General features: G+C 70.6%; 55 protein-coding genes, 1 pseudogene and 2 riboswitches (2 of these 58 running past the window's edge). Of the genes and pseudogenes, 21 read left to right on the forward strand and 35 right to left on the reverse strand.

The features are described 5' to 3' along the window. Both QMK30_RS06605 and QMK30_RS06610 read right to left on the reverse strand, forming a co-directional pair. Positions 1-654, reverse strand: the 5' portion of a protein-coding gene (locus QMK30_RS06605) for a methyltransferase (RefSeq protein WP_283516216.1). The gene continues 117 nt to the left of window position 1, outside the view; only the first 654 of its 771 coding nucleotides appear in the window; it begins with the start codon at positions 652-654; the stop codon falls past the left edge of the window. A 105-nt stretch (positions 655-759) separates the two neighbouring features. Further along, positions 760-1,296 (reverse strand): SAV_6107 family HEPN domain-containing protein, encoded by a 537-nt coding sequence (locus tag QMK30_RS06610; protein WP_283516217.1) that lies wholly within the window; start codon positions 1,294-1,296, stop codon positions 760-762. Positions 1,297-1,450: 154 nt separating this feature from the next. Here QMK30_RS06610 and QMK30_RS06615 point away from each other — a divergent pair, with 154 nt between their 5' ends. From QMK30_RS06615 to QMK30_RS06635, 5 genes are all read left to right on the forward strand, one after another. After that, positions 1,451-2,254 (forward strand): ATP-binding cassette domain-containing protein, encoded by an 804-nt coding sequence (locus QMK30_RS06615; protein WP_283516218.1) that lies wholly within the window; start codon positions 1,451-1,453, stop codon positions 2,252-2,254. Further along, positions 2,226-4,394, forward strand: coding sequence for a YhgE/Pip family protein (locus tag QMK30_RS06620; RefSeq protein ID WP_283516219.1), 2,169 nt, complete (start codon positions 2,226-2,228; stop codon positions 4,392-4,394). The genes QMK30_RS06615 and QMK30_RS06620 overlap by 29 nt, the downstream gene beginning before the upstream one ends. An 11-nt stretch (positions 4,395-4,405) precedes the next feature. Continuing rightward, entirely contained in the window at positions 4,406-5,014 is a 609-nt protein-coding gene (locus QMK30_RS06625; RefSeq protein ID WP_283516220.1) for a TetR/AcrR family transcriptional regulator, read from the forward strand. 361 nt (positions 5,015-5,375) lie between these two features. Further along, the gene (locus QMK30_RS06630) at positions 5,376-5,990 is read left to right on the forward strand and encodes a DUF4126 domain-containing protein (RefSeq protein ID WP_283516221.1); all 615 of its coding nucleotides are present in this window, start codon (positions 5,376-5,378) and stop codon (positions 5,988-5,990) included. Positions 5,991-6,033: 43 nt separating this feature from the next. Further along, positions 6,034-7,569: a phytoene desaturase family protein gene (locus QMK30_RS06635; protein WP_283516222.1), complete on the forward strand. Its 1,536-nt coding sequence runs from the start codon at positions 6,034-6,036 to the stop codon at positions 7,567-7,569. Between the two features lie 115 nt (positions 7,570-7,684). Here the strand turns inward: QMK30_RS06635 and QMK30_RS06640 are convergent, their stop codons facing one another. The 6 genes from QMK30_RS06640 to QMK30_RS06665 all read right to left on the reverse strand — a co-directional run bounded on the left by QMK30_RS06640 (position 7,685) and on the right by QMK30_RS06665 (position 12,522). Then, positions 7,685-8,464: a hypothetical protein gene (locus QMK30_RS06640; RefSeq protein ID WP_283516223.1), complete on the reverse strand. Its 780-nt coding sequence runs from the start codon at positions 8,462-8,464 to the stop codon at positions 7,685-7,687. Between the two features lie 52 nt (positions 8,465-8,516). Beyond that, positions 8,517-9,434, reverse strand: a complete 918-nt coding sequence (gene metF / locus QMK30_RS06645; RefSeq protein WP_283516224.1) for a methylenetetrahydrofolate reductase [NAD(P)H] — start codon at positions 9,432-9,434, stop codon at positions 8,517-8,519. A gap of 131 nt (positions 9,435-9,565) precedes the next feature. After that, on the reverse strand, positions 9,566-10,237 hold the full coding sequence (gene thiE / locus QMK30_RS06650) for a thiamine phosphate synthase (protein ID WP_283516225.1): 672 nt from the start codon (positions 10,235-10,237) through the stop codon (positions 9,566-9,568). A gap of 147 nt (positions 10,238-10,384) precedes the next feature. After that, entirely contained in the window at positions 10,385-10,750 is a 366-nt protein-coding gene (locus QMK30_RS06655) for an Rv2175c family DNA-binding protein (protein WP_283516226.1), read from the reverse strand. 67 nt (positions 10,751-10,817) lie between these two features. Then, positions 10,818-11,981 (reverse strand): NAD(P)/FAD-dependent oxidoreductase, encoded by a 1,164-nt coding sequence (locus QMK30_RS06660; RefSeq protein WP_283516350.1) that lies wholly within the window; start codon positions 11,979-11,981, stop codon positions 10,818-10,820. A gap of 199 nt (positions 11,982-12,180) precedes the next feature. After that, on the reverse strand, positions 12,181-12,522 hold the full coding sequence (locus QMK30_RS06665) for an avidin-fold protein (protein ID WP_283516227.1): 342 nt from the start codon (positions 12,520-12,522) through the stop codon (positions 12,181-12,183). A gap of 94 nt (positions 12,523-12,616) precedes the next feature. Continuing rightward, positions 12,617-12,729: riboswitch (TPP riboswitch) on the forward strand. On the opposite strand from QMK30_RS06665, the gene thiO reads away from it, so the two are divergent. From thiO to QMK30_RS06695, 6 genes and pseudogenes are all read left to right on the forward strand, one after another. Continuing rightward, positions 12,727-13,965 (forward strand): glycine oxidase ThiO, encoded by a 1,239-nt coding sequence (gene thiO / locus QMK30_RS06670; RefSeq protein WP_283516228.1) that lies wholly within the window; start codon positions 12,727-12,729, stop codon positions 13,963-13,965. It overlaps the preceding riboswitch by 3 nt. Continuing rightward, a complete protein-coding gene (gene thiS, locus QMK30_RS06675) occupies positions 13,962-14,204 on the forward strand; it encodes a sulfur carrier protein ThiS (RefSeq protein ID WP_283516229.1) in 243 nt (80 codons plus the stop codon). The genes thiO and thiS overlap by 4 nt, the downstream gene beginning before the upstream one ends. Before the next feature lie 3 nt (positions 14,205-14,207). Beyond that, the gene (locus QMK30_RS06680; protein ID WP_283516230.1) at positions 14,208-15,002 is read left to right on the forward strand and encodes a thiazole synthase; all 795 of its coding nucleotides are present in this window, start codon (positions 14,208-14,210) and stop codon (positions 15,000-15,002) included. A gap of 126 nt (positions 15,003-15,128) precedes the next feature. After that, positions 15,129-17,084 carry a Stk1 family PASTA domain-containing Ser/Thr kinase gene (pknB, locus tag QMK30_RS06685; RefSeq protein WP_283516231.1) on the forward strand — a complete coding sequence of 652 codons (1,956 nt, stop codon included), beginning with the start codon at positions 15,129-15,131 and terminating at the stop codon, positions 17,082-17,084. A 57-nt stretch (positions 17,085-17,141) separates the two neighbouring features. Beyond that, a complete protein-coding gene (locus QMK30_RS06690) occupies positions 17,142-18,017 on the forward strand; it encodes a deoxyribonuclease IV (RefSeq protein ID WP_283516232.1) in 876 nt (291 codons plus the stop codon). A gap of 100 nt (positions 18,018-18,117) precedes the next feature. Continuing rightward, positions 18,118-18,628, forward strand: a pseudogene (locus tag QMK30_RS06695) (DUF4396 domain-containing protein). Between the two features lie 22 nt (positions 18,629-18,650). On the opposite strand, the gene QMK30_RS06700 reads toward QMK30_RS06695, so the two are convergent. After that, positions 18,651-19,283 (reverse strand): sulfite oxidase-like oxidoreductase, encoded by a 633-nt coding sequence (locus QMK30_RS06700; RefSeq protein WP_283516234.1) that lies wholly within the window; start codon positions 19,281-19,283, stop codon positions 18,651-18,653. A gap of 156 nt (positions 19,284-19,439) precedes the next feature. Here QMK30_RS06700 and bfr point away from each other — a divergent pair, with 156 nt between their 5' ends. Further along, positions 19,440-19,919, forward strand: coding sequence for a bacterioferritin (gene bfr / locus QMK30_RS06705; RefSeq protein WP_283516235.1), 480 nt, complete (start codon positions 19,440-19,442; stop codon positions 19,917-19,919). A 15-nt stretch (positions 19,920-19,934) separates the two neighbouring features. Here the strand turns inward: bfr and QMK30_RS06710 are convergent, their stop codons facing one another. Next, the gene (locus QMK30_RS06710) at positions 19,935-20,180 is read right to left on the reverse strand and encodes a (2Fe-2S)-binding protein (RefSeq protein WP_283516236.1); all 246 of its coding nucleotides are present in this window, start codon (positions 20,178-20,180) and stop codon (positions 19,935-19,937) included. Positions 20,181-20,333: 153 nt separating this feature from the next. Continuing rightward, complete coding sequence (locus QMK30_RS06715; RefSeq protein WP_283516237.1) at positions 20,334-21,689, reverse strand: class II 3-deoxy-7-phosphoheptulonate synthase; 1,356 nt, start codon at positions 21,687-21,689, stop codon at positions 20,334-20,336. 107 nt (positions 21,690-21,796) lie between these two features. Here QMK30_RS06715 and QMK30_RS38700 point away from each other — a divergent pair, with 107 nt between their 5' ends. Continuing rightward, complete coding sequence (locus tag QMK30_RS38700) at positions 21,797-21,853, forward strand: trp operon leader peptide (protein WP_502963081.1); 57 nt, start codon at positions 21,797-21,799, stop codon at positions 21,851-21,853. An 88-nt stretch (positions 21,854-21,941) separates the two neighbouring features. Beyond that, a complete protein-coding gene (locus QMK30_RS06720) occupies positions 21,942-23,816 on the forward strand; it encodes an anthranilate synthase family protein (RefSeq protein WP_283516238.1) in 1,875 nt (624 codons plus the stop codon). Between the two features lie 10 nt (positions 23,817-23,826). On the opposite strand, the gene QMK30_RS06725 is transcribed toward QMK30_RS06720, so the two are convergent. The 5 genes from QMK30_RS06725 to QMK30_RS06745 form a co-directional block, all read right to left on the reverse strand. Further along, entirely contained in the window at positions 23,827-24,849 is a 1,023-nt protein-coding gene (locus tag QMK30_RS06725; RefSeq protein WP_283516239.1) for a 2-hydroxyacid dehydrogenase, read from the reverse strand. Between the two features lie 140 nt (positions 24,850-24,989). Beyond that, complete coding sequence (locus QMK30_RS06730) at positions 24,990-26,018, reverse strand: 6-phosphofructokinase (RefSeq protein ID WP_283516240.1); 1,029 nt, start codon at positions 26,016-26,018, stop codon at positions 24,990-24,992. A gap of 148 nt (positions 26,019-26,166) precedes the next feature. Next, positions 26,167-26,856, reverse strand: a complete 690-nt coding sequence (locus tag QMK30_RS06735; protein WP_283516241.1) for a response regulator — start codon at positions 26,854-26,856, stop codon at positions 26,167-26,169. Next, positions 26,853-28,082: a MacS family sensor histidine kinase gene (gene macS / locus QMK30_RS06740; protein WP_283516242.1), complete on the reverse strand. Its 1,230-nt coding sequence runs from the start codon at positions 28,080-28,082 to the stop codon at positions 26,853-26,855. Before macS ends, QMK30_RS06735 begins: the two co-directional genes overlap by 4 nt. Before the next feature lie 22 nt (positions 28,083-28,104). Then, positions 28,105-28,884, reverse strand: coding sequence for a lysophospholipid acyltransferase family protein (locus tag QMK30_RS06745; protein ID WP_283516243.1), 780 nt, complete (start codon positions 28,882-28,884; stop codon positions 28,105-28,107). Positions 28,885-29,158: 274 nt separating this feature from the next. Here QMK30_RS06745 and QMK30_RS06750 point away from each other — a divergent pair, with 274 nt between their 5' ends. After that, on the forward strand, positions 29,159-29,938 hold the full coding sequence (locus QMK30_RS06750; RefSeq protein ID WP_283516351.1) for an alpha/beta hydrolase: 780 nt from the start codon (positions 29,159-29,161) through the stop codon (positions 29,936-29,938). Further along, the gene (locus QMK30_RS06755; RefSeq protein ID WP_283516244.1) at positions 29,931-30,617 is read left to right on the forward strand and encodes a hypothetical protein; all 687 of its coding nucleotides are present in this window, start codon (positions 29,931-29,933) and stop codon (positions 30,615-30,617) included. Before QMK30_RS06750 ends, QMK30_RS06755 begins: the two co-directional genes overlap by 8 nt. A 168-nt stretch (positions 30,618-30,785) precedes the next feature. Here the strand turns inward: QMK30_RS06755 and QMK30_RS06760 are convergent, their stop codons facing one another. From QMK30_RS06760 to QMK30_RS06785, 6 genes are all read right to left on the reverse strand, one after another. Continuing rightward, entirely contained in the window at positions 30,786-31,529 is a 744-nt protein-coding gene (locus tag QMK30_RS06760) for an endonuclease/exonuclease/phosphatase family protein (RefSeq protein ID WP_283516245.1), read from the reverse strand. 84 nt (positions 31,530-31,613) lie between these two features. Then, on the reverse strand, positions 31,614-32,555 hold the full coding sequence (locus QMK30_RS06765) for an ROK family glucokinase (protein WP_283516246.1): 942 nt from the start codon (positions 32,553-32,555) through the stop codon (positions 31,614-31,616). A gap of 57 nt (positions 32,556-32,612) precedes the next feature. Continuing rightward, positions 32,613-33,113: a DUF5304 domain-containing protein gene (locus QMK30_RS06770; RefSeq protein WP_283516247.1), complete on the reverse strand. Its 501-nt coding sequence runs from the start codon at positions 33,111-33,113 to the stop codon at positions 32,613-32,615. A gap of 84 nt (positions 33,114-33,197) precedes the next feature. Beyond that, entirely contained in the window at positions 33,198-34,406 is a 1,209-nt protein-coding gene (locus QMK30_RS06775) for an ArsA family ATPase (protein ID WP_283516248.1), read from the reverse strand. A 7-nt stretch (positions 34,407-34,413) separates the two neighbouring features. Next, a complete protein-coding gene (locus tag QMK30_RS06780; protein ID WP_283516249.1) occupies positions 34,414-34,863 on the reverse strand; it encodes an SRPBCC family protein in 450 nt (149 codons plus the stop codon). 71 nt (positions 34,864-34,934) lie between these two features. Next, positions 34,935-35,684 carry a metallophosphoesterase family protein gene (locus QMK30_RS06785; protein WP_283516352.1) on the reverse strand — a complete coding sequence of 250 codons (750 nt, stop codon included), beginning with the start codon at positions 35,682-35,684 and terminating at the stop codon, positions 34,935-34,937. A 289-nt stretch (positions 35,685-35,973) separates the two neighbouring features. Between QMK30_RS06785 and QMK30_RS06790 the strand changes: the two genes are divergently transcribed. Continuing rightward, entirely contained in the window at positions 35,974-37,770 is a 1,797-nt protein-coding gene (locus tag QMK30_RS06790) for an AMP-dependent synthetase/ligase (protein ID WP_283516250.1), read from the forward strand. A 112-nt stretch (positions 37,771-37,882) separates the two neighbouring features. On the opposite strand, the gene QMK30_RS06795 is transcribed toward QMK30_RS06790, so the two are convergent. Further along, positions 37,883-39,025 (reverse strand): glycosyltransferase family 4 protein, encoded by a 1,143-nt coding sequence (locus QMK30_RS06795; RefSeq protein ID WP_283516251.1) that lies wholly within the window; start codon positions 39,023-39,025, stop codon positions 37,883-37,885. Positions 39,026-39,124: 99 nt separating this feature from the next. Here QMK30_RS06795 and QMK30_RS06800 point away from each other — a divergent pair, with 99 nt between their 5' ends. Next, complete coding sequence (locus tag QMK30_RS06800; protein ID WP_283516252.1) at positions 39,125-40,396, forward strand: glycosyltransferase 87 family protein; 1,272 nt, start codon at positions 39,125-39,127, stop codon at positions 40,394-40,396. A gap of 91 nt (positions 40,397-40,487) precedes the next feature. Here the strand turns inward: QMK30_RS06800 and QMK30_RS06805 are convergent, their stop codons facing one another. From QMK30_RS06805 to QMK30_RS06825, 5 genes are all read right to left on the reverse strand, one after another. Beyond that, positions 40,488-41,738: a hypothetical protein gene (locus QMK30_RS06805; RefSeq protein ID WP_283516253.1), complete on the reverse strand. Its 1,251-nt coding sequence runs from the start codon at positions 41,736-41,738 to the stop codon at positions 40,488-40,490. Positions 41,739-41,815: 77 nt separating this feature from the next. Continuing rightward, entirely contained in the window at positions 41,816-42,844 is a 1,029-nt protein-coding gene (locus QMK30_RS06810) for a C40 family peptidase (protein WP_283516254.1), read from the reverse strand. A gap of 282 nt (positions 42,845-43,126) precedes the next feature. Next, on the reverse strand, positions 43,127-44,152 hold the full coding sequence (locus tag QMK30_RS06815) for a C40 family peptidase (protein WP_283516255.1): 1,026 nt from the start codon (positions 44,150-44,152) through the stop codon (positions 43,127-43,129). Positions 44,153-44,453: 301 nt separating this feature from the next. Beyond that, complete coding sequence (locus QMK30_RS06820) at positions 44,454-45,812, reverse strand: NYN domain-containing protein (protein ID WP_283516256.1); 1,359 nt, start codon at positions 45,810-45,812, stop codon at positions 44,454-44,456. A gap of 35 nt (positions 45,813-45,847) precedes the next feature. Continuing rightward, on the reverse strand, positions 45,848-46,090 hold the full coding sequence (locus QMK30_RS06825) for a hypothetical protein (protein ID WP_283516257.1): 243 nt from the start codon (positions 46,088-46,090) through the stop codon (positions 45,848-45,850). Between the two features lie 134 nt (positions 46,091-46,224). Here QMK30_RS06825 and QMK30_RS06830 point away from each other — a divergent pair, with 134 nt between their 5' ends. Together QMK30_RS06830 and QMK30_RS06835 are read left to right on the forward strand one after the other, a co-directional pair. Continuing rightward, the gene (locus QMK30_RS06830) at positions 46,225-46,935 is read left to right on the forward strand and encodes a rhomboid family intramembrane serine protease (protein ID WP_283516258.1); all 711 of its coding nucleotides are present in this window, start codon (positions 46,225-46,227) and stop codon (positions 46,933-46,935) included. After that, a complete protein-coding gene (locus QMK30_RS06835) occupies positions 46,932-47,213 on the forward strand; it encodes an Lrp/AsnC family transcriptional regulator (protein ID WP_283516259.1) in 282 nt (93 codons plus the stop codon). Before QMK30_RS06830 ends, QMK30_RS06835 begins: the two co-directional genes overlap by 4 nt. An 82-nt stretch (positions 47,214-47,295) precedes the next feature. Here the strand turns inward: QMK30_RS06835 and QMK30_RS06840 are convergent, their stop codons facing one another. The 6 genes from QMK30_RS06840 to ctaE form a co-directional block, all read right to left on the reverse strand. Beyond that, positions 47,296-48,681, reverse strand: a complete 1,386-nt coding sequence (locus QMK30_RS06840; RefSeq protein ID WP_283516260.1) for an aminotransferase class V-fold PLP-dependent enzyme — start codon at positions 48,679-48,681, stop codon at positions 47,296-47,298. 177 nt (positions 48,682-48,858) lie between these two features. Beyond that, a riboswitch (SAM riboswitch) is annotated at positions 48,859-48,975 on the reverse strand. An 85-nt stretch (positions 48,976-49,060) separates the two neighbouring features. Further along, a complete protein-coding gene (gene trpD / locus QMK30_RS06845) occupies positions 49,061-50,125 on the reverse strand; it encodes an anthranilate phosphoribosyltransferase (RefSeq protein ID WP_283516261.1) in 1,065 nt (354 codons plus the stop codon). A gap of 132 nt (positions 50,126-50,257) precedes the next feature. Further along, positions 50,258-51,886 carry a cytochrome bc1 complex cytochrome b subunit gene (gene qcrB, locus QMK30_RS06850; RefSeq protein ID WP_283516262.1) on the reverse strand — a complete coding sequence of 543 codons (1,629 nt, stop codon included), beginning with the start codon at positions 51,884-51,886 and terminating at the stop codon, positions 50,258-50,260. Then, entirely contained in the window at positions 51,883-52,935 is a 1,053-nt protein-coding gene (gene qcrA / locus QMK30_RS06855) for a cytochrome bc1 complex Rieske iron-sulfur subunit (RefSeq protein ID WP_283516263.1), read from the reverse strand. Before qcrA ends, qcrB begins: the two co-directional genes overlap by 4 nt. Further along, the gene (gene qcrC, locus QMK30_RS06860) at positions 52,932-53,741 is read right to left on the reverse strand and encodes a cytochrome bc1 complex diheme cytochrome c subunit (protein WP_283516264.1); all 810 of its coding nucleotides are present in this window, start codon (positions 53,739-53,741) and stop codon (positions 52,932-52,934) included. Before qcrC ends, qcrA begins: the two co-directional genes overlap by 4 nt. Before the next feature lie 64 nt (positions 53,742-53,805). Then, positions 53,806-54,426 (reverse strand): aa3-type cytochrome oxidase subunit III, encoded by a 621-nt coding sequence (ctaE, locus tag QMK30_RS06865; protein WP_283516265.1) that lies wholly within the window; start codon positions 54,424-54,426, stop codon positions 53,806-53,808. 178 nt (positions 54,427-54,604) lie between these two features. Between ctaE and QMK30_RS06870 the strand changes: the two genes are divergently transcribed. Further along, on the forward strand, positions 54,605-55,006 hold the full coding sequence (locus QMK30_RS06870; protein ID WP_283516266.1) for a hypothetical protein: 402 nt from the start codon (positions 54,605-54,607) through the stop codon (positions 55,004-55,006). Positions 55,007-55,042: 36 nt separating this feature from the next. On the opposite strand, the gene QMK30_RS06875 is transcribed toward QMK30_RS06870, so the two are convergent. Next, positions 55,043-55,982, reverse strand: partial view of a L,D-transpeptidase gene (locus QMK30_RS06875; protein ID WP_283516267.1) — the 3' portion only. 314 nt of this gene lie beyond the right edge of the window; the window shows 940 of its 1,254 coding nt (coding positions 315-1,254); the start codon falls outside the window, past its right edge; it ends in the stop codon at positions 55,043-55,045.

Raw genomic sequence — 55,982 nt, forward strand, 5'->3', positions numbered from 1 at the left:
GGGCTCGGTGTCCACCAGAACCCCTGGTACGAGGTCCGCGAAGACCCGCACACCGTGCACGGAGCCGACCTCGACACCGGCCGCCCGGGCCAGTTCGGTGAGCTGGTCGGCGGTGAAACGGCGGCCTGCCGGGTCACCCTCGCCCCATCGGCCGGCCGGGTCGGTGAGCGCCTTCCTGGCCTCCGTGAAGTGCCCGGCGAGCGCCCTCGCGAGGACGGCGCCTCCGAGTCCGGCGGCGAGCAGGCTGAGCGTCCCGCAGGGGCGGAGCGCGTCGACCGCGTTGCGCAGGCCTTCGGTGGGATCGTCCAGGTATTCGAGGACGCCGTGGCACAGGACGGCGTCGTAGCCCCCGCGCTCGACCACGTCGAACAGGCCGTGGACGTCACCCTGCACACCGCGCACCCGCTCTGCCACGCCCGCCTCGGCGGCCCGGCGCTCCAGCGCGAAGAGCGCGTTGGGGCTGGGGTCGACGACGGTGACGCGGTGGCCGAGGCGAGCGACGGGCACCGCGAAGTTGCCCGTGCCGCCGCCGGTGTCGAGGACGTCAAGGGCGTCCCTCCCGGTCGCCTTGACCCTGCGGTCGAGGCCGTCCTTGAGGACCTCCCAGACCACAGCGGTACGGAGAGAGGCGCGGGGGCGCATCGGGTCCGACACGGCAGTTGACTCCTCGGCGCGGCGCCGCCGCGGGCGGCGGGGCGGTGAACAGTGCGGGGGCTAAAAGGCCCTGCCCACCCTATTGCCTTCCCGAACCGGTCCGGCTCACCCCGCGTCCGGGTGCTCCGCCCGCTCCGTACGGGGCTGCGGCAACACCGGGTCGAGGACAAGCATCCGCTCAACCAGGCGCAGGAACATGGCAGCGTCACGCAGGAGGTCGTCGGCGTCCCTGGCGCCCGCTGCTCCCTGTATGCCCGCCTCGGCGCGTGCCCGGCGGCCGGCGCCGGAGGCGAACAGCACGCTCCACTCGAACAGTTCCGGCGCCATCTCCGGGAGGACCTCCCAGGCACTGCGGATCCGCTGCCGCCTGCGCGGCCCGATCTCCGGACGGCCGCGGGCGGCGAGGACCGCGGCCGCGGTGCGCAGGGCCGCGAGATGGGCCATGGCGTACCGCTCGTTGGACGTTTCGAGGCCGGCTGCTTCTTCGAGGCCACTGCGGGCCTGGGCGAGCAGGTCGAGGGCGGCGGGCGGCGCAGTGGCCCTGCGCAACACGGGGTGGACGTCACTCGCCGGGCCATTGGGTGAGGGTGCAGGGCCGGTGACGCGGCGCCGGTTTGCGGCAGCTGCGGACGTGCGAGCCATGACGAACCTCCTGTCGTCGTGTGACGGCACTGTGGCCGTATGTGTCCATCGTGAGGGGCACCACTGACAATCGGCCCTGACCTGGCCTTTTGCCTCGATCGCAGGTTCGAGATACTTTTGCACTGACTGGTCAGTCTAAAAATGGGGAGGGCTCATGGACAGCCCAGCGCACGGGGCAGCTGTGTCCGCCGACGACTTCGGGCTGAAGGGCCCACGCGGCTGGGCCTTTCGCGGCGTACGCGTCGAGGCGGAGCCCGGCGCACTCGTAGCCGTCGAGGGCCCGTCCGGCTCCGGCCGCACCTGTCTCCTGCTCGCCCTCACCGGCCGCATGCGCTCCACCGAGGGCCGCGCCGAGGTGGGCGGCCATCACCTGCCCGAGGAACTGGCCGCCGTACGCCGAATCAGCGCGCTCGGCCCGGTCACCGGTGTCAACGAACTCGATCCCGCCTTCACCGTGGCGGAGCATCTGCGTGAACGTGCCCTGCTGCGGCGCCGCTACGACGGTTCGCTGCGCGCGCTGCTGCGCCCGCGCGCCGTACGCGCCGCGGAGGCGCAGGCCGGAATCGACGCGGCGCTCGACGCCGCGGGTCTGGATCTGGCGACGCTCCCCAAGGGACCCCGCACCTCCGTGCGGGACCTGGAGCGGCTGGAGGCGCTGCGTCTGTCCGTCGGTCTTGCGCTGATGAGCCGCCCCCGGCTGCTCGCCGTGGACGACGTGGACATGAAGCTCTCCGACGCGGAACGCGCGCTGGCCTGGGAGCTGCTGCGCTCGATCACCCGGGAGGGAACGACCGTCCTGGCGGTGTGCAGTGAGGCGCCCGACGACGCACTGCGGGTCACCACCGCGGACGACACAGACAACAGCACCGGCGCCGACGCCGACGTCGCTGCCAAGAGCACCACCGACAACGAAGAAAAGAGGGCGGACGATGCGCTCGCCGAAGCTGGCCGCGCTTGAGCTGAAGCGGTTCGGCAGGGGGAAGCTGCCGCGCGCCGCGCTCGTCGCTCTCCTGCTGCTTCCGCTGCTGTACGGCGCGCTGTACCTGTGGTCCTTCTGGGACCCGTACGGCAAGCTCGACCGGATACCCGTCGCGCTCGTCAACGACGACAGGGGCGCCACCGCCGCCGGCAAGAAGATCGCCGCGGGTGACGAGATCACCGGAAAGCTGCGCGACAGCAAGGTCTTCGAGTGGCACGAGGTGAGCGCCGACGAGGCCGACAAGGGCGTGGAGGACGGCGCGTACTACCTGTCGCTGACCATGCCGTCCGACTTCAGCAAGCGCATCGCGTCCAGCTCCGGTGACGTTCCCGAGACCAGCGCCCTTCAGGTCCGTACGAACGACGCCAACAACTACATCGTCGGGCAGATCTCCCGGACGGTCTTCTCCGAAGTGCGGACCGCCGCTTCGAAGAACGCATCCCGTTCGTTCCTCGACAAGATCTTCATCTCCTTCTCCGGCATCCATGACGAGACGGAGAAGGCCGCCAAGGGTGCCTCCGAACTCGACGGCGGAGTCGGGAAGGCGAAGAAGGGCTCGGGCGAGCTCAAGAGCGGGCTCAACAAGGCCAAGGACAGCACCAAGGCCCTCGCGGACGGCCAGAAGAACGCCAAGAGGGGCAGCGGTGATCTGGCCCGCGGGGTGACGAAGCTGCACAAGGGCTCCGGCGAGCTGAAGACCGGCACGCGGCAAGTGGCGGCCGGCACGCAGACGCTCGCCGACAAGGTCAACGGGATCTCGGGCGCGGTCCGCCCGTATCTGCAGGACAACGGGAAGACGGTCGGCGACACGGCGCGGCTCGTGGCCGACAGCACACAGGTGGTACGCGACCGGCTCGGCACGCTCGTGGAAAAGGCGCCCGTCGCGGCGGAGGCTTCCCGCGCGGCGGCCACCGCACTGCACACCGTCCACACCGCGCGTTGTGTTGACCAGCCCCTCCCGGACCCGGCATGCCCCCAGTTGAAGAAGGCCGACAAGGCCGCGGCGGACGCCGCCGTGATCTCCGGGGACGTCAACGCGCTCGTCAAGGACCAGGGCACGGACCTCAAGCAGTTGGACAAGGACTTGGCGAAGCTGCAGAAGCAGGCGCGCGAACTGTCCGTGCGCGCCCCCCACCTGGACGAGGACCTGAACAGCGCCGTCGCCAAGGTCAACGCGCTCAACACCGGTGCCAAGAAGGTCGCGAAGGGCGCGGCCAAGCTCGACACCGGCCTGGCCACGGCGCGAAACGGCGCCGTCGACCTCGACCGCGGCATCGGCAAGCTCGACACCGGCGCCAGCAGGCTGGACACCGGCGTCGGCAAGCTGAAGTCCGGTGCGGGCAAGCTGGACGGCGGCCTGATCAAGCTCTCCGACGGTTCCGGCGAACTGGCCAACGGGCTGCACAAGGGCGTCGGCAAGATCCCCGACTACGGCAAGAACGACCGCGACGACCGCACCGAAGTGATGGCCGACCCGGTTCAGCTCGCCTCCCAGTCGATGCACCGTGCCCCCAACTACGGCACAGGATTCGCCCCGTATTTCATCCCGCTGTCCCTGTGGGTCGGCGCGATGGTGGCGTACATGCTGATCCAGCCGCTGAACCGCCGCGCCCTCGCGGCCGGTGCGTCGGCCTGGCGGATCGCCTTCGCCGGCTGGCTCCCGGTGGCGGCGCTCGGGGTGCTGCAGAGCGCGGCACTGCTGTCCGTACTGCACTGGGCGCTCGGGCTGCAGATGGAACGGGCCGCGGGGACGGCCGGCTTCCTGGTACTGGTGACGGGCTGCTTCGCGGCGATCGTGCAGTGGCTCAACGCCCGCTTCGGCGCGGCGGGCCGAATCCTCGTCCTGGCGGTGCTGATGCTCCAGCTCACCTCTGCGGGCGGCACATACCCCGTACAGACCAGCCCTGACTTCTTCAACGCCATCCACCCCTTCCTGCCGATGAGTTACGTCGTGGAGGGGCTGCGCAGGCTGATCACGGGCGGTGGCCTGGAACCCGTCTGGACGGGCAGCGTGGTGCTGCTCGCCTTCACCGCCGGGGCGCTGGCATTGACCGCCGTCTCCGCGCGACGCAAGCAGGTCTGGACGCTGGACCGTCTTCACCCGGACCTCAGCCTGTGAGAATCGTGTCCATGGAAAGCAGCAGAACGCGCCGCGAAGGCACCCGGCAGAAGCTCTACGAGGCGGCTGTCACCCTCATCGCGGAGCAGGGTTTCTCCTCGACGACGGTGGACGAGATCGCCGAGCGCGCCGGGGTCGCCAAGGGCACGGTCTACTACAACTTCAAGAGCAAGAGCGAGCTCTTCGAAGAGCTGCTGCGGCACGGCGTCGGCCTGCTCACCGCGTCCTTGAAGGCCGCGGCCGACGAGACGGAGGAGCGCGAGGGCACGAAGGTGGAGGCCCTCGACGCGATGATCAAGGCGGGGCTGGTCTTCATCGACCGCTACCCGGCCTTCACCCAGCTGTACGTCGCCGAGCTGTGGCGCACCAACAGGGCCTGGCAGTCGACGCTCCTGGTGGTACGGCAGGAGGCGGTCGCCGTCGTCGAGACGGTGCTGCGGGAGGCGATCGAGAACGGCGAGCTGAGCGAGGAGATCGACATTCCGCTGACGGCGGCGGCGCTGGTCGGGATGGTGCTGGTCGCGGCGCTGGACTGGCAGGCGTTCCAGCGGGAGCGGACGATCGACGATGTGCATGCGGCTCTGTCGCGGCTGCTGCACGGGCGCGTGAGCGGCCGCTAGCGCCGGAGCGCGACCCTCCGACCGATCCGACCGAGGAGCGCGCGGGCACAGAAAACGCCGGTCCGGTGAAGCTCGATCCCCCCGAGCTTCACCGGACCGGCGTTTTTCCTTGTTCCCCCGTGCTCCCCCGGCGGTCCCCCGACCCCCGTGGTCCTCCCCCGTTCCTTCCGGGGAGCCGCGCCGCTCCGCCGCCCCGTGTCGGCGGTATCGGCGCTGCGCCCCTTCCGTGGTCCCCACTCTTCCGTCTGCGCAGGTGGGAGCCCATCCGCGTAACTACTCATCTCGCCCACTAGGTACGGATACTCACCCTTGCGTGCTCAACCTCAGTCCGGCGCGGCCGGGACTGGTTACGATCACGTCCGTGTCCGTACTCCCCCTTGTCTTCACCAGCGGCTGGGCCAGCGGCATCAACGCCTACGCGGTGATCCTGCTCTTCGGCATCTTCGGCGCGACCGGGCTCACCGACGAGGTGCCCGAGTCGCTCCAACGCCCCGACGTCCTGATCGTCGCCGGGGTGCTCTTCCTGTGCGAGGCGGTCGCCGACAAGATCCCGTACGTCGACTCGGTCTGGGACTCGGCGCACACGGTCGTCCGGCCGGTCTCGGGCGCCGTCGTCGGCGCGCTGCTGGCCGGGCAGAGCGGTTCCCTGCCCGAGCTTGCGGCCGGTGCGGTGGGCGGCTCGACAGCGCTCCTGAGCCACCTGGTCAAGGCCGGCACCCGGATGGCGGTCAACACCTCGCCCGAGCCGTTCAGCAACATCGCCGTCAGCACGGCGGAGGACCTGGGCGTCGCGGGGATCATCAGCTTCGCGCTCTTCTATCCGATTGCCGCCGCGATCATCGCCGGGACGCTGCTCCTCCTCGGCCTGGTGATACTGATTTTCCTCGCGGCGAAGATCCGGCGGTTCCGGCGGCGCAGAGCACAGCGGCGCGAGGAGAGAAGGCTCGGACTGGGCACGCCCCGGTCTCCTGGCTGAGCTGTCGGCCGGGTTGTCAGTGGTGGCCGATAAAGTCTTCGGCATGGCACGGATTGCGGTGATCGGCGCCGGCATGGGCGCGATGGCGACCGCTGCCCGGCTGGCCGTCGCGGGCCACCGGGTGGCGGTGTACGAGCGCGCGGCGACGTACGGCGGCGCGGTGGGCCGCTTCGAGCGGGACGGCTTCGCCTTCGACACGGGGCCCGGCCTGCTGCAGCTGCCCGCGGTCTACCGGGATCTGTTCGCCAAGACGGGCAAGGAGTCCCTGGAGCAGTGCGTCGGGCTCATGCCGGTGGACCCGGCCGCCCGGCACCTCTTCGCGGACGGTACGGACGTCTCCCTGCCCAACGCCTCGCGCGCGGGCGTCGTCGCCGCGCTGGACACGGCGCTCGGCGCGGGGGCGGGCGAGCGCTGGGGCGAGTTCCTGACCCGCGCCCGCGACGCCTGGGACCGGACCAGACGGCCACTCCTGGAGGAACCGCTGCGCCCGGACCGGGGGGCCCCGGCCCGTGACCCGTATCCGTCGGTGCCGCACCGCCGGGTGCTGCGGCGCAGCCGGGCGGCGGGCACGCTCGCGGAGGTCGGTGAGTGGGAGCTGTCGGACCCGCGCCTGGCGGCCCTGCTGGAGAGTTACGCCCTGTCCTACGGCCTCGATCCGCGCGACGCCCCCGCGTCCGCCGCCGTGCTGCCGTACATGGAGCAGACCTTCGGCAGCTGGTATGTGACCGGCGGGATGCGGGAGTTGGCGAGGGCTCTGTACGAGCGGTGCCTGGCGCGCAGGGTCGAGTTCACCTTCGGCGCCGAGGTGAGCGGCCTGCTGGAGAAGGACGGCCGGGTAGCGGGCGTGGAGCTGGTCGACGGCACCGCGGTCGACGCCGACTCGGTGGTCGCGGCCGTCCATCCGTCCCGGCTGAGCGCGTTGCTGCGCGGGCCGGACCAGGAGCTGTTCGCCCCGGACGAGGTCCGGCGTGAGGGCCCGCGCGGCGCGGCAGCGGGCCGGGTCACGGTCTGCCTGGCCCTCTCCGGGCCGCGGGATCCCGGCGCCGCCCACCGCACCGTGGTGCACTCGGCGGGCCGCGAGGGCGAGCTTCGCGGACTCTTCGACCGCGGCCACGAGGGCTCCGCGGCCCGGCGGCCCACCGTATGGGTCTCGCGCCCCGACGATCCGGCGCTGCGGCCGGACGCCGACCACGAGGCCGTCGTGCTCACCGCCGCCGCCCCGCCCGTGGATCGGTACGACTGGTCGGCGCCGGGCGCCGCGGACACCTGGGCGGACGGGATGACCGCCGTTGCCGGGGCCGCGATGGAGGGCCTGGCAGGTCGTGTGCTGTGGCGCGAGGTCCGTACGCCGGCGGACACCGCCGACGCCACGGGCGCCTCGGCGGGCGCTATACCGGCACCGGCCCTGGCGGGCGCGGGGGGCGCGTATCTGGCGCCCGCCAACACGACCCGGCTGCCCGGTCTTTACTTCGCCGGAGGCTGGGCGCATCCCGGCGGCGGACTGGCGCACGCCGGGATGTCGGGGGCCCTCGTCGCGGGCCTCATCGTCGAGGGCGACGCCTTCCGCGGCTCGCAGTGAGCCGGAAGTGGGCTCGCGGCGCAGTGGAGTCGCAGCGAATCGGCAGGCCGGTGATCCCGTGATCCGCTGATCCTGCCCCGGATCCGGAGGAGTGGAGACCGGGCGGCCCGTTCCGTCAGTAGCGGTACTGCTCGTTGTAGCCGGTGGAGTCGTATCCGTTCTGGTACGGCTCCTGGGGCGGCTGCTCCCCACTGAAGGGCTGCTCGCCGTCGCGCTGCTGCGGGACCCAGACCCCGCCGGGCGGCGTCTCGTCGTAGCCCTGCTGGCCGCCGTAACCGTTGTCGTACTGGCCGCCGTACTGCTGGGTGCCGATGTACGGATCGGAGTAGGCGGCGAACTGCTGCTCACCGGCCGGATAGTCGTACTGCCCCGCGTAGATGTCGTGCTGCTGGGGGTCGCGCTGCTGGTATCCGGAGTAGGCGGTGTCGTACCCGGGGAACGCGTCGTCCCGGGCCTGCGTCGCCTCGTACGCCGCTTCGTTGTAGACGGCGTACTGCCCGGTCTCGTCCGGCAGGGGCTCCGGCGCGTACACCGGCTCCGCCTGCGGGACCGGCTCGTACGCGAGGTCGGAGACCTCCAGGGAGGGCTCTTGGTCGGCGACCCGCCCGCTGCCGCGCTTGCGGCGCCGGCTCTCGCCGGGCTTTCCGCCGATCGCCCAGCCCGTCGAGAAACCGCGGCGGAAGGACAGCGTCACGTGAATCTGCCCGATCGCGAAGGCGACGGCTCCCGCCGCGATCACGAAGACGGAGGGCAACAGGACTCCGATCACCACGCCGAGGAAGCCGGTGAAGGCGAGCAGCCGCCAGCGCAGCCGCGCCTTGTACTGCAGCAGCACCTCACCGAGCAGCCACAGCGCAACGCCTCCGAACGCGATGTAGAGGACCGTCCAGCCCATGTACGCCCCTCCTCGTACGACCGCCGCTCCTGGGAGACGGCAGGCACTGCTGTCAGGACTGCTCGTGCAGTCCGAGATTCTCGTAGATCTCAAGCGTCGCGGTGGAGTTGTTCAGCGTGATGAAGTGCAGCCCGGGAACGCCCTCGGACAGCAACGTCGCGCAGAACTCCGTCGCGAACTCGATGCCAATGGAGCGTACAGCCGCCGGATCGTCCTTGACCGCGAGGATCCGCTCTTTCAGAGCGTCCGGGAACGACGCGTTGCTGAGCTGACTGAACCTTTCGATCTGTTTGACGCTGGTCACCGGCATGATCTCCGGGATGATCGGCGTCTCGCAGCCCGCCTGCGACACGCGGTCGCGCATCCGCAGATAGTCCTGTGGGTCGAAGAACATCTGCGTGATCGCGTAGTCGGCGCCGGCCCGGCACTTGTCGACGAAACGGCTGATGTCAGCCTCCCAGTCGGCCGATCGCGGGTGCATCTCCGGGAAGGCCGCGACGCCCACGCAGAAGTCGCCCGACTCCTTGATCAGCCGCACCAGCTCCGCCGCATACGTCACCCCCTTCGGGTGACGTACCCACTCGCCCATCGGGTCGTTGGGCGGGTCGCCGCGCACGGCGAGGATGTTGCGGATGCCCGCGTCGGCGTACTGCCCGACCATGTTGCGCAGCTCGGCGATCGAGTGGTCGACGGCGGTGAGGTGCGCGACCGGCGTGAGGGTGGAGTCGGCGGCGATCTGCTGGGTGGCCTTGACGGTGCCCGCGCGGGTGGAGCCGCCGGCGCCGTAGGTCACGGAGACGAAGCTGGGGGCGACTGCCTCGACCCGGCGCAGCGCGTTCCAGAGGTTGCGCTCGCCCTTCTCCGTCTTGGGCGCCCAGAACTCGAACGAATACGAGGTTTTCCCGGTCGCGAGCATGTCGCGAACGGTTCGCGCGCGATCAGTCCTGGTGGAAGAAGTGCCAAAGGCCATACTGGCAGGTTAGCCAGGGGGGCGCGAACCCCCAACCAGAGCGACGATTATGAGCGTTTTGCCGCTTTACTGTCCACCCTTCGGACACCGACCCGGCGCGTCCCCCGCCCAGTTCCCCGGGCCGCCCCGCGCTACGCGTCGAATCGCTCGCCGACCCGCTTGGCGAGTGCGGCTGCCGCGGCTGCCGGGTCGTCGGCCTCGGTGATAGCCCGAACCACCACGACCCTGCGGGCACCCGCGTCCAGCACCTCGTCGAGGTTGCCCGCGCCGATCCCGCCGATCGCGAACCAGGGCCGGTCCTGGCGCAGCGTCGCCGTGTACCGGACGAGCCCCAGCCCCGGGGCGTACCGTCCGGGTTTGGTGGGGGTGGGCCAGCAGGGGCCGGTGCAGAAATAGTCCACGCCCGGCTCGGCTACGGCCGCGTCCACCTCGGACTCGGCGTGCGTCGAGCGGCCGACGAGCGCGTCGGGGCCGAGGATCGCACGCGCGGCCGGGACCGGCAGATCGCCCTGCCCCAGGTGCAGCACGTCGGCGCCGATGGCGTGGGCGACATCGGCCCGGTCGTTCACCGCGAGGAGCTTGCCGTGCCTGCGGCAGGCTTCGGCGAAGACCTGGAGGTGCTCCAGCTCCTCGGCCGCCTCCATGCCCTTGTCCCGCAGCTGCACGATGTCCACACCGGAGGCCAGAACGGCGTCCAGGAACTCCGGAAGGTCGCCCTGGCGCTTGCGGGCGTCCGTACAGAGATACAGCCGGGCGTCGGAGAGCCGGCCCCCGGCCGCGGAAATAGGGCTGGGACTGGGCATGGCGCTGGGCATGGCGGATATCCCCCGTTGGTCGGCGGTGCACGGGCCGCGGGAGCCCGTGCACCATATGTGATCAGCTCGTTCTGTCGTCAGGCGTCGGGCCAATGGCGTCGGGCCTCAGGCGTCGAGGCCCCGGACGTCGGGCCGTCAGACGGCCAGCGCCTGGGCTCGGCGCTTCACCTCCGTGCCGCGATTCTCACTCAGCGCCTGCGCGGGCGTGCCCGGCAGGGACGGGTCGGGAGTGAAGAGCCATTCGAGCATCTCCTGGTCGGAGTAGCCGTCGTCCCTCAGGAGCGTCAAGGTCCCGGCAAGACCCTTGACCACCTTGTCGCCGTCGATGAAGGCGGCAGGCACCTGAAGCGCCCTGTTCTCTCCACGGCGCACGGCGATCAGCTGGCCGTCCCTGACCAACTGCCGGACGCGCGTCACCTCGACGTCGAATTTTTCGGCGATGTCGGGGAGGTGGAGCCAGGCGGGGATGAGAGCGTCGATCTTTGCGTCAATCTGGGTCACAGGACAAGCGTGCCATCTTGGACTGACAGCCGGTAGTCGAGTCGGCCCGGCGCGGCCCCACGTCGGCTCAGAGCGTGGCCGACTTGAGCGGAATGGACGGGTCTGCGGCCCGCTGCGGGTCCAGCGGCGCGCCTGAGCCAATCAGCTTGCGGCCCTGGGCGAGATCCCTCGGCCGGGCCACGGTCAGCAGCGCGACCAGCGCCCCCTCCCGCAGCCAGCACACCGACCAGGCCGCTCCCGACGGGTCGCCGCGCCACACGGTCGTATCGGCGCACGCGTGGTGCCCGGCGTACTGCACGAAGCGGCCGAACTGCTCGGACCAGAAGTACGGAATCGGGTCGTAGCTCTGCGGCGTTTCGCCGACGATGTTCGCCGCGACCGCCCGAGGCCCCTGGAGGGCGTTGTCCCAGTGGTGGACGAGCAGCCGTTCGCCGTAGCGCCGGGACGGGAAGGATGCGCAGTCCCCGACGGCGTACACATCGGGCAGGGAGGTGCCCAGCCGGTCGTCCGCGACGACGGCGCCGTCCGGCCCCCGCTCGATGCCGGATTCCGCGAGCCAGGCCGTCGCGGGCCTGGCCCCGATGCCGACGACCACCGCGCCCGCCGCGATCCGCGTCCCGTCGGCGAGCACGACCTGCCCCGGCTCGATCCGCGCGACGCGCGCCCCCGTCAGCAGCCGCGCGCCGCTCTCCGCGTACCAGTCGGCCATCGGGACGGCGACCTCGGCGGGCATGGTGCCCGCGAGCGGCCGGTCCGCGGCCTCGACGACGGTCACCGCACAGCCCGCCTTCCGCGCGGCCGTCGCGAACTCCGCGCCGATCCAGCCCGCCCCGACCACCACGACGTCGTGCTGCTCGTCGAGTACGGGCCGCAGCCGCGCAACGTCGTCGAGGGTGCGCAGCAGATGGACGCCGGGGACGCCCTCGCTGCCGGGCAGCATGATCGGCTCCGCCCCGGTGGCGATGATCAGGGCGTCGTAGGGGACGGGCCCCGATGGGGTGTCGATCTCGTGCGCCGAGGAGCGCACGCCACTCACTTCGAGCCCCAGCCTGAGCTCGATGCCGAGTGCGTCGAAGTCGATGTCGAAGGCCGAGCCCTCGGCCTTTCCAAGCAGGACCGCCTTGGACAGCGGCGGCCTGTCGTACGGCTGGTGCGGCTCGGCGCCGATCAGCGTGACGCGGCCGGTCCAGCCCTGCTCGCGCAGCGCCACGGCGCTCTGCACGCCGGCCATTCCGGCCCCGACGACAACCACGTGCCGCTCCGCGCGCTTCTGCTCGTCTGCCTGCCTCTGCTCGCTCACACGATCACTGTAGGGCGACGTGTACAGGGGCCCTCAGAGCCAGGTGGGGAGACTTCTGACACAACGTCACTGACGCGGTGTCACCGACCGCGTCGACGCGCCGCGTCACCGGCCACGTCGCTGAACCGCGTCACGGAACCCGCTGCTCCACGACGCTCGTCCCGCTGCCGGGCCGGGACTCCCACTCCCAGGTCTCCTCCAGCCGCACGCGCCCGTCCGCGAGGTCGACGACAGTGGACCGGCAGTGCCCGGACGCGGTGTCGCCGTCCTCCTTCAGCTGCACGTACCTGAAGTCCAGCAGGTCGCCCTCGCGCGTGCCCACGAGGTGGCCGCGCACCACGTCGCCGCCCGCGTATTCGGCCCAGATCCGGCCGTTCTCCTCGTGGTACGTGAAGCGGGTCCACGTCCCGACCTGGCCGGGGGCCTGGTCGGCGACCGGCGAGAGGACGAGTCCGTCGAGCGAGCGGGCCACGGGGGTTGCTTCCTTACGACCTCGGGGGCAATGGCGCGTGGGCTCCCGACGCCCTGCGACTGCGCGTTGGGGCCTGGCGTTAGGGTGGCCACCGTAAGGCACTCGCGGGAGCCCGGGCGGACCGGGCTGAGAGGGAGGCTGGGCGGCCTCCGACCGTACGAACCTGATCCGGGTCATGCCGGCGAAGGGAGGGGCTGGACACCCATGCACGTATCCCACACAAGATCCACCGGGACCACCGCCACCGGGACGACAGGACCCACAGGATCCGATGTCCTGGTCATCGGAGGCGGGATCATCGGCCTGGCCACGGCCTGGCGGGCGGTGCAGCGCGGCCTGCGGACCGCGGTCGCCGATCCGCAGCCTGGCGGCGGGGCCGCGCAGGTCGCGGCGGGCATGCTCGCCGCCGTCACCGAACTCCACTACGGCGAGCAGACCCTGCTCGGCCTCAACCTGGCCTCCGCCGAGCGCTATCCGGCCTTCGTAGCCGAGCTCGAAGCGGAGAGCGGGCAGGACACCGGTTACCGCGCGTGCGGCACGCTGTCCGTCGCGCTGGACGCCGACGACCGCGCCCACCTGCGTGAACTCCATGCCCTGCAACGCCGGTCCGGGCTGGACTCGCAGTGGCTCACGGGGCGCGAATGCCGGCGCCTGGAGCCGATGCTCGCGCCGGGCGTGCGCGGCGGCCTGCGGGTCGACGGCGACCACCAGGTCGACCCGAGACGGCTGGCCGTCGCGCTGGTGACGGCGTGCGAGCGGGCCGGGGTGGTCTTCCACCGCGACTGGGTGGACCGGCTCTCGGTCGCAAGGGACCGGGCCACCGGTGCCGTCCTCGCCGACGGCACGGAGCTCGCCGCCGACCAGGTGGTCCTCGCGGCGGGCAGCCTCAGCGGCCGACTCGCGGGTGTGCCCGAGGACGTACTGCCGCCGGTCAGGCCGGTGAAGGGGCAGTTGCTGCGGCTGACCGTGCCGCGGGCGTACGCGCCGTTCCTGAGCCGGACGGTACGGGCCTTCGTGCGCGGCAGCCATGTCTATCTGGTGCCTCGCGAGAACGGCGAGCTGGTCGTCGGCGCGACCAGCGAGGAGCTCGGCTGGGACACGACGGTCACGGCGGGCGGGGTCTACGAGCTGCTGCGCGACGCGCACGAGCTGGTGCCCGGCATCACCGAGCTGCCCCTGACGGAGACCCGCGCCGGGCTGCGCCCGTGCTCCCCCGACAACGCCCCCCTGCTGGGGCCGAGCGCGCTGCCCGGATTGCACCTCGCCACCGGGCACTACCGCAACGGGGTCCTCCTGACGCCCGTCACCGGCGATGTGATGGCGACCGTCCTGGCCACCGGGGAGCTCCCGGAAGAGGCCAGGCCGTTCACCCCGCGCCGGTTCTCCCCCGTGCCGCACGAGCCCGCGCCGCGGAAGTCCGTATCGCAGGAGCAGCCCGCATGAGCGTCCCCACCGGCCCGAGCGGGCCGAACAGCACAGGCCCGACCGTCTCGGTCAACGGCGAGCCCCGCGAGATCAGCGAGGGCATCACCCTCGACGCTCTCGTCGCGACCCTCACCCGGGCGCATTCGGGCGTCGCGGCCGCACTCAACGAAACCGTCGTGCCGCGCGGCCAGTGGGCCGCCACCACACTCGGCGACGGCGACCGCGTCGAAGTCCTCACCGCAGTCCAGGGAGGCTGAATCATGGCCGATGACCTCCTCACCATCGCGGACACCACCTTCTCCTCCCGGCTGATCATGGGCACCGGCGGCGCGCCCAGCCTCGACCTGCTCGAACGCTCCCTGGTCGCCTCCGGAACCGAGCTGACGACCGTCGCGATGCGGCGTCTGGACCCGACCGTGCAGGGGTCCGTCCTGTCCGTGCTCGACAAGCTCTCCATCCGGGTCCTGCCGAACACCGCCGGGTGCTTCACCGCGGGCGAGGCCGTGCTCACCGCCCGGCTGGCGCGCGAGGCACTCGGCACGGACTGGATCAAGCTGGAGGTCGTCGCCGACGAGCGGACGCTGCTGCCCGATCCGATCGAGCTGCTGGACGCGGCGGAGACGCTCGTCGACGACGGCTTCACCGTGCTGCCCTACACCAACGACGACCCGGTGCTCGCCCGCAAACTGGAGGATGTCGGCTGCGCGGCGATCATGCCGCTCGGCTCCCCCATCGGTTCGGGTCTGGGCATCCGCAACCCGCACAATTTCCAGCTGATCACGGAGCACGCGCGCGTGCCGGTCGTACTCGACGCGGGCGCGGGCACCGCTTCGGACGTGGCGCTGGCGATGGAGCTGGGGTGCGCGGCGGTGATGCTGGCCTCGGCGGTGACCCGGGCCCAGGAGCCGGTGCTGATGGCGGAAGCGATGCGGCACGGGGTCGAGGCGGGCCGTCTCGCGTACCGGGCTGGCCGGATCCCGCGTCGGCACTTCGCCGAGGCGTCGTCCCCGGCGGGCGGCCTGGCGGCCCTGGACCCGGAGCGCCCGGCGTTCTGATCCGGGCCCCGAAGCCCGTACAGACGTGCGTGGAACGCGTGAGAGCCGTCACAGGTCGGCTTCAGTACGGTCGCAGGGCGGCCTGCGGAGTTCGGCCTGTCGGTCCTGGCTCGTAGACTCCCCTGCGTGGATACGACCCTTCAGGACCCGCTCGTCGGGCACGTGCTCGACGGCCGCTACCGCGTCGATGCGCGCATCGCCGTGGGCGGCATGGCCACGGTCTACCGGGCCGTCGACACCCGCCTCGACCGGGTGCTCGCGCTGAAAGTGATGCACCCCACGCTGGCCGCCGACGTCTCCTTCGTCGAGCGGTTCATCCGCGAGGCGAAGTCCGTCGCCCGGCTCTCGCACCCCAATGTGGTCGGGGTGTTCGACCAGAGCGCCGACGGGGCTTACGTCTATCTGGCAATGGAGTACGTCGCTGGGTGCACCCTGCGCGACGTCCTGCGCGAGCGCGGTGCGCTGCAGCCGCGCGCCGCCCTGGACATCCTGGAGCCGGTCCTGGCCGCGCTCGGCGCAGCGCATCGCGCCGGGTTCGTCCACCGGGACATGAAGCCGGAGAACGTGCTGATAGGGGACGACGGCCGGGTCAAGGTCGCCGACTTCGGTCTGGTGCGGGCCGTGGACACCATCACCAGCACCACCGGATCCATCCTCGGCACGGTGTCGTATCTCGCGCCCGAGCAGATAGAACACGGCACGGCGGACACCCGTGTCGATGTCTACGCCTGCGGCGTGGTGCTCTACGAGATGCTGACCGGCGCCAAGCCGCACTCGGGCGGCACCGCAGCCCAGGTGCTCTACCAGCACCTCCACGAGGACGTGCCCGCCCCGTCGGCCGCCGTGCCCGGTCTGGCCGTGGCACTGGACGAGCTGGTGGCGAGCGCCACCGCGCGCAACCCCGAGATCCGGCCTTACGACGCGGTCGCGCTGCTCGCGCGGGCCAGGGAGGCGCGCGCCGAGCTCGGCGACGAGCAGCTCGACGCGGTGCCACCGCAGGCCCGTGCCGAGGCGCACGACGGCTCGCAGGACCGTACGAGCGTCATCCCGCGGGCGCTGGGAGCGGCACGTACGCCCGTTCCCGCGGCCGGTGGCCACGGCGGCCATCAAGAACCTCTGAATCGGACCAGCAGGCTTCAGACACAGCCGCCGGGACCGCCGCAGCCCCGGCCGCCGCGCCGTCGTGCCTTCGTGCCCCGCCGAGGTGTGCTGGCGCTGATCGTCGCCGTCCTGCTCGTCCTCGGCGTCGGCGCGGGTGTCTGGTACATCAACTCCGGCCAGTTCACGCGTGTCCCCCCGCTTCTCGCGCAGTCGGAGAAGCAGGCCGGAAAGCGGCTCTCGGACGCCGGGCTCGATGTGAAGAAGGTGGAGCGGAAGTTCAGCGACAGCTTCGACCGGGGCGCCGTCATGAACAGCGCCCCCAAGTCAGGCGAGCGCATCCGCACCAACGGTTCGGTGACGCTCGTCGTCTCGCGCGGCCCGGAGATCGTGAAGGTCCCCGACCTGGAGCGGATGCCGCTGGCCAAGGCCAGGGGCGAGCTGGAGAAGACGGGTCTGGCCCCCGGCATCGTCACCAGGGAATTCGACGAGGACATCGCGCAGGGCGCGGTCATCCGCACGAAGCCCGCCGCGGGCACCGGCCGGCAGCCGGACTCCGCGGTCGCCATGGTCGTCAGCAAGGGCGCTCCTCTCGATGTGCCCGACGTGACCGGCGAGACCGCGGAGGACGCCACCTTCGAGCTGAAGGAAGCCGGGTTCACCGTGAGGTCCGCGCCCGACCGGGTCTTCTCGCCGGAGGACGCGGGCTCCGTAGCCGGGCAGTCCGCGGCCGAGGGAGACCAGCTCGCCGAGGGGGACACCATCACGCTGACGGTCTCCAAGGGGCCGCGCATGATCTCCGTACCCGATGTCGTCGGTGACAACATCGACGACGCGAAGGCCGAGTTGAAGGAAGCGGGCTTCGTGGTCGAAGTCGACCGGCCCTTCCTCTCCTTCAGCGACGAGATAGCGAGCCAGTCGGTGGACGCCGGCGGCGAGGCCCCGGAGGGCAGCACGATCACCATCAAGACCAAGGGGCTGTAGGCCGGGGCCGGGTGCCCGCGTCAACGGGCGGCGCCCGCCCTGGCATCCTGGAGGGTGATGAGCAACGCACCTTTTCCCTCCCGCAATCCCGTCGGCGGCCACATCCCCGTGGCGGGCGGCCTCGCCACCGTCGGGCTCCCGTACGCACGTGAGATGGGCGCCGAGGCCGTGCAGGTCTTCGTCGCCAATCCGCGCGGCTGGGCGACGCCCACCGGAAACCCGACCCAGGACGAGCAGTTCCGCGCGGCCTGCGCCGCCGAGCGGATCCCGGCGTACGTCCATGCCCCCTACCTGATCAACTTTGGTTCGCACACCGAGGCGACCGTGGAGAAGTCGGTGGAGTCGCTGCGGCACTCGCTGCGCCGCGGCCGGGAGATCGGCGCGCTGGGTGTGGTGGTGCACACCGGATCGGCCACCGGTGGCCGACCGCGCGCGGATGCCCTCGCCCAGGTACGTACGCATCTGCTGCCGCTCCTGGACGAACTGACCCATGACGACGACCCGTTCCTGCTGCTGGAGTCGACGGCCGGGCAGGGCTTCTCGCTGTGCTCGCGGACCTGGGACTTCGGCCCGTACTTCGAGGCACTCGACGCCCACCCCAAGCTGGGCGTCTGTCTCGACACGTGCCACATCTACGCGGCCGGGCACGACCTCGCGGGCCCCGGTGGGATGAAGCAGACCCTGGACCTGCTGGTGGACACGGTCGGCGAGGGCCGGCTCAAGCTGATCCACGCCAACGACTCCAAGGAGACCGTCGGCGCGCACAAGGACCGCCACGAGAACATCGGCGCGGGCCACATCGGCGAGGACCCGTTCCGCGAGCTGTTCTCGCACCCGGCGACCGAGGGCGTACCGCTGACGATCGAGACGCCGGGCGGCAAGGAAGGGCACGCGGCCGATGTGGCCCGGCTGAAGGAGCTGCGCGACTCCTGAGGGCCGAAGCGACCGCCCCGAATCTTATTGAGGAATACCCCAGGAGGGTATGACGTTCCTGTCCTGGGCAGGAACGTCATCCGACTTGGGGAGCTTCGCCATGCAGCACGACGCCCACGCGCACCACGGTCACGACGCACCCGAGGGCCTCGGCACGCACCCGGGGCGGCGGCAGGGTGAGCTGGTCGACAGCCGAGCGGGCCACGCTGCACTGCCTCACCGGATGCGCCATCGGCGAGGTGCTCGGCACGGTGATCGGCACCGCCCTGGGCTGGGGCAACGTACCGACCATGATCCTGGCGATCGCCCTGGCCTTCTTCTTCGGTTACGCGCTCACCCTGCGCGGAGTCCGCAAGGCCGGCGTCGACCCCAGGACGGCGATCCGGGTCGCCCTCGCCGCCGACACTCTCTCCATCGCCGTGATGGAGCTGATCGACAGCGGGGTGATCGCCTTCTGGCCGGGCGCGATGGACGCGCACCTGACCGACGCGATGTTCTGGGGCGTACTCGCCTTCGCGCTCGCCGCCGCCTTCGTGATCACGGTCCCCGTCAACAAGTGGATGATCGGCCGGGGCAAGGGCCACGCGGTGGTGCACCAGTACCACCACTGAGGCGCCCGGCAGCGCGCACGGGCTACAGCTCGGGGCCGTCCCCCGGTTCCTCCTGATAGGAGTAGCGCTGCTCGCGCCAGGGGTCGCCCAGGTTGTGATAGCCGCGCTCCTCCCAGAAGCCGCGGCGGTCCGCCGTCATGTACTCGACGCCCCGGACCCACTTGGGGCCCTTCCAGGCGTACAGATGCGGCACGACCAGGCGCAGCGGAAAGCCGTGCTCCGCGGTGAGCAGTTCACCGCCCTTGTGGGTGGCGAAGATCGCGTGGTCCGAGACGAAGTCCGCGATCCGCAGATTCGCACTGAAGCCGTACTCGGCCCAGACCATGACATGAGTGGCGGTGGGTGCGGGGGGCGCGAGTTCGGCGAGGGTACGGGCGAGCACACCGCCCCATTCGGCCCCCAGCATGCTGAACTTCGTTACGCAGTGCAGATCGGCCTCGACCGTGGAGAACGGGAGCGCCGAGAATTCCTCGTGGTTCCAGCAGTGCTTGTCGCCGTCAGCCGTGGCGCCGAAAACCCTGAACTCCCAGCGGTCCGGCTTGAACTTGGGGACGGGGCCGTAATGGGTGACCGGCCAGCCGCGCTGCAGCCGCTGCCCCGGCGGAAGCTCGGACGATCCCGACGCACGATGTTCCCGGCTTTCCGGCTGACCCATGTACTCCATGGTGACAGACCGCGAGGGGTGGTCATGACCAGGTCTGCCCCGATTCGGTGCAAGCCATACTAAGCCTGCACTTACTGGACGGTCTGCACGCGTGGTGCGAGGATGCGCGAAACCTGCCGAGTACAACGCCTGGAAGGAGCCTCTGCAATGCAGGGCGACCCCGAGGTCATTGAGTTCCTCAACGAGCAACTGACCGCCGAACTGACGGCGATCAACCAGTACTTCCTCCACGCGAAGATGCAGGAAAATTTCGGCTGGTCGAAGCTCGCCGCGTACACGCGGTCCGAGTCGATCGACGAGATGAAGCACGCCGAGCTGCTGACCGACCGGATTCTCTTCCTGGACGGACTGCCCAACTACCAGCGGCTCTTCCACGTCCGCGTGGGTCAGACCGTCACCGAGATGTTCCAGGCCGACCGGCAAGTCGAGGCCGAGGCGATCGACCGCCTCAGGCGCGGCGCGGAGGTCATGCGAGGGAAGGGCGACATCACCTCGGCGAAGATCTTCGAGGACATCCTGGCCGACGAGGAGCATCACATCGACTATCTCGACACCCAGCTGGAGCTGGTGGCGAAGCTCGGCGAAGCGCTCTACATCGCGCAGCTGATCGAGCAGCCGAGCAGCTAGCGAAGCCGGTGAGGCCTAGGCGGCTTCACTGAGCGTGACCTCGCTCGGCGCTGTGCCGCTCAGGGCTTCCTCGCCCCGCTCCATCAGCTCACGGCGCGGACAGGCGCCCCTGCCGAGGAGTCCCTGGATCGTGCGGACGCACGATCCACAGTCCGTCCCCGCCTTGCTGACCGACGCGATCTGGCGCGGCGTGCAGGCACCGGCGGCCGCGTGATCCTCGATCTGCCGATCGGTTACGCCGAAGCACGAGCAGACGAACATGCGGAGCACCTCCTCACGGGGCCAGGGGGACAAGACTCAGTTAGGTCAACCTAACCTTACCCGGCCGGAGCTGCTCGCAAAAGCCCCCCGAATGACTGTGGGGCGCGGATCACATTCGATCCGCGCCCCACAGTCATTTTCCTGCTCAGATATCTACTGATCCCGGTACATCTCGGCCACCAGGAACGCCAGGTCCAGCGACTGGCTGCGGTTGAGCCGCGGGTCGCAGGCCGTCTCGTAGCGCTGGTGCAGGTCGTCGACGAAGATCTCGTCGCCGCCGCCCACGCACTCGGTGACGTCGTCGCCGGTCAGCTCGACATGGATGCCGCCCGGGTGTGTGCCGAGGCCCTTGTGGACCTCGAAGAAGCCCTTGACCTCGTCGAGCACGTCGTCGAAGCGACGCGTCTTGTGGCCGGACGCGGCCTCGTAGGTGTTGCCGTGCATCGGGTCGGTGACCCACACCACGGTGGCGCCGGAGGCCGAGACCTTCTCGACCAGCTCGGGGAGCTTGTCGCGGACCTTGTCGGCGCCCATCCGGACGACGAAGGTCAGCCGGCCGGGCTCGCGCTCCGGGTCGAGCTTCTCGATGTACTGCAGCGCCTCGTCGACCGTGGTCGTCGGGCCCAGCTTCACGCCGATCGGGTTGCGGATCTGCGAGGCGAACTCGATGTGCGCGCCGTCGAGCTGACGGGTGCGCTCACCGACCCACACCATGTGCGCGGACACGTCGTACAGGCGGCCCGTGCGGGAGTCGACGCGGGTCAGCGCGGACTCGTAGTCCATCAGCAGCGCCTCGTGCGAGGAGTAGAACTCCACGGTCTTGAACTCGGCCGGGTCGGTGCCCGCGGCCTTCATGAAGTTCAGCGCGTTGTCGATCTCGCGGGCCAGCTGCTCGTAACGCTGCCCGGACGGGGACGACTTCACGAAGTCCTGGTTCCAGGCGTGCACCTGGCGCAGGTCGGCGTAGCCGCCGGTGGTGAAGGCGCGCACCAGGTTCAGCGTGGACGCGGACGCGTGGTACATCCGCTTCAGCCGGTCCGGATCCGGGATCCGGGACGCCTCGGTGAACTCGAAGCCGTTCACGGAGTCGCCGCGGTACGTCGGCAGGGTCACGCCGTCGCGGGTCTCGGTCGGCTTGGAGCGCGGCTTGGAGTACTGACCGGCGATCCGGCCCACCTTCACGACGGGCACCGACGCGGCGTACGTCAGCACCGCGCCCATCTGGAGGAGGGTCTTGAGCTTGTTGCGGATGTGGTCGGCGGACACCGCGTCGAAGGCCTCGGCGCAGTCACCGCCCTGCAGCAGGAACGCTTCGCCCTTGGCGACGGCTCCCAGTCGGGCACGCAGCTGGTCGCACTCGCCCGCGAAGACGAGCGGCGGATACGACTCGAGCTCCGCGATCACATCGCGCAGGGCCTCGGCATCGGGGTACTCGGGCTGCTGCGCCGCGGGAAGGTCTCGCCAGGTCGCCTTGGCGGCGACGCCTTGGGATTCAGCTTTCACGATCACGCCACAAGAGTACGGGGTCGTCATTGTCTCGTCGGCACCCGACCGCCCACTGAGACAGCCGCTGAGACAGCGCCTCGCGGGCCAGACCTTGCGCTACGATCCACCTCATGTTCGCGCACTTGAACCACACCTGGTGGTGGACCGCTCATCCAGCGGCCCACTGATCGCGCGTACCCAGACAACGCGAAGGCCGCCCCGGAGGGCGGCCTTTTTGTTTCGGGCCGTTCCTCCTCTCCGGAAGGAACGCATCCCATGCTCATCGACAGGCTGCTCGGCGACGACTGTCCGCCCTTCGCGCTGCTGCGCAGGCGCACACCCGGGCGCGACCACGACACCGTCGAAGTCCTGATCGGCTCCGTGCGTGAGGTCGAGCACCTCGCCGACATCCCGGCCGATGGTCCGCCCGCCCTGGCCCTGGTGCCGTTCCGGCAGATCAGGGAGCGCGGCTTCGACGTGCGTGACGACGGTACGCCGCTGAGCGTGCTGGTCGCCGACGAGACGTACGAGCTGCCGCTCGACGAGGCACTGGCCCAGCTGCCGACGCACGGCGTGCGGGTCGAGAGCGGCGCCTTCGACGTGGACGACGAGGAGTACGCGGGGATCGTCCGGCGGGTCATCGAGGACGAGATCGGGCAGGGCGAGGGCGCGAACTTCGTCATCCGCCGGACGTACACCGGCGAGATCCCGGGCTTCGGCCGGGCCGACGCACTGGCCCTGTTCCGGCGGCTGCTCGCCGGGGAGCGCGGCGCGTACTGGACGTTCGTGGTGCACACCGGGGAGCGCACCCTGGTCGGCGCCAGCCCGGAGGTGCATGTGCGGATGTCCGGCGGGACGGTCGTGATGAACCCGATCAGCGGGACCTACCGCTACCCGGCGGGCGAGCCGGATGTGGAGGGGCTCCTGACCTTCCTGGGTGACCGCAAGGAGACCGAGGAGCTCTCCATGGTCGTCGACGAGGAACTCAAGATGATGTGCACGGTCGGCGACATGGGCGGGGTCGTCGTCGGGCCCCGGCTCAAGGAGATGTCGCACCTCGCGCACACCGAGTACGAGCTGCGGGGCCGCTCCTCGCTGGATGTGCGCGAAGTACTGCGGGAGACCATGTTCGCGGCGACGGTCACCGGCTCGCCCGTGCAGAACGCGTGCCGCGTCATCGAACGGCACGAGGTCGGGGGCCGCGGCTACTACGCGGGGGCGCTGGCGCTGATCGGGCGCGACGAGGGCGGGACGCAGACCCTGGACTCGCCGATTCTGATCCGTACGGCGGACATCTCGCCGCAGGGCCGCTTGCGGGTGCCCGTCGGGGCGACGCTCGTGCGCCACTCGGACCCGGCGAGCGAGGTCGCCGAGACACACGCGAAGGCGGCGGGGGTACTGGCCGCGCTGGGGGTGCGGGAGGGGCGGCCGCGGGTCACCGGCGTGCGGCCCCGGCTGGCGGACGACCCGCGGGTCCAGGCCGCGCTGGAGGCCCGCCGCGCCGATCTCGCCCCCTTCTGGCTGCGCATGCAGACCCTGCCGTCCACCCTGTCCGGGCACGCCTTGGTGGTGGACGCCGAGGACACCTTCACCGCGATGCTGGCGCACCTGCTGCGGGCCTCGGGGCTCGATGTGACGGTACGTCGCTACGACGAGCCGGGGCTGCGCGAGACGGTTATCGGCCATGTGGGCCCGGTGGTGCTGGGTCCGGGTCCCGGCAACCCGGCGGACACGACCGACCCCCGCATGCTGGCGCTGCGCGCGCTGACGGCGGAGCTGCTGGGCTCGCACGCCCACGGAGTGCTCGGGGTCTGCCTCGGCCACGAGCTGATCGCGGCGGAGCTGGGGCTCGGCATCGTGCGCAAGGACGCGCCGTACCAGGGGGCGCAGGAGCGCATCGACCTCTTCGGGAGCCCGGAGACGGTCGGCTACTACAACAGCTTCGCCGCGCACTGCGGTGACGCGGCGACCGAGGAGCTGGCCGCCCACGGGGTCGAGGTCAGCCGTGACCGGGCGTCGGGCGAGCTGCACGCGCTGCGGGGGCCGGGCTTCGCCTCGGTCCAGTTCCATCCGGAGTCGGTGCTGACGCTGCGCGGGGCGTCGATCGTGAGCGAGCTGCTGGCCGGACTGACGGCCTCGGTGGCGCCGTAACCGGTGGGTCTCACGCGGGTCCTGGCGCGCCCGCCGGGACCAGCACATTGTCGCTGCGGCGGCCTGCCAGATAGTCCTCGACGTTCTGGACGGTCACCGCGACGATCTCCCCCACCGCGTCCACCGTGTAGTACGCCTGGTGCGAGGTGACCAGCACATTCGGGAAGGTCATCAGCCGCGCCAGGGTGTCGTCCTCGACGGCCACCAGCGACTTGTCCAGGAAGAAGAGCCCCGCCTCGGCCTCGTACACGTCCAGGCCCACCCCCGCGAAGCGCCCCAGCCGCAACTCGTCGACCAGCGCGTCGGTGTCCACGAGCCCACCGCGGCTGGAGTTCACCAGGATCGCGTCGTCCTTCATCGACCGCAGCGCGTCCGCGTCGATGAGGTGGTGGGTGGCCGGCATCAGCGGAACGTGCAGGCTGATCACGTCGGACGCGGCGAGCAGTTCGCCGCGCTCGACGTACTTCATGCCCAGCTCGACGCAGACGGGATTCCGCGCGATGTCCCAGCCCAGCAGGTTCATGCCGAAGCCATGGGCGATCCGGGTGAACGCCTCACCGATCTTGCCGGTGCCGACGACCCCCACCGTGCGCCCCCGCATGTCGCGGCCCAGCAGCCCGTCGAGGCGGAAGTCGAAGTCGCGGGTGCGGCCGGCGGCGCGGACGATGCGGCGGTTGACCGCCATCGCGAGGGTCCAGGCGAATTCGGCGACCGAGTACGGGGAGTAGTACGAGACGCGGGCGATGGTCATCCCGAGCTCCCGGGCGACGTCGAGGTCGATGTTGTTGAACCCGGTGGAGCGCTGGGCGATCATCTTCGTTCCACCGGCCGCCAGGGCGCGAAGGACCCTCGCCCCCAGGTCGGAGTTGACGCTGGAGCTGATGATCTCGTACCCGGCGGCGATGGGCGCGGTGTCCTCGGTGAGGAACACGTCGAGACTGCGGCAGCCGACCTCCAGGGCGTGGTTTCCTGCGAAGGCCTTCTCGATCAGGGGCTTCTCGTCGGCCTGCACGCCGAATGCCAGGATTTCCACGAGTTTTCCCTCAAGTCCTCAAGTAGGGCCAAGGACGGCCAAAAGCGGGCTGTGGGCCGGTCATCGCGAATATACGGCCCACAGCTCGGCCGCGCCCGGGAGACCGACCCGGGAGCCGCCCGGAACCCCGGGCGGAGGGATCAGCCGAAGAAGACACCCACCTCGGCGTAGAGCTTCGGGTCGACCGTCTTGAGCCTCGCGGTCGCCTCGCCGATCGGGACCCGCGCGATGTCCGTCCCCTGGAGCGCGACCATCTTGCCGAAGTCGCCGTCGCGCACCGCGTCGATGGCGTGCAGCCCGAAGCGGGTGGCCAGCCAGCGGTCGAAGGCGCTCGGTGTGCCGCCGCGCTGGACGTGCCCCAGGACGGTGGTCCTGGCCTCCTTGCCGGTGCGCTTCTCGATCTCCTTGGCCAGCCACTCCCCCACGCCCGAAAGCCGGACGTGCCCGAAGGAGTCCATCGTGCCGTCCTTGAGGACCAGCTCGCCGTCCTTGGGCATCGCGCCCTCCGCGACGACGACGATCGGGGCGTACGACGCCCTGAAGCGGGAGGTGATCCAGCCGCAGACCTGGTCGACGTCGAAGCGCTGCTCGGGGATGAGGATGACGTTCGCCCCGCCCGCGAGCCCGGAGTGCAGGGCTATCCAGCCCGCGTGCCGGCCCATGACCTCGACGACGAGGACGCGCATGTGCGATTCGGCGGTGGTGTGGAGGCGGTCGATCGCCTCCGTCGCGATACCGACCACGGTGTCGAAGCCGAAGGTGTAGTCGGTGGCGGACAGGTCGTTGTCGATGGTCTTGGGTACGCCGACGCAGGGGACGCCGTGCTCGTCGGACAGCCGCGCGGCGACACCGAGGGTGTCCTCGCCGCCTATCACGATGAGCGAGTCGACCTCGTGCTCGGCCAGGTTCTCCTTGACCCGGCGGATGCCGTCCCTGGCCCGGAGGGGGTTGGTGCGCGAGGAGCCGAGAATGGTGCCGCCGCGCGGCAGGATGCCGCGCACCTCCGGGATTCCCAGCCGCACGGTGTCGCCTTCGAGGGGACCGCGCCAGCCGTCCCGGAAGCCGATGAAGTCGTAGTCGTACTCCTGCACGCCCTTGCGGACGACTGCGCGGATGACCGCGTTGAGCCCGGGGCAGTCGCCGCCCCCGGTCAGTACTCCTACCCGCATGGAATTGTCCCTTCGCCACAGCCGGCTGTGAGCCGCCACGCTAGTGGTGATCCAGGTCACAGCGACATGGGGCGAAAGGTCAATTCCCTTGTAAAAAACAGGCGTTGCTCACCGAGCCCTGCCGGGGATGCGCCCTCCGGCGCCGCTGTCAGGCGTCGTCGAGGCCGCGTTCGATCGCGTATCGCACGAGCTCCACACGGTTGTGCAGCTGGAGCTTGCCGAGGGTGTTCTGCACGTGGTTCTGGACGGTGCGGTGCGAGATCACCAGGCGCTCGGCGATCTGCTTGTACGAGAGCCCCTTGGCGACCAGCCGCAGCACCTCGGTCTCGCGCTCGGTGAGCTGCGGGGCCTTGGGCTCGTTGGACGCGGCGGGGGCCGGGTCGGAGGCGAGGCGGCGGTACTCGCCGAGGACCAGCCCGGCCAGGCCGGGGGTGAAGACCGGGTCGCCCGCGGCCGTGCGGCGCACCGCGTCGATCAGGTCCTCGGGGCCGGCCGACTTCAGCAGATAGCCCGTCGCGCCGGACTTCACCGCTTCCAGTACGTCGGCATGCTCACCGCTCGCCGACAGGACCAGGACGCGCAGGCCCGGGTCGGTGCCGACCAGCTCCTTGCAGACCTGGACGCCGGGCATCCCCGGCAGATTTAGGTCGAGGACCATGACCTGGGGCATGACGGCCCTCGCCCGGCGCACCGCCTGCGGGCCGTCGCCCGCCGTGGCGACCACGTCGAAGCCCGCGGCGGCCAGGTCGCGGGCGACCGCGTCCCGCCACATCGGGTGATCGTCGACCACCATCACCCGGATCGTCGTGTGCTCGCTCTGATCGCTCTGGTCGCTCATCGCGCCTGTCCTGCCTTCCCCCGTGGAACCTTCAGTTCAACTTCCGTACCCTGCCCCGGCACCGAGATCAGCTCGGCCGTGCCACCGATGTCGCGCAGACGCCCGCGGATCGACTGGGCGACACCGAGCCGCCCCTCCCCCTCGGCCTGCGCGAGCCTGCCCTCCGGGATGCCCGGCCCGTCGTCCCGCACCGTCACGACCACTTCCTGCGGCCAGTCCTCGACCAGGATCCAGGCCTGGGCGTCCTCGCCGGCGTGCCTGAGCACATTGTCCAGTGCGGCGCTGACAGCCCCGGCGAGCTCCCTGGCCGCCGCCGGTTCCAGCAGGACCGGGGCGCCGGGCTCGGCGAAACTCACTCTCGACCCGGCGTGCGCGGCGAGCAGCGAGCGCAGATCGCACGGCCCACCGCTGTCGGAGCCGTGCTCCTCGTCGACCTCGACGCTACGGACCACCGCGCCCTGCGCCGCGTCCTCCGAGACCCGGGTGGCAGGCACCAGGCCGCTGGACACCAGAGTGCGCAGCGCCACTTCCTGCTCTCCCGCCATCCGGCCCAGCTCGGCCGCCTCGCCGCCCAGCGCGTTGCCCCGGCGCTGCACCATGGCGAGCACCTGGAGCACGCTGTCGTGGATGTCGCGGGCCAGCCGCTCCCGCTCGCGGGTCGCGGCCTCGATCTCCAGGGCCCGCGCGAGGGTGCGCTCGGAGGCGCGGGCGACCTCGACGACGTAACCGATCGCGATGGAGGCGACCCACACCAGCAGGACGTTGTGGAAGGTGTCCCGGCTGGGGTGGCCCCGCTCGATGATGTTGGCGACGGCGACAAAGCTGGAGGCGAAGGCCGCCCAGCGCCAGCCGCCCTTGATCGCGAAGGCCAGGACGGCGCCCGCGGTCCATATCGTCGGCAGGGTGGGGCCGTCGACCTGCTGGGCCTGCGCGTCGGCGAGCGGGGTGAGCAGGATGCCGGTGAGGGCGACCGTGAGGTCGGCGCCGAGGAAGCGCTTGGTGCAGCTCGCCGCGTTCGCCACCTTGGGGAGCGTGACGAACGTCCAGACGGCCATCACCGCGAGGAAGGCGACCGCCACCCAGGGGCGCTCGAACTTCTGCCGGGTGAACACGAACAGGAGTACCGCGTAGAGCATCGTCAGGACGCGGTACGCGGTCAGCGCACGCCACAGCGGCTGCTCGACCGACATGCGCACGACCCGCTCGCGCTGAGCCTTGGCCATCATCCCCACCCCCGGGCTGACGCGGTTACGCGCCGGACCGTTCCGCCTTGTCGGCGAGTTCCGCCCTTTCTGCCTTCTCCGCCTTTTCCCGTTCCGCCCTTTCGGCCTTGGCCGCCTTCTCCGCGTCCGCGATCTGCCGCTTGGCTGCGGTCGCGTACACGTCGACATACTCCTGGCCGGACAGCTTCATGATCTCGTACATGACCTCATCGGTCACCGACCGGAGAATGAACCGGTCGCCCTCCATGCCGTGATAGCGGCTGAAGTCCAGCGGCTTGCCGATCCGGATGCCCGGACGCATCAGCTTGGGCACGACCTTGCCGGGCGGCTGGATCTTCTCGGTGTCGATCATCGCGACCGGGATCACCGGTGCGCCGGTGGCCAGCGCCACCCGGGCGAGGCCTCCCGGCTTGCCGCGGTAGAGCCGGCCGTCCGGGGAGCGGGTGCCCTCCGGGTAGATGCCGAAGAGTCCGCCGCCCTTGATGACCTCGATGCCTGCGTTGATCGCGGCCTCACCGGCGCCGCGACCGCCCGAGCGGTCCACGGGCAGCTGGCCGACGCCCTTGAAGAAGGCCGCCGTCAGCTTCCCCTTCACGCCGGGGGAGGTGAAGTACTCCGCCTTGGCGATGAACGTGACCTTGCGGTCGAGGACCGCGGGCAGGAAGAAGGAGTCCGAGAAGGACAGATGGTTGCTCGCGAGGATCGCCGGCCCCTCGTCGGGGATGTTTTCGAGGCCCTCCACCCAGGGCCTGAAAGCAAGCTTCAGCGACCCTCCGATGGAGAACTTCATTGCGCCGTAGATCAACTCGACTGCCTTCCTTTGTCTGTCGCACCGACCATAACCCGCGCCGGGCCTGCGCTCTCTCTCCGAAGGCGGCTCACCGGGCGGCGCACAAGAGGGCCGGCGGACCTGGTCGGTGTCGGTCCGGTCGCGTACGGTGAACTACATCTTCGACACCCCCTCGCCATCCCGGCTTTCTGAAGCCTTATGGCGGCCTATGGGATGTATGAGGCTTTGCCGTACGAGGCCTTGTGGAAGCTGACGAAGTCCTATGAAGCCCTACGAACAGGAGACCCCGGTGCCGGTCCTTCCTGGAGCCGAGCCGTTCCGCCACGAGGGCGGAGAGGTCGGCGTCCTCCTCTGTCACGGTTTCACCGGTTCCCCGCAGTCGTTGCGCCCCTGGGCCGATCATCTGGCCGAGCGCGGGCTGACCGTCTCCCTGCCGCTGCTGCCCGGCCACGGCACGCGCTGGGAGGACATGCAGGTCACGGGCTGGCAGGACTGGTACGCGGAGGTCGATCGCGAGCTGCGCGTGCTTCTGGAGCGGTGCACGCAGGTCTTCGTCTTCGGCCTTTCGATGGGCGGGGCGCTGGCGCTGCGGCTGGCCGCCAGGCACGGGCACGACATCGCGGGTATCGCGGTCGTCAACCCGGCCAACAAGGTGCACGGCCTGTCGGCGTACGCACTGCCGGTCGCCCGCCACTTGGTCCGTACGACCAAGGGGCTGCGCAGCGACATCGCCAAGGAAGGCTCGGAGGAGGTCGGCTACGACCGCGTCCCGTTGCACGCAGCACACTCCGTGCGGAACTTCTTCCGGATCGTCGACACCGAACTGCCCCAGGTGACCCAGCCGCTGCTGCTGCTGCACAGCCCGCAGGACCATGTGGTGCCGCCCGCCGACTCGGCCCGCATCCTCAGCCGGGTCTCCTCCATGGATGTCACCGAGGTGGTGCTGGAACAGAGCTACCACGTCGCGACGTTGGACCATGACGCGGAGCGGATTTTCGACGAGAGCGATGCGTTCATCGGCCGCCTCGCTCCGAGTGTCGGGAAGAAGGGGAGCAGCACCGGTGGCTGAGCACGACGCGGAGCCTGCGGGCCGCGAGGAGGAACGGGAGCCGGAGGAGACGGCGCCGGCCGGCGCCGATGCCGCCGCCGACCCTGCCGGGAAGCCCCTGGACGAGGACTCCGTCTGGGCGGCGATCGTCGCCGGGTACGGGGACGAGCCGCCGGATCCGCCGGGCGCGAAGCCGTTCAAGTCGATCGAGGATCTGACGCTGCTGGAGGGCGAGCGCAACAGCAGCGCCACGGACGGCGGCGCGGACCAGTCCGGTCAGTCCGGTCAGTCCGAGAAGTCGCTGAAGAAGGACCGGGAGCCCGAGGCCGAGCCGGACCCGGAGCCGGGCAGGCCGCTCGGCAGCTCCGTGGTCTTCGCCCCCGGTGTCGGCAGCCCGCGCAACTACTCGGTGGCGGAGCCCGCCGACGACGACCCCGGTACGAGCGACGAGGGGCACTTCGTCCCGCCGGAGCCGCCGCCGCTGCCGTCCGCGGACACCACGGCCAGGTTCGCCTGGCTCGCGGTCATCGGTGGGCCGCTGCTGCTGCTCGTCGCTGTGCTGCTCCAGTGGGACATGACCTGGTGGCTCACGCTGGCCGGTGTCGGCGGGTTCCTGGGCGGCTTCGGCACGCTGGTGGGGCGGATGGCCCACGAGGACGAAGAGGGCGAGGACGACCCGGGGCGCGGAGCGGTGGTGTAGCGCGGAGCGGTGGTCGGGCGCGGAGCGGTGGGCTGTTCCCCACCCCGCCCCTTCCCGAAACTGCGGGCGAGCCCCAGACCCCCGGACGCCCTGCGGGCGTGTCCTCCAGCGCCGGACGGGCTGAAAGAGGTCTTTCAGCCCGTCCGGCGCTGGAGAACCGGGGTGCCCCTACCCCGCTGGTACCCGCACCGCCGCCAGCACCGGCAGGTGGTCCGTCGCCGCTCTCAGGTCCGTGTCCGGCAGGTACAACGGGACGCCGCAGCCCAGGACTTCGACGCCCCGCGTCGCGAAGACCGCGTCGATGCGCTGGTGCGGGCGGTCCGGCGTCGAGGTGTACTCGCCGCCCCACGGAGCCGTCGCCCAGCAGTCCTGAAGCCCCGCCGCCAGACGTCCGAACGCCCGCCCGTCCGGACGGTCGTTGAGGTCGCCGCCCGCGATCGCGTGCTGCACGCCCATCGCCGCGAGCCGGTCCAGCAGCATCCCCGCCTGCGCGTAGCGCTCCTTGCCCTGGAGGCTGAGGTGGCAGCTCAGCACCCCGAGCCTCGCGCCCCCGATCCGCACCACCGCCGTCGCGAAGCCGCGCTGATGCAGCCCCGGCGTACGCGGCAGTAGTACGTCGTCGGTCCGCTCCACCCTCGCGCGCAGCGAGCAGAGCAGGAGCGGCCCCGACGCGGTGGCGCCGCCGCTCAGCACCACGAGGTCACTCTTGGCCGCGAGCCGCGCCGCGTGCTTGCGCCAGCGGAAGAAGCGGGGCGCCTCCTGCACGAGCACCAGGTCGGGTTCGCACGCGCGGAACACCCGGGCCAGCGCGTCCTCGTCGTCGCGCATCGAGCGGATGTTGTAGCTCAGGACACGGATCACGGCCGAACCATCGGCCTCCGTACGGGATTCGGGCAGCATGCCAGTCGCCATGCCGATCAACATAGGGCAGCGCCCGCCGTGGCCACAGAGGGCACGGCGGGCGCTGCCTTACGTACTGGCGTGGAGCCCGGAGCCTCAGCCCTGGCGGGCCAGGTCGGCCGCGCCGACCATGCCCGCCTTGCCACCCAGCTGCGCGGCGAGCACCTGGGCGTGCGGCCGCCACTGGCCGCCGATGAGCCAACGCCGGAACGACTTGCGGATCGGGTCGAGGACCAGCTCGCCCTCGTCCGAGACGCCGCCGCCGACGATGAACGCCGACGGGTCGAAGAGCGAGGCCAGGTCGGCCAGGCCCGCGCCGGCCCAGCGGGCCAGCTCGCGGAAGGAGTCGACAGCCACCGGGTCGCCCTGCCGGGCGGCTCCGCTGATGTGCTTGCCCTCGATGCCTTCGACCGTGCCGTCGCCCAGGGCGAGGAGGATCTCGGCGTTCTCCGGGGTGGCGTTGGCGCGCTGCTTCGCGTACCGGACGAGGGCGCGCCCGGACGCGTACTGCTCCCAGCAGCCCTGACTTCCGCAACCGCACAGCAGGCCGTCGGGAACGACCCGGATGTGCCCGAACTCGGCTGCCACGCCGAAGCGTCCGCGGCGCAGCTTGTTGCCGATGATGATGCCGCCGCCGAGGCCGGTGCCCAGCGTGATGCAGATGACGTCCTCGTGGCCCTGGCCGGCACCGAACTTGTACTCGCCCCAGGCCGCCGCGTTCGCGTCGTTCTCGACGACGACCGGCAGGCCGACGCGCTGCTCGACCTTGTCCTTCAGCGGCTCATGGCGCCAGTTGATGTTCGGCGCGAAGAGGACGGTGGCACGCTTGTCGTCGACGTAGCCGGCGGCGCCGATGCCGACCGCCTCGATCTGCTGGCCCTTTCCGGCCGCGGACACGGCCGAGCAGATCGCGTCGACGATGCCCTCGGCGGTCGGCGGCGTCGGCACCTTGTGTGTTTCGAGAATGGTGCCCTCTTCGTCGACCACGCCTGCCGCGATCTTCGTGCCGCCGATGTCGACGCCGATGGTGAGTCCCATTTTTCCCTCAGTTTTCGGTCGTGCCCCGCTAACGGGCAACCGTACCCGAGGAGCAGCTCAGTCCAGATCGATGTGTTCGCCCGACGGGGGGCCGTCCGGGCCCTCGCCGTCGTCGTTCTTGTGGCCCTGGGGCTTCTGGGATTCCCGGGGTTCCTGGGACCTGTCGGGCCCCTCGGGCCCGCGGGTCCAGCGGCGCTCCTGGCCCTCGACGGCGGAGCGGTACGCGGCGAGCAGCTCGCCACCGGCCGCGGCCAGATGGTCGAAGACGTCGGGGTTGCGCTCGATGACCGGCTCGACGGCGGACTTCGCCTGGTTGATCAGCTGCCGGGCGGCTCCCTGGGCGGCCATGCCGAGCACTGGCGTCTGAAGGGAGGAGACCTTGTCGGCGACCGCTTCGACGAGCCTGCGCAGCTCGTCGGCGGCGGATCCTTGCGGCATCCCCTGCTGAGTGCGGCGGCGGGCCTTCTCGGCGGCGAGGTCCTCGGCACAGGCCTTCGCCCAGGCGTCGGCGTCGGCGGCCTCGGTGGGCTGGGGCGCGGGCTCAGTGGCATCGCTCATGGCGGACACTCCTGCGGCAGGGTGGCGGTTCGTACGGTACGTACGCCTCGTACCACCGACGTTACCCGAATGGTGGTACGGCGTTCACTGGACCCGCGGCCACAGCTGCGGGTCCGGCGTGAACCGCAGGCGCAGGACGCCGTCGGTGAGGCCCGCGCCGGAGACCGTACAGCGGCGCAGCGCGGAGGGGAGGGCGACTATGCGGCGGAACCGGCCCGCGGTGAGCACGAGTTCGTCGCCGCGGCGGACCAGCGACAGCTCGTCCTTGACCGCGCCGGGCAGAGGCAGGTGCCAGATGAGGACGTCGTCGTCGGCGAGCCGGTCCTCCACCTCCCAGAGTGCCCCGGCGGGCACCGGCGCCTCCGGCCCGAGCCCCTCCCCCAGCAGTGCGAGGTCGTCGAGGCCGCGCGGGTCCCGGCCGAGGTGGCGCGCTTCGCGCGGCGGCGCGGCCGGCGACCACTCCTCGTGCCACTGGGTCAGGCACTTCTGCTGCTGGGCGGCGAGCATGGCCAGCCAGGTGTCCGGGGAGTCCTGCGGCAGTACCCGGTTCGCCACCAGCGTGTCGACGCGCAGGCCGAACAGGGCGATGCCGGTGCGGGCGGTGCGCAGCGCGTCGGCCCCGGCCGGGCCGGGCTCGGCGACCAGTCGTACGGTCGTGCCGGCGTCCTCTATCAGGGCCTGGACGGCGGCCAGTTCGACATCCCAGCGGGCGGCGGTCTCGTACAGCCACTGCGCGGGCATCGGGACGCCGGCGAGCTGGGCGAGCATGGGCCGCAGGGCGCGGGCCGCCTGGCGCTCGGCCGGCAGCAGCCGCCGCAGGTAGCGCCGCAGCTGTTCGGGGAGAGCGAGCACGGCGAGGGTCTCGGGCAGCGCGGGCATGTCGACGACCAGCAGGTCGTGGCTGGCGCTGGACGAACCGTGGCCGTTCCCGGCGTCTCGCGCGCGTAGCGCGTGCAACAGCGCGAACTGTTCGCTGCCCGGCAGCTCGGTCAGTTCCTCGTCGGTCAGCCGGTTCGCGCCGAGCAGGTCGAGCAACGACCCGGCCCGCTCCTGGAGGGCGAGGAGTTCCCTGCGGAAGTGGGTGCCCGAGTCGGTCCTCGCGGCCCACAGGCCGGGCGCCACCTCTGTGGGCGTGGCGCCGGTGGGTGCGCCGACGACCGCGCCCAGGGTGTCGTCCCGGTCGGTGGAGAGCAGCAGGACGCGCTGCCCGCTGCGGGCGGCCGCGAGTGCGGTCGCCGCGGCGACAGTGGTGCGGCCCGCGCCTCCGAGGCCGGTGACGAGGACCGTACGCATCGGGCGATCAGGCCTTCGGGCCGGACTCGACGCGCTTCTTCAGACCGGCCAGCGCGCGATCGATGATGACCTTCTCGGCCTTGCGCTTGATCATGCCGAGCATCGGGATCTTGACGTCGACGGTCAGCTGGTAGGTGACCTCGGTGCGGCTGCCGCCGTCCACGGCCCTGAGGCTGTACGAGCCGTCGATGGCGCGCAGCATCTGGGACTTGACCAGCGTCCAGCTCACCTCGTTGTCGCCGGTCCAGGTGTAGGCCAGGGTGTGGTCGTCCTTGATCGCCCCGGCGTCCAGAAGCAGGCGCACCTGCTCGGCGCGGCCCTGCGCGTCGGTGGCCAGTACCTCGGCCTCCTTCACCTCGCCGGTCCAGTCGGGGTAGCGGGCGAAGTCGGCGATCACGCCCATCACGTCGGCCGGTGTCGCCTCGATCGTGATACTCGAGCTGGTGTGTTCCGCCATCGCTGTGGCTCCTCCAGTGCGGTTCCGGTCAGGGGGTGCGTGCCGCGTGAAGGCTACCGCGATCGGCCAGGTCACCACTCCAGTGCCCAGGGGCGGCCGGTGGACGCGAAGTGCCCGACGTTCACGCACTCGGTCGCGCCGACCCGCATCCGGCGGGCCAGCGGCTGGTGGACATGGCCGAAGAGGGCGTACCGGGGGCGGGTGCGGTGGATCGCGGCGAGCAGGGCCCTGCTGCCGCGCTCGAAGCGGCGCGCCACGGTGTCGTACACCAGTTCCGGTACCTCGGGCGGGATGTGCGAGCAGAGCACGTCGACCTCGCCCAGGTCCTCGACCTTGGCGGCGTACTCCTCCTCGTCGATCTCGTACGGCGTGTTCATCGGCGTCCTGAGGCCGCCGCCGACGAAGCCGAAGACGCGGCCGCCGATCTCGACGCGCTCGCCGTCGAGGACCGTGGTGCCCGGCCCGGCGTACTCCGGCCAGAGGTCCGGCATGTCGACGTTGCCGTAGGTGGCGTACGTCGGAGTGGGGAAGGCGGCGAAGAGTTCGGCGTACTGCTTGCGGACCGCGGTCTCGGTCGCGGCCTTGCGGTCGAGGCCCACCCACAGCCTGCGGCCCAGGTCACGGGCCTCCTCGAAGCGGCGGGCGGTGCGCAGTTCCACGATGAGGTCGGCATTCTCGACGCCGAAAAGGTCGGGGAAGATGCCGCGCGAGTGGTCGGCGTAATCGAGGAACAGGATCAGGTCACCAAGACAGACCAGGGCGTCGGCGCCTTCTCCCGCCTTGGCGAGATCCTTCGCGTTCCCATGGACGTCACTGACCACATGCACTCGCATGGAGATCACCCTAGGACTCCCTGCTCAGCCACGGTAGAGGGGGCCGGACCTGCGGTTACTTCAGGGCCGTCATGAGGGTGCACTAGTCTGCGCAGAGCATCGCCACGACGTGTGACGCAGCGAACATCTGGCCAGGACCCCCTATCCGGAACCCAGTACTCGTGGGTAACGTCCGGGCAGTCCAGTCGTGCTCACCCCACTGAGCACCTGCCCGATCTTGGACCGCAGCCGACGCGCACACTGACGTGGCGCCGGCGCCCGATGAGGAGCAGCAGTCTTGCGCGAGTTCAGCCTTCCGGCCCTGTACGAGGTCCCTACGGACGGCAACCTGACGGATCTCATCCGCCGCAATGCCGCTCAGCATCCAGACGTGGCGGTCATGAGCCGCAAGGTCGAAGGTGCCTGGGCGGACGTCACCGCCACCGAATTCCTCGCCGAGGTCCGCACCGCCACCAAGGGCCTGATCGCGTCCGGCGTCCAGCCGGGCGACCGGGTCGCCCTGATGTCAGCCACCCGCTACGAGTGGGTGCTGCTCGACTTCGCGATCTGGAGCGCCGGCGCGGTCACCGTGCCGGTGTACGAAACCAGCTCCGCCGAGCAGGTCCAGTGGATCCTGGGCGACTCCGGTGCGACCGCCGTGATCATCGAGAACGACGCACACCGCGCAGCGGTCGAGTCCGTACGCGAGGGGTTGCCCGCCCTCGAACACATCTGGCAGATCGACCGGGACGCCGTCGGGCAGCTGTGTTCGGCCGGCGCCGGAGTCACCGAGGAGACCGTCGACGAGCGGAGCGCCGCCGCCAAGGCGGACGACCCGGCGACGATCGTCTACACCTCGGGCACCACAGGCCGCCCCAAGGGCTGCGTGCTCAGCCACCGCAGCTTCTTCGCGGAGTGCGGCAACGCGGTGGAGCGCCTGAAGCCACTGTTCCGTACGGGCGAGTGCTCGGTGCTGCTCTTCCTGCCGGCCGCGCATGTCTTCGGGCGGCTGGTCGAGGTGGCGGCGGTGATGGCGCCGATCAAGCTCGGCTGCGTACCGGACATCAAGAACCTCACCGATGAGCTGGCCTCCTTCAGGCCGACGCTGATCCTCGGTGTGCCGCGCGTCTTCGAGAAGGTCTACAACTCGGCGCGGGCCAAGGCCCAGGCCGACGGCAAGGGCAAGATCTTCGACAGGGCGGCGGACACCGCGATCGCCTACAGCCGCGCGCTCGGCACCCCGCAGGGCCCGGCCCTCGGGCTCAAGCTGAAGCACAAGGTCTTCGACAGGCTGGTCTACGGCAAGCTGCGCGCGGTGCTCGGCGGGCGCGGCGAGTACGCGATCTCCGGCGGCGCCCCGCTCGGTGAGCGCCTCGGCCACTTCTTCCGCGGCATCGGCTTCACGGTCCTGGAGGGCTACGGCCTCACCGAGTCGTGTGCGGCGACGGCCTTCAACCCGTGGGACCGGCAGAAGATCGGCACGGTCGGCCAGCCGCTGCCCGGTTCGGTGGTGCGGATCGCGGACGACGGCGAGGTGCTGCTGCACGGCGAGCACCTCTTCTCGGGCTACTGGAACAACGAGACCGCCACCGTGGAGGCACTGACCGACGGCTGGTTCCACACCGGTGACATCGGCACGCTCGACGAGGACGGCTATCTCGCGATCACCGGCCGCAAGAAGGAGATCATCGTCACGGCGGGCGGCAAGAATGTCGCCCCCGCCGTGATCGAGGACCGCATCCGGGCACACGCGCTGGTCGCCGAGTGCATGGTGGTGGGCGACGGGCGACCGTTCGTGGGCGCGCTGGTCACCCTGGACGAGGACTTCCTGGGCCGCTGGGCCACGGAGAACGGCAAGCCGGCCGGGTCGACCGCGGTGGAGCTGCGCGACGACACGGATCTGCTCGCGGTCGTCCAGCAGGCCGTGAACGACGGGAACGCGGCGGTGTCCAAGGCCGAGTCGGTGCGCAAGTTCCGCGTACTGCCGAACCAGTTCACAGAGGAGGCCGGGCACATCACGCCGTCGCTGAAGCTGAAGCGCAACGTGGTGGCAAAGGACTTCGCCGACGAGATCGAAGCGCTCTACCGGGGCTGATCGGCCCTGAAGGCCGGGGCCGGGCTCACGGCCCCCATGGACCGACACCGATGGAGCCCGCGACCCGGGCTCCATCGGTCGTCCACTCCCCCGAGAGGGCGTCAGAGGCCGCTCAGAGCAGCGCCTTGAGCTTCCCCGCGAGCAGGTCCCAGCGCCACTTCTCCTCGACCCACTCCCGCCCTCGCTCCCCCATCCGCCGTCGCAGCGCGGGGTCCTGGAGCAGCGTGACGACACGGTCGGCCGACTCCTCGGCGGAGCCGCCACGCACCACCCAGCCGGTCTCCCCGTCCAGTACGGCGTCGGGCGCACCCCCCGAGTCGCCCGCCACCACGGGCAGGCCGGTGGCCGAGGCCTCCAGGTAGACGATGCCGAGCCCCTCGACGTCGAGGCCTCCCCGGCGCGTGCGGCAGGGCATCGCGAAAACGTCACCGGCGCCGTAGTGCGCGGGCAGCTCCGCCCAGGGCACCGGTCCTGCGAAGCGCACCGAGTCCGTGACGCCGGTCTCGGCGGCCAGCTTCGACAGTTGCTCGGCGTACGGTCCGCCGCCCACGATCAGCAGCACCGCGTCCGGCACCGCGCGCAGGATCCGGGGCATCGCCAGGATCAGCGTGTCCTGGCCCTTGCGCGGCACCAGCCGGGAGACGCACACCACCACGGGCCGGTCCGCGAGCCCGAGCCGTTCCCTGACCGTGTCACCGCCCGAGCCTGGGTGGAAGGTCTTCTCGTCGACGCCGGGCGGCAACTGGGCCATCCGCGCCGCGGCTTCGGGCGTGAGCGCGCCGGCGATCCGCGAGCGCGTGTACTCGCCCAGGTAGGTGATCGTGTCCGTGCCCTCGCCGATCCTGCGCAACAACTGCCGGGCGGCTGGCAGTTGGGCCCAGCCCGCCTCGTGGCCGTGCGTGGTGGCGACGAGCCGGGTGGCGCCCGCCCTGCGCAGCGCCGGGGCCATCAGGGCGAGCGGCGCCGCCGCCCCGAACCACACCGACGTACAGCCGTGTTCGCGCAGCAGCCCCACCGCGCGGCGGGTGACGCGCGGGGTCGGCAGCAGCATCGTCGTCCGGTCCCGTACGACGGTGAAGGGCTGCTCGGCGTCGAAGGCCGCGGTGGCGTCGGCGCCCTCCTGGCCGCGCTTCCACGTCGAGGCGTAGACGACGAGCCGCTCGGGGTCCAGACGCAGCGCCATGTTGTGCAGGAACGCCTGGATGCCGCCGGGGCGGGGTGGAAAGTCATTGGTCACGATCAAGGTCTTGTGCATCGTCGCCGACAGTACCGAACGGCCCAGGGTCTTGGCTCCCGGCCGGGCGCGCCCTGCATCATGTGTCCGCCAACCACCCACGAAACGGACGAGGCGGCCATGACAGGCACATGCCCCACAAGCATCACAAGACGCCCCATCGCACGATGCGTCGCCCTGTGGGTCCTCACCAGGACCGTGCTGCTGCTGTGTGTCTTCAAGGTGCTCAACCTGCCGGGCCCGGACGTCACCGGCGATGTGTCGGTGATCTACCAGGGCTGGTACGAGGTGCTGCGCACCGGCACCTTCCCGCTGGACGACATCACCTGGCAGTACCCGCCCGCCGCGGCCCTCACGGTCCTCGCCCCCGCCCTGCTGCCGTTCCTCGGCTACGCCTCGGCGTTCTTCGTGCTGGCCTGTCTCGCGGACGCGCTCGTCATGGGGCTGCTGCTGTACGCGGGAGGGCGTCCCGGCAAGCGGTACGCGGGCGCGTGGGTGTGGCTGGCGGGACTGCCGCTGCTCGGCCCGACGGCGTACGCCCGATACGACGTGATGGTCACGGCGGTCGCCGTCGCCGCTCTGCTCGCCGGGGCGCGTCACCCGCGCACCATGGGGGCGCTCGCGGGCCTCGGCGCGCTCCTGAAGGTCTGGCCCATCCTGCTGCTCGTCGCCGCGCCACGCGCGCGTGCGACCCGGTCGGCGTGGACGGCGGCGGCGGTAACGTCGGCCACGCTGCTGCTGCTGTTCTCCCTCACCATGCCGGGGTCGCTGGCCTTCCTCACCTTCCAGCGCGACCGGGGCACCGAGGTCGAGTCGCTGGGCGGCCTCGTCTTCCACACCGCCAGGCACTTCGGCTGGCGTGGCGAGGTCCTGCTCAACTACGGCTCGGTGGAGTTCCTCGGCCCGTACGTCTCCCTGGTCAGTACGGCCGCGATGGGGCTGACCGCGCTGGCCTTCGGCTGGCTGCTGCTGTGGCGGCTGCGGGCCCGCGCGTTCGGCACGTCCACGCCGTGCGACGCGGCCTTCGCGGCCGTCCTGCTCTTCACCACGACCAGCAGGGTGATCAGTCCGCAGTATCTGCTGTGGCTGGTCGGTCTCGCGGCCGTCTGTCTGGCCTTTCGCGGCAGCCGGATGGACCGTCCGGCGCACCTGGTGCTGGCCGCGACGGGCGTCACCCTGCTGGAGTTCCCCATCTGGTTCTCGCACGTGGTGGCGAGCGACTGGCTGGGCCTGCTGCTGCTGGCCGTGCGCAACGGTCTGCTGCTCGCGGCGACCCTGCTCGCCTGCCGCCGCCTGTGGCAGCAGACGGTCTCCGAACCGCGCCGCCGAGCCACGCACCCGCTGCCCGCCCGGCCCGCCCCCGACAAGGAACCCGAGCTGCTTGCCTCCTGAGGCACGTGCCGATCGCACGGGCGCTCAGCGCGGCCACTGCCAACCCCTGCGTGGGCGCCCAGCGCGGCCAGGGGCACCCCCGCGCAGGCACTCAGCCCAGCCGCTCGCGCAGATACGCGCGCCACCGCACCGTGAAGTCCTCGGGCGTGGTCCCGAGCTGCTCCTGCATCGCCTTCTCGACCGCGCCCTCCCGCTGCGCATGCCCTCCGACGGCCCGATAGAAGGCCGTCAGCCGCTTCTCGCCCCGCTCCTCGGCGATCAGCCTGCAGGCCAGCCAGCCGCCCTCGTACGCGCGCGCCAGGGCGTCCGCGTCCCCTCCGAAGCCGAAGGCCTGGTCGGTGGGCAGGGCGGCGGGCAGGTCCCGGCCGCGCACCGCGCGCGCCAGTTCGGGGGCGGCCTCGTCCGCGGTGCGTCCGGTGCCGCGGTACGCCACCCAGTCCGCGAAGCCCTCAGAGAGCCACATCGGGGTGGCGGCGGACGTATGGGCTCGGGTCGCGACGTGGGCCGACTCATGGGCGAGGACGATCTGCTGCCCGAAGGCGCCGAGCACCGCGTAGGCGTCGGGGTTCACGATCACCCGGTCCGCGGGCGCCGTGCCCGAGCCGCCCGCCTCTCCGGTGGTGACGGCCGCGATGCCCCGGTATCCGGCGGCCCGACCGCCCAGCAGCGAGGCCATGCCGCCGACGGAGGAGGGCACCAGGAGGACCAGGCGCCGCGCCCACCGGCCTTGCCACGCACGGTCGACCGCGGGCACCGCGCGGTCCGCGGCGTTCGCGATCTCGCGCAGCCGCCGCTCGCTCTGGCCGACGCCGAGCACCAGGCTGTGCGTGCCGCGCACGGCCGTGACCCTGCCCTGCTCCCAGAGCTGCCGCGCGGCGCCACCATACCGGCCGCCCTCGGCCTTACCGGGGCTCTCGGCCGCGACGTACCAGCGCCCGTCCCGCCGCGTCAGGTCCAGCTCCTCGGTGGCCTTCACCGCTGCGCTGTCGTACCCGTCGAGCCGGTAGCTCAGCTCGACCCGGGCGGTGGCCCGCCCCTCGCCGGTGCGGTCGAATCCGGTCAGCCGGTACGCCCAGGAGCGCAGCGGCACCTGCGCGAGATTCGCGAACTCCCGGCGCTCGGCCACCCGCAGCCCGTCCGCGCGGGGGTCGACCGGGGCCAGATAGGCGGCCTCGTCACGGTCGACCACGGCGGCGGCCCTGCGGTCCAGGGTCCGCTGGACGTCCCGGGCCGCGCTGCCCCCGGGCTCGCCGGGGGACGAGCACGCGGGGACGAGGAGGAGCACGGCGAGCAGTTGTCCCGCCCACCGGCCTCGTCCCGTACCCCGCCACTGACCTGCCACCCTGCCGATCGTACGTGCCGGGGCGCGTCGCGATCAGACCGCCGGGGGCGGCCCGCACCGGGCCGGTCCCGGCCTGCTCAGACCCGGGTCACCGACGACACCGGCATCATTCCGACCGGGTCGTAGCGCACCGGAGCGCCCGGGTACGGCGCGTGCACCACCTGGCCGTTGCCCACGTACATCCCGATGTGGCTGGCGTCGTCGCGGTACGCCACCAGGTCGCCCGGCTGCGCCTGGTCCATGGAGACCTGCCGGCCCGCGTAGCGCTGCGCCTGCGAGGTGCGCGGCAGGGAGACGCCTGCCTGCGCGTACGACCACTGGGTGAGCCCCGAACAGTCGAAGCCCGTCGGGCCGTTGGCCCCCCAGACGTACGGCTTGCCCACGGCCTGCTGCGCGGCCAGCACCGCTGCCCCGGCCCGCCCGGAGGCGGGTGCGCCGACCGGCTGGGGCGGGGTGTCGCCGCGGCCCGAGCGCGACGCGCGGTCGTGCTCCGCGCGCTCCTCGGTCGGCAGCGAGTTCAGCAGCCGTCGCGCCTCGGCGAGCTTGCGCTCGACGACGCGCTTATGGCGGGCGACCGCGGCCCGGCTGCGTTCCAGCTCGGTGAGCTTGTGGGAGGCCTCCGCGCGCTCCTGGCCCAGCTTGCGCTGTGCGGCCTGGAGGTCGAGCAGGGAGTCCGCCTGACGGGCACTGAGGCGGTCGAGAACGGCGGCCTTGTCGAGATAGCTGTCGGGGTCCTCGGACAGCAGCAGCGCCACGGCCGGGTCCATGCCTCCGGACCGGTACTGGGCGCCCGCGACCGAACCGAGCGCCCCCCGCATGCGGTTGATGCTCTCCTGGCCGCGTGCGGCCCTGTCCTGGGCCTGGGCCACCTGCTCGCGGAGCTGGTCCGCGTGCTCGTCGGCCTTGTTGAACCGCTCGGTGGCCCGCTCGGCCTGCTCGTACAGGCGGTCGACGCGGGCCTGCGTGGCGGTGGCCGTGTCCTGGGGGTCGGCGCTCGCCGGTGCACCACCGAGTGTCGCCGCCGCGGTCGCCGCGGCCGCGGACAGAACTGTGACCCGGGCGCTCTGCGTGAGGCCGGACTGTGAGGGACGCCGATGGGTCGCCACAGGAAGCCGCACTCCCTTCCGCTGCGCGCAATCCCCCTGCCGCCCGGGGCGGGCGGACCAATGGACCGGGGAGCTGCGCGAGCAGACAGTAGCCGTGCGATCACGCGCTGGCCAAAGACCGCGCCGTGCACACACAGTGACGCCCCGCCGGAGGACCAGGTCACCGGCGGGGCGGAGCGTCAGCGGGAGTTACCGGAATTCGCCCGAATGGGCGGTGCCGGCGGCAACCCGTGGTGTTCGTCGGATACGCGCACACCGACTCGGGCGCGCGGTCCGGACCGATCAGATGCGGACACCGAACTGGAAGGTGCCCATGTAGTCCATCGACTCGTAGCGCACCACGGCACCCGGCTTCGGGGCGTGCAGGATCTGGTTGTTGCCCGCGTACAGACCGACGTGCGCCAGGTTGTTGAAGAACACCAGGTCGCCCGGCTTGAGCTCGCTCTTGCCGATCTTGGTGCCGTCGGCGTGCTGGGTGAACGTCGTCCGGGTGATCGAGACACCGGCCTGCGCGTACGCCCACTGGGTCAGCCCGGAGCAGTCGTAGGAGTTGGGGCCGGTGGCGCCCGAGACGTACGGCTTGCCCTGCTGGGTCGCCGCCGCGCTGAGAGCGGCGGCTCCGCGCTGGGAAGCGGGCGCCTCGTTGCCGAGCTCGACCCGGTCGCCGGCCGCGCGGCTGGCGCGCTGCTCCTTCTCCTGCATCTTCGCGCGCTCGGCGGCGGTCAGCGTGTTCAGGAGCTTCTGCGCCTCGGCGAGCTTGCCCTGGAACTTCTGCTTCTTGTCGCCGAGTTCCTTGCGGACGTCCTCAAGGTCATCGAGCTTGTCGGTCGCCTCGGTACGCTGCTGCGCGAGCGTGCGCTGCTTCGCCTTGATCTTCTGGAGCGCCTCGGCCTGCTTGCCGCTCAACTGGTCGAGCGCGCCGGCCTTGTCGAGGAAGTTGTCCGGGTCGGCCGAGAGGAAGAGCTGCACGGACGGGTCGATGCCGCCGGTGCGGTACTGGGCGCTCGCCACCGAACCGAGTTCGCCGCGGAGGTCGTTGAGCTCCCCCTGGCCGCGGGCGACCTTGTCCTGGAGGTTGTCGACCTCTTCCTTGAGCGTTTCCTGCCGCTCCTTGGCGCCGTTGTACTTCTCGGTGGCGGCCTCGGCCTCGTGGTAGAGCTTGTCGACCTTGGCCTTGACCTCACTCTTGGTGGGCTTGGGGTCGGCCTGAGCGGTCTGTGACGTGAGAGCGACGGCAGCGGCAGCGGTCGCGGTGAGCACCGTCACACGTGTGCGGCTCGGCTGCTTGGGTCGACGGTGGGACGCCACGAAGGCGAGCTCCTTCTTCCTCTGCCGCCTACCGGGTGGGGACGAATCCCCGGCTCCATGGTCGGTTCCCCCGCGGAACTGGACCGAACTGCACGGACTCGGCGGTTCCTTCGCTGCCACCCCGGATGGGTGGTCTACCGCGCGAAGGTTCGAGGGCAGACCTTAGTAACCTTCTTGTGATCAGTTCAAATCCTCAAGAGAAAAATCTCCACCAGAGATGCATTCTTTACTCGCACCACACGCGCAGTAATGACTACTTGACGTTACGTTCTGTCAATTGGGGCATTTCGTGCACCAGTTACTAGACGCGCGAAAGCCGCTTCAGCAACAAGACGGACGCGACCGGCCTGGCGCCCGCCTTGGCCACTCCGTCGGCCACTTCGCGGTCGGTGGAGACCACCACGACGGGCCGGCCGGGCGGCTCCGCCCGCACCAGCTGCCTGATGACCTCGTCCGCGGTCACCCCCGACTTGCTGAACAGCACCCGCACTCCGCGCGGCGGCGCGAGCAGCACCGGCGCCACCAGCTCCGCCCCGTCGAAGACGCAGGTCACCTCGGCGCCGGTCTGCGCGGCGAGCATCGAGAGGCCGCCGAGCAGCCGCAGCCGCTGCTTGTCCAGCGGCATCTGCGGATAGCCGGTCTTGGTGACGTTGTACCCGTCCACCACCAGATGGGCCTGCGGCAGCGCGAGCAGTTGGTCGAGCAGCGCGGGGTCTGTGTCGGAGAGCGCCCTGGCCGCGATGTCCTTGGGGGTCATACGGCCCGGCTCGACGGCGTCCACGGTGTCCGCGGGGCGCAGCGTGACCGGCGGCAGCGCCAGTTCCCTGCGCAGCCCCTGAGCGGCGTCCAGCACCGTGTCGAGAAGCAGCCGCACCCGCATGTCCTCCATGCTGCGGCCCTCGCGCACGGCCCTGCGCCCCGCCTCGGCGGCGGCCTCCGCCTCGCCCAGGCGGGACTTGAGGCGCCTGGACTCGCTCTCGGCCGAGGTGACATGAGCGGCGGAGGCGGCCTTGATGGAGTCGATCTCGGCGCCCGTGCGGCGCAGGGCGGCCTCGCCGCGCTTCACATCGCTCAGCGCACTGCGCAGTCTGCGGTGCAGTATGTCGACTTCCTTGCGGGCCGTCTCCAGCTCCGTGCGCAACCGCTCGGTCTCGCTCTTGGTGTGCTCGCGGGCCTGCACCAGCTCCTCGCGCAACCGCTCCAGTTCCCGCTGGGCGGCCTCGTCGGCGCGCTCGACGTCCGCGCGCAGCGCCTCTTCGCCCGCGGCGGCCACCAGCTTGACCCAGCCGACGGGGCGCAGCACATAGGCGGCGGCCGCCACATCAACCGGGTCGGCGGCGGCTGGCGCCGACCCGGACTCCAGGGCGCCCGCCAGCTCGGGCTGCGCCTCGCGCAGCCGCTCGCCGATGCGCTGACGGAACAGCGGGTCGCCCTCCAGGGCGGCAGCCATCGCGTTGCCCGCGAACTTGGCGCGCCGGGTCGGGGTGAAGCGGGCGTACTGTCTCAACTGGGCCGGGAGTTCGGCGACGGTGAGCCTGCCGAACGCGTCCGAGACCAGCGCGACGACCTTGCGCCGCACGCCTTCGGGCAGCGGGCGGTCGAGCACCTCGGCGGCGTCCCCGGCCGAGCCGGCCGGTTCAGCGCCTTGCGCGTGCTCCACAATCCGTCACCCCATCACCTATCGGGCCGGTCCGCTCAGGAGCCGACTCCCGGCCTGTCCACCAGTTCGATCTGGTCCACGGCATTGCACCAGCGGCATCGCACCGACTCGATGGTCTCACTGACCACCTCGCGTTCCTCGACCTTGGACTCTCCGGCCAGGTCGAGGTGGACGTACTCGACGACCTTGGACGAGCGGGTCACGTCGAACCGGGTGAGATTGCCGCACAGTGCGCAGCGCCACCGCGTCTCGGCGGTCGGCAGGGGAACCGTCGTCATATGGCGTCCTCTTTCGTTGTGCCTACTGCCCGTAACCCTACGGCCTCGCGGGTACCGGGCGTGGCGGGCGTCGACCAGGTGAGACCCGGCGAGGCGCTCTGTCCGATGCGGTCCCGTTACGTCACACTCTGCCCATGATCGATTGGCGGGAAGCGGCCCGGGGTCCGGTGGTGACGTACGGCCTGATCGGCGTGTGCTGTCTGGTCTTCGTCATCGGCCCCGTCTCCGGCTTCAACCCGGCGTACGGCACGGGTGACACCCTGCTCGCCGCCCAGAGCGCGTACTTCGAGCGGTGGGGCGTGATCCCCGGCGAGCTGCTGAGCGGCTCCGGGGCGGCACTGGTCACCCCGGTCACCGCCCTGTTCGTGCACGGCGGGTGGCTCCACCTGCTGGGCAACATGCTGTTCCTGTACGTCTTCGGGATGATGGCCGAGGAGCGGATGGGCCGCGTCCAGTTCGCCCTGTTCTACGTGGCGTGCGGCTATCTCGCGCTGCTGGCGTACGCCGTCGCGCACGCCGACTCCGACCAGACGCTGGTGGGCGCGTCGGGCGCGATCTCCGCGGTGCTCGGCGCCTTCCTCTTCCTCTTCCCCCGGGCCAGGGTCACCAGTCTGTTCCCGTTCCTGCTGTTCCTGCCGCTGCGCTTCCCCGCCTGGATCGTGCTGATCTTCTGGTTCGCGCTCCAGTGGCTGGCGGCGCGGAGCGCGGACTCGGGGCCCGGTGTCGCGTATCTCGCGCACCTGGTGGGCTTCTGCGTGGGCTTCCTCTACGCCTGGGGGCGGTACAGGCGTACGGATAGAGTGAGAGCCCCAGCGCAGGCCACCGAGGGAGAAAGCCAACCGTGATCACCGCGATCGTGCTCATCAAGACCAGCGTGGACCGGATCCCCGAGATCGCCGAGTCGATCGCCTCGCTCGACAGCGTCAGCGAGGTCTTCTCGGTCACCGGTACGTACGACCTGATCGCCATGGTGCGCGTGGCCAAGCACGACGACCTCGCCGATGTCATCCCCGGCAGCATCAGCAAGATCCCCGGCGTCGAGGGCACCGACACGCACGTCGCGTTCCGTACGTACTCGCAGCACGACCTCGAAGCGGCCTTCGCCATCGGCCTCGACGCGTAGCGTCACGGCGCGACGAAGGGCGCCCCGCGCGTGATCCTGCCGGGCGCCCTCCTCGCGGTATGAACCCCGCGCGGCCGACTCCCTAGAGCGCAGGCGCGTTCACGGAGTCCCGGTCCGGCACGCAACGGCCGTCCTCGGTCCGGTAGTTCCACTGCGCTCCCTGCTGTACGAGCTCCTTGACGGCCCCCACGAACCGCTCCACGTGCTCGTCGGGCGTGCCCGCGCCGAAGCTGACCCGGATCGCGTTCAGCGAGCGCTCGCCAGGCTCGGCCTCGGGGGCGCCGCACTCCCCCGGGTCCTGCGCGTCGCTGCCGAGCAGGGTCCGCACCAGCGGGTGGGCGCAGAACAGGCCGTCCCGTACGCCGATGCCGTACTCGGCGGACAGCGCGGCGGCGAAGTGCGAGCTGTTCCAGCCCTCGACCACGAACGAGATGACGCCGACGCGCGGGGCGTCGTCCCCGAAGAGGGAAAGCACCCTGACCGCGCCGACCTCGGCGAGGCCTTCGCGGACCTTCGTGACCAGCCCCTGCTCGCGCTCGACCAGCGAGTCGAAGCCGGCCTCGGTGAGCGCCTTGCAGGCGGCGGCGATCGAGTAGACCCCGATGACGTTCGGCGAGCCGGCCTCGTGGCGGGCCGCCGTGGTGTGCCACTCGACGTCCACGCCGCCGTCACCGCGCCGGGCGACCTTGCGCGAGGCCCCGCCGCCCGCGAGGTACGGCTCGGCGGCCTGCAGCCAGTCGGCGCGGCCCGCGAGCACGCCCGAGCCGAACGGCGCGTACAGCTTGTGCCTGGAGAAGGCGACCCAGTCGACATCCAGCTCGTCGATGTCCAGCGGGTGGTGCGGCGCGAGCTGCGCGGCGTCCAGCACGATGCGCGCGCCGTGGGCGTGCGCGGCGGCGGCGAGCTCCTGCACGGGCCACAGCTCACCGGTGACGTTCGAGGCGCCGGTGACGCAGACCAGCGCCGGGCCGTAGGGCTCGCGGTCGGCCAGCGCGCGCTCCAGGGTCTCGACGGCCTGGGCCGGGGTCCGCGGCGCGTTCAGGTAGGTCACCTCGGCGTCGCGCCAGGGAAGCAGGGACGCGTGGTGCTCGGTCTCGAAGACGAAGACCTGGCAGTCGGCGGGCAGCGCCGCGGCCAGCAGGTTCAGCGAGTCGGTGGTGGACCGGGTGAAGACGACCTGGTCGCTCTCACGGCAGCCGAGGAACTCGGCGACGGTGGCGCGGCTGTTCTCGAAGAGGTCGGTCGACAGCTGCGAGAGGTAACCGGCGCCGCGGTGCACGCTGCCGTAGTAGGGGGCGTACGCCGCCACGTCGTCCCACACCCGCTGCAGGGCCGGGGCGCTCGCCGCGTAGTCGAGGGCCGCGTAGGTGACCTCGCCACCGGTGACGAGCGGCACGAGCACATCCCGCCCAAGCACGGGCAGAGGGGAACAAAGAGTCTGGTCAGCGGCAGCGGTGGAGACAGACATGGCGAACTCCCGTGGAGGACAGGCGAATTCACTGCGCCGGCAGGTGTGCGGCAGCGCAGGAAAAGACGAAAAGGGGATGCGGAAGTGGGGCTACGAGCCCTATCGCATTCGCTTGCTCACGAGACTGCTCCCTTGAGGACCAGGACCCCAGGGGCTGTGACATTCAACGATGTCAGGGGTCCGCGCTTGCCGTAGACCTTTCTGTCTACGACCTGGTCTTCACCCGGGGCACCCCGCCACGGACGGAGGGTTGCCGGACAGCAAGCCGGGGCCAAAACGCTGTCACTCATGACCTGAGCTGAATCTTGCCACACGTTCAAAAAGGCGCAAGGCGCAGTCCGGACTCCGGACTGCGCCCTGTGTCACACGGACGGATGTCTCAGCTGTTGCTGGCAGCCACCCAGCGCTCCAGCGCCGCGCGGGCCGCCCCCGAGTCGATCGCCTCGGCGGCCTTGGTGATGCCCGCCGCGAGCTGATCGGCCAGGGACGCGTCGGTCGGGTCCAGCGCGACCAGCGCCGCCGCCGTATTGAGCAGCACCGCTTCGCGCACGGCCCCGGTCTCGCCCGCCAGCAGCCGGCGGGCGACGTCCGCGTTGTACGACGCGTCCGCGCCCCGCAGCGCCTCCACAGGCACGATCTCCAGGCCCACGTGACGCGGATCGAAGGACTCCTCGCGGACGGCTCCGTCGCGCACCACCCAGACGCGTGAGGTCGCGGTGGTGGTCAGCTCGTCGAGCCCGTCGTCGCCGCGGAAGACCAGCGCGGAGTTCCCCCGTTCGGCGAGGACACCCGCCACGATCGGGGCCATCCGGGCGTCCGCGACCCCGACCGCCTGGGCCCGTACCCGCGCCGGGTTCGTCAGCGGGCCGAGGATGTTGAAGGTGGTCTGCGCGCCCAGCTCCTTGCGCGCCTTCGCGGCGTACCGCAGGGCCGGGTGGAACTTCACGGCGAAGCAGAAGGTGATGCCCGCCTCCTCCGCGACCTCGGCGACGCGCCGCGGTGTCAGCTCCAGGTTGACGCCGAGCTTCTCCAGGACGTCCGATGCGCCGCTCGCCGAGGAGGCGGCGCGGTTGCCGTGCTTGACGACCTTGGCGCCGGTGCCCGCGACGACGATCGCCGACATCGTGGAGATGTTGACGGTCTTGGCCAGGTCGCCGCCGGTGCCCACGATGTCGACGGTGCGGCCTGGCACCTCGATGGTGTTGGCGTGCGCGTACATCGCGCGGACCATTCCGGAGACCTCGTCGACGGTCTCGCCCTTGGCCCGCAGCGCGACCGCGAACCCTGCGATCTGGGCGTCGGTCGCCTCGCCGGTCATGATGCGGTCCATGGCCCAGGCGGTGTCGTCCGCGGTCAGGTTCTCGCGGCGCAGCAGGGAGTTCAGCACACCCGGCCAGGAGCCGGCCGCCACGCTGTCGCCGCCAACCGGGGTCACAACGTTCATGGTCCGCTCCTGGGTCCACAGCCGAATAGGGATGGCCCCACCCTATCCAGCCCCCGGGAACGGCGAGGAGCCCCGTCCAGCGAATGGACGGGGCTCCTGCCGTGGCGACCTTTCGGTCACATGCTCAGGTGATCAGTGGTGGCCGTGGCCGCTGGTGATCTCCTTGTACTCGTCGGCGGTGGGCTTGGGAATCTGGTTGCCCTCGCCGTACATGCCCTTGCTCAGCTTGACCTTCAGCTTCTGCGAGCCGGAGACCTTGCGCCGCACGCCGTTCTCGTCGACCGTCGCACCGAGCTCGGCCGGCTCGTACTGATCGTGCGACGTGAGGGTGTGAAGCTGCTCCTGGTTGAGCGGCTGGTGGACCTCGACGAACTCACCGTGCGGCAGCCGCTTGATGATGCCGGACTCGCGTCCATGCAGCACCTTCTCCGCGTCGCGCCGCTGCAGACCCATGCAGATCCGCTTGGTGGCGATGAACACGAGGACCGGTCCGGCGAAGAAGAAGATCCGGACGAACCAGGTGATCGTGTTGATCGACAGACTGAAGTGGGTGGCCCAGATGTCGTTGCCGCCACCGATCAGCATGATGAAGTACGCCGCGATCCAGGCCGCACCGAAACCGGTACGCGTCGGGGCGTTGCGCGGGCGGTCCAGGATGTGGTGCTCGCGCTTGTCCCCGGTGACCCAGGACTCGATGAACGGATAGACCGCGATCGCGCCCAGCACCAGCGGGAAGATCATCAGCGGGATCATCACGCCCAGGGCCAGGGTGTGGCCCCAGATGTTGATCTCCCAGCCCGGCATCACTCGGATCAGACCCTCGGCGAAGCCCATGTACCAGTCGGGCTGTGCGCCGGTGGAGACCTGGTCGGGCCGGTAGGGACCGAGCGCCCAGACCGGGTTGATCGTGAACATCGCCGAGATGGCCGCGATGACACCGAAGACCAGGAAGAAGAAGCCTCCGGCCTTGGCCATGTAGACCGGCAGCAGCGGCATGCCGACGACGTTCTTGTTGGTGCGGCCGGGGCCCGCGAACTGCGTGTGCTTGTGATAGAAGACCAGGATCAGGTGCGCCACCACGAGGCCGAGCATGATGCCCGGCAACAGCAGGATGTGGATCGAGTAGAACCTGGCCACCATGTCGTGGCCGGGGAACTCGCCGCCGAACAGGAACATCGAGATGTACGTGCCGACGACCGGCATGGACAGGATCGCGCCCTGGGTGAAGCGGACACCGGTGCCCGACAGCAGGTCGTCCGGGAGCGAGTAGCCGGTGAAACCGGTGAACATGCCCAGGACGAACAGCAGGAAGCCGAACAGCCAGTTGATCTCACGCGGCTTACGGAAGGCGCCCGTGAAGAACACGCGCATCATGTGCACGAACATCGCGGCGAGGAAGATCAGCGCGGCCCAGTGGTGGATCTGCCGGATGAGCAGACCGCCGCGGACGTCGAAGCTGATCTCCAGGGTCGACGCGTAGGCCTCCGTCATACGGATGCCCTGCATCGGCACGTACGAGCCGTGGTAGACGACCTCGTTCATGCTCGGGTGGAAGAACAGCGTCAGATACACACCCGTGAGGATGATGATGATGAAGCTGTAGAGGCAGATCTCGCCGAGCATGAAGGACCAGTGGTCCGGGAAGATCTTGCGCATGTTGGCCTTGGCGAGGCTGTAGATGCCCAGTCTGCCGTCGGCCCAGTCGGCGACCTTCTCGCCGGCGGGCGCCTCTTTGCGCTGTGGTTCGGTGACGGTACTCATCCGCGCTCCCAGAAGGAAGGACCGACGGGCTCTTCGAAGCCGCTGAGCGCTTCGAGGAATCCTTCGTCATTCACACCGATCCGCAGCTGCGGAAGCGCGTGACCGGCCGGGCCGAAGATGACGCGGGCGCCGTCGGAGAGGTCGAAGGTGGACTGGTGGCACGGGCAGAGCACGTGGTGCGTCTGCTGCTCGTACAGGCTGATCGGGCAGCCGACGTGGGTGCAGATCTTCGAGAACGCCACGATGCCCTCGTGGGCCCATTCGAGCTGGCGCTTGTCCTTGATGTCGGCCGGCTGAATGCGGACGATCATCAGGGCGGCCTTGGCGATCTCGTTGTTGAACTCGTGATCGTCCTCCTTCAGCCCTTCGGGCATGGCGAAGGTCAGCGAACCGACCGCCACGTCCTCGGGCCGCAGGGGCTCCATGGTGTTCTGGTTGATCAGCATCTTGCCCTTGGCCCACAGCGTCTCGCGCAGCTTCTTCTCGGGCAACGGCCCGAGATCGCGCAGCAGCACCACACCGGCGAGCGGCACCATGGCCAGCGCGCCGAACATCGTGGTGCGGATCAGCTTGCGGCGCCCGATGGCCGATTCCTGGGCTCCGGCCTTGAAGTCGGCCATCACCTTGGCCTTGACCTCGGGCTCGGCCGAGATGGGGTGCCGCTCGTCGGCGACCTCCACGTCGGACATCAGGGTGCGGGCCCAGTGGACCGCCCCCGCGCCGATGCAGAAGAGCGCGAGTCCGAGCGTCAGGCCCAGCGAGAAGTTGAGCGCGCTCACGTGGCCGAACAGCCAGATGTACACGATCTGATCGACCGGGAAGGTCACGAAGGAGGCGATGAAGCCGACCGTCGCCAGCATGGACAGCGTGAAGAGGAACGCGACCGTGCGCTCGGAGCGCTTGGCGGCCTCTTCGTCGATGTCCTGGATGCGCGGCTTGTGGGCCGGCAGCCCCGGGTCGGCGAACGGATCGTCCGCCACGGCTACCGCGCCGTGCGCGGTGTCCTGCTCACTCGGCAGGTTCTCTTCTGAAATCTCTTGGCTACTCATGACTTCTTGGCCTTAGCGGTGTGGGCCGCGACCCAGACGGCGACTGCGACGAGCGAACCCAGACCGAAGATCCAGGAGAAGAGACCCTCACTGACCGGACCGAGGCCGCCCAGCGCATGGCCGCCCGGATTCTCGGACTTCTCGCCGTTGACGGTCTGGATGTACGCGATGATGTCCCGCTTCTGCTCCTCCGGCATCGTGCCGTCAGGGAACGAAGGCATGTTCTGCGGGCCGGTCTGCATGGCCTCGAAGAAATGCTTCGGCTCCACGCCCTCGAGGTTCGGGGCGTACTTGCCGTTGGTCAGCGCGCCGCCCTCACCGGTGAAGTTGTGGCACTGGGCGCAGTTGGTACGGAACAGCTCGCCACCCTTGGCGATGTCCGCACCTGCGGGGTTGTACTGCTTTTCGGTCGGCGTGATCGGGCCGGCGCCGAGCGAAGCGACGTACGCGGCAAGCTGATCGATCTCGGCCTGCGAGTAGATCTTCTTCTTCTTCGGTACCTGGGCGCCGGGCTGCTGCGCCGGCATACGGCCGGTGCCGACCTGGAAGTCCACTGCGGCAGAGCCGACGCCGACGAGGCTCGGCCCGTCGGAGCCACCCTGACCGCCGGTGCCGTGGCAGCTGGAGCAGCCGACGGCGTAGAGCTTCTTGCCCTCCTCGATGGCGAGGGACTGGGCGGTTTCATCGGCCTGTGCCTTGCCCGCGGGGGCGAACGCGGCGTACAGCCCCCCGGTGGCCGCCAGCGCGAGGAGTAGGACGACGACCGCCGCCAGCGGATGGCGTCGTCGTGCGGAGAGCTTTTTCACGGATTACCCCGGTGTCAGGATCTTCTGCGTCGGTGACTGGATGCGGGACGGGTGCGGACCCGACCTACTTGATCATGTAGATCGTGGCGAAGAGCCCGATCCAGACGACATCGACGAAGTGCCAGTAGTAGGACACGACGATGGCGGCGGTTGCCTGTTCATGGGTGAATCTCTTGGCCGCGTACGTACGGCCCAGGACCAGCAGGAAGGCGATGAGTCCGCCCGTCACATGCAGTCCGTGGAACCCGGTGGTCAGGTAGAACACCGAGCCGTACGGGTCGGACGAGAGCGAGAGGCCCTCGTGCTTGACCAGCAGGGTGTACTCGTACACCTGGCCGCCGATGAAGATCGAGCCCATCACGAAGGTGAGAATGAACCACGCCCTGAGCTTCTTCACATCGCCACGCTCGGCGGCGAAGACGCCGAGCTGGCAAGTCAGGGAAGAGAGCACCAGGATCGTGGTGTTCGTCGCCGAAAACGGGAAGTTCAGCGATGACGCCATTTCCTTCCAGTGGTCGGGACCCATCACCGATCGCAGGGTGAAGTACATCGCGAAGAGGGCCGCGAAGAACATCAGCTCGGAACTCAGCCAGATGATGGTTCCGACGCTGGTGAGGTTCGGCCGATTGACCGACGGGTGCGCGTGCCCGGTATCTACTGTCGTTGCTGTCGCCACGACCGACATTATGTCGGTCGCTTATCCCGCCCTCACTCCCGGGGGTGCCATTCGGTGTGTCAGGACCGTGCGCCCTGCCCGAACGGCCCATCGAAGCCCCGCCCGAACCGGTGCTGACAGGGCGTTCGGCGGAGTAGCATCCGCGCATCGGTGCCTGAGCCGATGCCGCCGACGAATCGGAGGAACAATGCAGTCGAGCGCCACGGTCCTGGTCTACAGCGACGATGCGAACACCCGTGAACAGGTGCGGCTGGCAGCCGGTCGCAGGCCCGCCGCGGACGTTCCGCCGGTGGAGTACCTGGAGTGCGCGACGCTGCCCGCCGTCCTGAAGGCACTGGACGAGGGTGGCATCGACGTCTGCGTGCTGGACGGCGAGGCGGTTCCCGCGGGTGGCATGGGCGTCTGCCGGCAGATCAAGGACGAGATCTTCAACTGCCCGCCCGTGCTGCTGCTGATCGGCCGCCCGCAGGACGCGTGGCTGGCCACCTGGAGCCGCGCCGAGAGCGCGGTGACGCTCCCGGTGGAGCCGGTGAACTTCGCCGGCGCGCTGGCCGACCTGCTGCGCACAAGGCTCGCCGTCGAGGCCTGACATCCGCGGAGGTCCGCCGGACACCCCGGGGCCCCGTCAGACCTCCGGCCGCAGCCGGGCCGCGTCGACGGGGCTTCTGCCGTCCTGCGTGCCGGCCAGCAGGGCACTGCCCTTGCGCCACTTGTCCCAGGACAGGTTCCAGTCGCCGAAGCCGTTGCCGAAGGTGTCCATCGTGTCGCCGTAGCTGTTGACGACCTTGACGATGTCGCCCTGGCGGACGGTCTCGTAGAACCAGGCGGCGTTGCCCGTGCTCATGCCGGTGCAGCCGTGACTGACGTTACTGGAGCCCTGCGAACCGACGGACCACGGGGCCGCGTGGACGTACTCACCGCTCCAGGTGACGCGCGTCGCGTAGTAGACGGGCAGGTTGTACGAATCCGACGTGCCCTCCGGGATGCCGATGCTCGTACCGCGCATCCGTACGAAGTACTCCTTGCCCAGTACCACCTTGACCCCGTTGCGGGTGGAATAGCCGGGCTTGCCGGTGGTCACCGGGATGGTGTTGATCACTTCCCCGTTCCGCCTGACCGTCATGTAGTGCGAGCCGGCGTCGGTGACGGCCTCGATCCGGTCGCCGGTGGTGAGCTTCAGCGGCTTCGTGGCGCCGCCGTAGAGCTTGTCGGCCACCTTGATGCCTTCGAGCGTGCTGCGCACCTCGATGGTGGCGTTGACGGGCCAGTACTCCTTCGGGCGGAAGTGCAGATTCTCACTGTCGACCCAGTGCCAGGCACCGTCCACCGAGGGGGTCGACTCGACCCGCAGGCCGCGCTCGACGACCGCCCTGGCCTCCCTGCCCTTGACGGGGGCGCTGAGTTCGGCGGTGACGGGCTGCCCGACGCCGTACTTGCCGGCCTCGGGGCCGAAGGTGACCTTCAGCTTCTTCTTCGCCGGCGCCGTGTCGACGGTGAGCGTGCGCCTGCCCGGCGAGCCGCTCTTGTCCTCGGTGCTGACCTGGACCGCGTAGCGCGCTCCTGCG

It is taken from the genome of Streptomyces sp. H27-C3 (assembly GCF_030063415.1).
In the GTDB taxonomy this organism is placed as follows: Bacteria; Actinomycetota; Actinomycetes; order Streptomycetales; family Streptomycetaceae; genus Streptomyces.

Bases quoted from the DNA above. Each gene is read 5' to 3' on its own strand.
- thiS (WP_283516229.1), top strand. From the start codon at position 13,962: ATGAGCGTCCCCACCGGCCCGAGCGGGCCGAACAGCACAGGCCCGACC.
- QMK30_RS06775 (WP_283516248.1), bottom strand. From the start codon at position 34,406: ATGCGTACGGTCCTCGTCACCGGCCTCGGAGGCGCGGGCCGCACCACT.
- macS (WP_283516242.1), bottom strand. From the start codon at position 28,082: ATGATGGCCAAGGCTCAGCGCGAGCGGGTCGTGCGCATGTCGGTCGAG.
- QMK30_RS06730 (WP_283516240.1), bottom strand. From the start codon at position 26,018: ATGCGGGTAGGAGTACTGACCGGGGGCGGCGACTGCCCCGGGCTCAAC.
- QMK30_RS06625 (WP_283516220.1), top strand. From the start codon at position 4,406: ATGGAAAGCAGCAGAACGCGCCGCGAAGGCACCCGGCAGAAGCTCTAC.
- qcrB (WP_283516262.1), bottom strand. From the start codon at position 51,886: ATGAGTACCGTCACCGAACCACAGCGCAAAGAGGCGCCCGCCGGCGAG.
- QMK30_RS06700 (WP_283516234.1), bottom strand. From the start codon at position 19,283: ATGGGTCAGCCGGAAAGCCGGGAACATCGTGCGTCGGGATCGTCCGAG.
- trpD (WP_283516261.1), bottom strand. From the start codon at position 50,125: ATGAACGTTGTGACCCCGGTTGGCGGCGACAGCGTGGCGGCCGGCTCC.
- QMK30_RS06640 (WP_283516223.1), bottom strand. From the start codon at position 8,464: ATGGGCTGGACGGTCCTCTACATCGCGTTCGGAGGCGTTGCGCTGTGG.
- QMK30_RS06795 (WP_283516251.1), bottom strand. From the start codon at position 39,025: ATGCACAAGACCTTGATCGTGACCAATGACTTTCCACCCCGCCCCGGC.
- QMK30_RS06825 (WP_283516257.1), bottom strand. From the start codon at position 46,090: ATGACGACGGTTCCCCTGCCGACCGCCGAGACGCGGTGGCGCTGCGCA.
- QMK30_RS06765 (WP_283516246.1), bottom strand. From the start codon at position 32,555: ATGGGACTCACCATCGGCGTCGACATCGGCGGCACGAAGATCGCGGCA.
- QMK30_RS06780 (WP_283516249.1), bottom strand. From the start codon at position 34,863: ATGGCGGAACACACCAGCTCGAGTATCACGATCGAGGCGACACCGGCC.
- QMK30_RS06720 (WP_283516238.1), top strand. From the start codon at position 21,942: ATGCTCATCGACAGGCTGCTCGGCGACGACTGTCCGCCCTTCGCGCTG.
- QMK30_RS06635 (WP_283516222.1), top strand. From the start codon at position 6,034: ATGGCACGGATTGCGGTGATCGGCGCCGGCATGGGCGCGATGGCGACC.
- QMK30_RS06770 (WP_283516247.1), bottom strand. From the start codon at position 33,113: ATGAGCGATGCCACTGAGCCCGCGCCCCAGCCCACCGAGGCCGCCGAC.
- QMK30_RS06710 (WP_283516236.1), bottom strand. From the start codon at position 20,180: ATGTTCGTCTGCTCGTGCTTCGGCGTAACCGATCGGCAGATCGAGGAT.
- QMK30_RS06610 (WP_283516217.1), bottom strand. From the start codon at position 1,296: ATGGCTCGCACGTCCGCAGCTGCCGCAAACCGGCGCCGCGTCACCGGC.
- thiO (WP_283516228.1), top strand. From the start codon at position 12,727: ATGCACGTATCCCACACAAGATCCACCGGGACCACCGCCACCGGGACG.
- QMK30_RS06690 (WP_283516232.1), top strand. From the start codon at position 17,142: ATGAGCAACGCACCTTTTCCCTCCCGCAATCCCGTCGGCGGCCACATC.
- metF (WP_283516224.1), bottom strand. From the start codon at position 9,434: ATGGCCTTTGGCACTTCTTCCACCAGGACTGATCGCGCGCGAACCGTT.
- QMK30_RS06800 (WP_283516252.1), top strand. From the start codon at position 39,125: ATGACAGGCACATGCCCCACAAGCATCACAAGACGCCCCATCGCACGA.
- QMK30_RS06680 (WP_283516230.1), top strand. From the start codon at position 14,208: ATGGCCGATGACCTCCTCACCATCGCGGACACCACCTTCTCCTCCCGG.
- QMK30_RS06735 (WP_283516241.1), bottom strand. From the start codon at position 26,856: ATGAGCGACCAGAGCGATCAGAGCGAGCACACGACGATCCGGGTGATG.
- qcrA (WP_283516263.1), bottom strand. From the start codon at position 52,935: ATGAGTAGCCAAGAGATTTCAGAAGAGAACCTGCCGAGTGAGCAGGAC.
- QMK30_RS06840 (WP_283516260.1), bottom strand. From the start codon at position 48,681: ATGTCTGTCTCCACCGCTGCCGCTGACCAGACTCTTTGTTCCCCTCTG.
- QMK30_RS06870 (WP_283516266.1), top strand. From the start codon at position 54,605: ATGCAGTCGAGCGCCACGGTCCTGGTCTACAGCGACGATGCGAACACC.
- QMK30_RS06830 (WP_283516258.1), top strand. From the start codon at position 46,225: ATGATCGATTGGCGGGAAGCGGCCCGGGGTCCGGTGGTGACGTACGGC.
- QMK30_RS06760 (WP_283516245.1), bottom strand. From the start codon at position 31,529: ATGGCGACTGGCATGCTGCCCGAATCCCGTACGGAGGCCGATGGTTCG.
- QMK30_RS06620 (WP_283516219.1), top strand. From the start codon at position 2,226: ATGCGCTCGCCGAAGCTGGCCGCGCTTGAGCTGAAGCGGTTCGGCAGG.
- bfr (WP_283516235.1), top strand. From the start codon at position 19,440: ATGCAGGGCGACCCCGAGGTCATTGAGTTCCTCAACGAGCAACTGACC.
- thiE (WP_283516225.1), bottom strand. From the start codon at position 10,237: ATGCCCAGTCCCAGCCCTATTTCCGCGGCCGGGGGCCGGCTCTCCGAC.
- QMK30_RS06615 (WP_283516218.1), top strand. From the start codon at position 1,451: ATGGACAGCCCAGCGCACGGGGCAGCTGTGTCCGCCGACGACTTCGGG.
- QMK30_RS06660 (WP_283516350.1), bottom strand. From the start codon at position 11,981: ATGGCCGGCGTGCAGAGCGCCGTGGCGCTGCGCGAGCAGGGCTGGACC.
- ctaE (WP_283516265.1), bottom strand. From the start codon at position 54,426: ATGTCGGTCGTGGCGACAGCAACGACAGTAGATACCGGGCACGCGCAC.